This window comes from Rothia sp. HMSC072E10 (assembly GCF_001813965.1).
GTDB classification, from domain to species: domain Bacteria; phylum Actinomycetota; class Actinomycetes; order Actinomycetales; family Micrococcaceae; genus Rothia; species Rothia mucilaginosa_A.
Genome location: NZ_KV814491.1, coordinates 858,658 through 913,060, shown reverse-complemented (window position 1 = coordinate 913,060; position 54,403 = coordinate 858,658). Strand labels below are relative to the sequence as shown.

The window sequence follows — 54,403 nt, the reverse complement described above, 5'->3', positions numbered from 1 at the left end:
CCCCGCAGCCGGCCGCACCGCAGCAGCCGCAATCCACCCAGCAGGCACCCGCCGCACAGCCCGCATCCAGCCCTGTTGAGGCGCCGAAAAAGAAGAAGTGGGCGGCAGTAACCGCACTGGTTCTGGGCATTATCTCCGCCCTGACCGGCTTCATTATCCTGGGCGCATTTACCGCAATCCCGACCGTTATTTTCGCGGTTATTGCCCTGGTCATGGTCAAGCGCGGCACCGGCAAGGGCAAGGCCATGGCTATCATTTCGCTCGTGCTGGTCGCGGTTGCGATGGTCACCTTCGTTCTGGGTAACAATGTGCGCGCAGAAAGGGACGCAAGGCTTAAGCAACGAGCCCAGGAAGCAATCCAGAAGTGCGAGAGCAAGGAATTTGTGGGCGCCTACTACACCGAGAAGGACGGTAAGCGCTACTGCGCATACGGCGGCTGGCTCTACCCTGTAGACGACGACAAGTAGACCGACCGTCTGGTTTATTGACCGATGATGTGATGGGTGGGGGCGTTCGCGTGTGCGGCAGTCGCCGTGCCTGCGAGCGCCCCTCAACCATATCTTTAGTGAGCACTACGCGTATGGATTATCCAGATAATTTCTGGAGCGCCATGCAGAAGCCCCTCACCGAACGAATCGGTGAGGGGCTTTCCTCATGCATAGACAACCGGCATTAACCGGTACGTCCGGCGGGGATGGGGTTACGCCTCCTTGGAGAGCTTAGCCATCCACTCCTCAATCTCCTCGACGGTGCGAGGCAGTGCAGCGGAGAGGTTCACGTTGCCGTCCTCGGTGCAGAGCACGTCGTCCTCAAGGCGGATACCGATGCCGCGGTACTCCTCGGGAACCGACAGGTCCTCGTCCTTGAAGTACAGGGCCGGCTCGATGGTGAAGACCATGCCTGGCTCCAGCTCAGCCCACATGTACAGCTCAGCCTTAGCCTGCGCGCAGTCGTGCACGTCCAGGCCCAGGTGGTGGCTGGTGCCGTGCGGCATCCAGCGGCGGTGCTGACCGCCCTCAACGGTGAGCGAAACATCGGCGGAAACCGGCAGCAGGCCCCACTCTTCCAGGCGGTGCGCCAGAACGTTCATGGCGGCCTCGTGGATCTCGTAGAACTTGGTGCCCGGCTTAGCCACAGCGAATGCGGCGTCGGCAGCTTCCAGCACGGCGTTGTAGACCTTCGCCTGAACCTCGGTGAACTTGCCGTTCACGGGGAAGGTGCGGGTCACGTCAGCGGTGTACAGGGTGTCGTCCTCAACACCGGCGTCCAGCAGCAGCAGCTTGCCCTCGTCCACGGTGCCGTTGTTACGAATCCAGTGCAGGATGGTTGCGTTGTTACCGCAGGCCGCGATGGTGTCGTAGCCCAGGTCGTTACCGTCGGTACGTGCCACGGAGAAGAACGCGGTCTCAACCACGCGCTCGCCGCGGTGGTGCTTCACGGCCTTGGGCAGCTCGCGCACGACCTCTTCGAAGCCCTTGACGGTCATGTCAACGGAACGCTGCAGGTTCTCAACCTCGATAGCGTCCTTAATCAGGCGAGCCTCGGAGAGAGCCACAGCCAGCTCGGAGTCCAGCTTGTCAGCCTGCTCCAGCTCTACGCCGGTGTTGTAGCGGGAGGTGTCAACGAGAGCGTCAACAGCCGGGTCAACGTTGCGGACCAGGCGGATGTTCACGCCGCCCAGACCCTGGTTGCCGGCGTTCTTGGTGATGGCCACCTCAAGCTCGGACAGGTCGCGGGTGCGGATGCCGAAACGCTCCGAGAACTCCTTCAGGGTCGGGCGGGGGCCAACCCAGAACTCGCCGTAGCGTGCATCGGCGTAGAACTCGGTGGTGTCGCGGCCGGCCAGCGGGCGGAAGTACAGGGTCACCTCGTGGTTGGAACCGTTGTCGCCGGTACCCTCCTCGACGGGCTCAAAAATCAGCACGGCGTCCGGCTCGTGGTCGACGCCCAGACCGGTCTGGTGAGCGAAGGCCGAGTGCGGACGGAAGCGGTAATCGCAGTCGTTCGAACGGACCTTCAGCGGGCCTGCGGGCAGAACCAGACGCTCGCCGGGGAATGCCTTGGAAATCTTGGCGCGGCGCTCAGCTGCGTAGTCTGCTACGGGCTCGCGGGTGTAGCCTCCGTCCTCGGCCTTGGCCCAGTCCTTAGCGATGAATTCGGTGAACGCAGACGCTTTGGGGGTGCTGCGGTGATCAGTCTTCTGAGCTTCGGTGCTCTTCTTATTGTTCTCAGTCATGCCTTAATCATATCGCCTTCGCCACAGATGGGCGCATATTCGGGTCCCCACGACCAAATAGCCGGTGGGCCGCCGCCAATGTTGGTAGGGTGGAAGAAGAGAAAGACACCGTAGACACCATTCAGACACAAATCCCCGAGAAACGGGCCCCGCCGCGTGAGGCGGCGCGGGTGCTCGTACGGGGTGAGGAGACGGAGCGGCACATGAGCCAGGCAGAGACGAACCCGACAGCCCCGACGACCCCGGAACGTCGAGAGCACAACGGACGCTACGATCTGCACATCCACTCCGCTATCTCAGACGGCACCCAGAGCCTTGAAGAGCTGGTGCCGCTCATCGCCCAAACCGGGTTGGCCGGGTTCGCCCTGACCGACCACGACACCGCATCCGGGTGGGATAGGGCCTCCCGCCTGGCCGAGGAACACGGCCTGGACTTTCTGCCCGGCGCCGAGTTCTCCTGCCGCTACCACTACACCGAGGACCGCCCCCGCACGAAGACGATTCACCTGCTGGCCTACGGATTCGACCCGGTGCACTCTGAGCTTGCACACCGCGTGGAGCAGATTCGCCTCAGCCGCGAGGGCCGCGCCCGCGCCATCCTCGAGCGCCTGGCCGCCGACTACCCGCTGACCTGGGACGACGTGCTCGCGCAGGTGGGGGAGGGCAACGCCGCCGTGGGCCGCCCGCACATCGCCGACGCGCTGGTCGCCGCCGGAATCGTGCGGGACCGCACCGAGGCCTTCAACCGCCTGCTCTACACGGGCAGCCCCTACTACGTGCCCCAGCAGGCCCTGGACCCGGTGGAGGCGGTGCGCCTGGTCCGCGAGGCCGGCGGCGTGCCGGTCATCGCGCACCCCATGAGCACGATGCGCGGGCCCGCCCTGAGCCTGGACTACCTGGGCAAGCTGGTGGATGCGGGCCTGGCCGGCGTTGAGGTGTACCACCGCGAGAACTCCGCGGAAGACCGCGCGCGCCTGCTGAAGTTTATTGAGGAGCGCCGCGCGGCGGGCACCGACCTGCTGGTGACCGGTTCGAGCGACTACCACGGCGCGGGCAAGCCGAACCTGCTGGGCGAAAACACGACGGACGCGGCCACGGTGGCGCGCATCCGCGAACAGATCGCGTAGGGCGGCTGACGGGCCGCACCTATTCACGCCTATTCACGCCTATTCAACGAACCCACGAAGGGGCGGGACGGAACCTCAGAAGATTCCGTCCCGCCCCTTTTCGCATACGGGTTGCGCCCCTGGCGGCGCGGCTAAACCGGCCTGAATTACCGGGCAGGTCGAACGAGCTGAGCCGGCCCGAAAAGCAGAACCGGCCGCGCGGTTACAGGCTCTCGCGGGAGGCCCGGTGCTGCAGCACCTCATCGGCCGTGGAGGCGGCCGCCTCCGCAGCCCGCGCCGCGCGAGCCTTCGCGCGCGCCTGACGCTGGCGCTGGCGGCGCAGTTCGTTCCGCCCGTCGACGCGCATCTTCCGATCCACCGCATCCATTGAGGAGTGACGCACGAACTTGCACGAGGCTCCCTCAACCGGGCGGGTCGTCTCGGTCAGCGTCTCCAGCACAGCCTTGAGCGCGTGGCGGCTCGCCGCAGTCAGCGCGTCTCGGCTCGTGCCGCCGCGCACGCCCACCGTGCGTTTGGGCGTAAACAGCACGCTCGCCCCGCGAGGCACGCCGCGGTACGCCTCGAAAGAGACCGGGTCCACGTTCAGGCGCTTCGCCATGACCTCAATCGCCGGGGGATTCTGGTCCACGCACACGAACTTGCGGCCCAGCTGAGCCGCCGCCGCACCCGTCGACCCCGAACCCGCGAAGAAATCCAGTACCCAATCGCCCGGGCGGGAGCTGGCCGCGATCATGCGGCGCAGCAGGCCGGTGGGCTTCTGCGTGGGGTAGCCGGTCTTCTCCTTGCCGGTCGGCGAGACAATCGTGTGCCACCACACGTCCGTGGGGAGCTTGCCGCGCGAGGCCTTCTCCTCGGTCACCAGGCCGGGGGCCATGTACGGTTCGCGGTCCACCTCGGCGGTGTTGAAGTAGTAGCTGCGGTGATCCTTCGCGTACACGAGGATGTTGTCATGCTTGGTCGGCCAGCGGCGCGTGGACTTCGCGCCGTAGTCGTACGCCCAAATCAGCTCGTTAATGAAGTTCTCACGCCCAAAAATCATGTCGCACATGATCTTCACGTAGTGCACTTCGCGCCAATCCAGGTGCAGGTACAGGGTGCCGTCCTGCGCGAGCAGGCGGTGCGCCTGCTCAATGCGCGGGGCCAGGAACGCCCAGTAGTCCTCGAAGGAGTCGTTGTAGCTCGCCAGGGTTTGCAGGGTGCTCGAGTAGCTCTTGCCCTTGAACCCGGTGCGGTCGCCCTTCTCGGAGGCCTCCGAGCTCAGCGTGCGGCGTGTCTGCTTCTTGCCCGTGTTGAAGGGCGGGTCAATGTAGATGACCGTGAACGCGCCGTCGGGCAGCTCGCGCAGGTAGTGCAGGTTATCGGCCTGCACAATCAGGGAGGGGCCCTGCGGGTCGAACGTGCCCGAACGCAGGCCGGGCTGCGCGGAGGCGTCACCCGGCTCGGCGGGGGAGGGCACGGCGGGCGCCGAGGATGCTGAGATACCCAACCCTAGCCCTCAGCACCGGGGCGCTCGGCGCCGGAACGTTCGGAGGAACGGCGGCGGGTGCGGCGGCGCGGCTGACGCTCCGCGGACTTGCCCTCCACCGGCTGGCCCTCAACGCGGCGGGTGCGGCGACGCTGGCGGGGCGCACGCTCGGCGCGGGGTGCCTCGGACTCAGAACCCGAACGCTCGGAAGAGCGCTCAGCCGAACGTGCGGAGCGGCGGCGGCCCTCGGAACGGCCGCTCTTCTCGCCATCGCGGGAACCGCGACCGCGGCGGCTGCCCTTCTCACCGTCGCGGGAACGGCCACCGCGTCCACGGGAATCGCGGCGGGAACCGCGACCGTCACGGCTTTCACGTTCCTCGCGGGCGTTAGCGAAGAACTCGTCGCCCATGCCCTCGGCCACGCGCTCCTCGCGGGGCAGGCGGCCCTTCGTGCCGCGCGGAATGTTTAGGTCGTAGAAGAGGTGCTCGGAGGAGGAGTAGGTCTCCACGGGCTCGGGCACGCCCAGCTCGAGGGCGTCGTTGATGACCTTCCAGCGGGGCAGGTCGTCCCAGTCCACCAGGGTGATCGCGGTACCCTCGTTGCCCGCGCGGCCGGTGCGGCCGGTGCGGTGCAGGTAGGTCTTCTCGTCCTCGGGCACGCGGTGGTTAATCACGTGGGTCACGTCGTCGACGTCGATACCGCGGGCGGCCACGTCGGTGGCGACCAGGATGTCGACCTTGCCGGTGCGGAAGGCCTTCAGCGCCTGCTCGCGGGCCACCTGGTTCAGGTCGCCGTGCAGGGGAGCGGCCGCGAAGCCGCGGTTGACGAGCTCCTCGGCCACGCGTGCGGCATCGCGCTTGGTTTTGGTGAAGATGATGGTGCGGCCGCGGCCCGTGGCGCGCAGGATGCGGCCAATCATCTCGTCCTTGTCGAGGTGGTGGGCGCGGTAGACGACCTGGCGAATCGATGCCTTGGTCTTCGAGGCGTCCTCGGGGTCGGCGGCGCTAATGCGCATGGGCTTGGTCATGTACTGGCGCGCCATGGCAATCACGGGGCCGGGCATGGTGGCGGAGAACAGCATGCTCTGACGCTTCTCGGGCAGGTAGCTGAGAATCTTCTCCACGGAGGGCTGGAAGCCCAGGTCCAGCATTTCGTCGGCCTCGTCGAGGACCACAATCTTGACCTGCTTGAGGTTCAGGAAACCCTGCTTGTACAGGTCGATGATGCGGCCGGGGGTGCCCACAGCCACCTCCAGGCCTTGGCGCAGTAGCTCGGCCTGCGGCTCAATCGGCACGCCACCGTAGAGGGTTGCGACGCGGGCGTTGCGCAGCTTCGCGGCGATGGCCAGGTCGTCGCCCACCTGAATGGCGAGCTCGCGGGTGGGAACCAGAATCAGGGCCTGGGGTGCGCCGGGGTACTCCAGGTCGGCCCAACCCTCGTCGTCGCGGCCGACCACGCGCTGGATGGTGGGCAGGCCGAAGCCGAGGGTCTTACCGGTACCGGTCTTGGCCTGGCCGATGATGTCCTGGCCGGACAGGGCCACGGGAAGAGTCAGCTCCTGGATGGGGAAGGGGGAGGTGATGCCAACCGCCGCGAGGGCGTCGCTAATGTCCTGGCGAACGCCGAAGTCGGCGAAGGACTTGGGCTGCTGAGTGGTTTCCTGCGTGTTCGTTTCAGTCACTGGACCGTATCTTTCTACCCCGCGCGCGGGGTGTGTCGTCTCCCCGAAGGGGTAGGGGCCAGTGCCAGCGGGGCTGTGCAATGGCCGGTCGATATCGAAAGCCGGCCGCGGGAAATTCTAGTGCGGGAAATTCTGTCGAGAACGCCGCGCTCGGGTCGCTCCGGCGGGTGGGCCGGTGCGGTGTTGCGGGCTCGCCGCCCGGCGTAGGGGGTGCCGGGGTGCGGTGCCGCGCTGCGGCGTGATCCTCGGGGTACAGGGTGGGTACGACCGGTCATTCACTTAACCCCTCAATATTAACCCGGATCGCTCCGGAACGCACCATCGGGAGGCTGTGGTGTACGCCCCTCGCAGCCGTTGCGGAGGCGTGCGGGAGGAACGCGGAAAGGGGCGAGGAATACTGCGAGAGGCCCCGCGGATGCGCAGCGCCCCGCCGCTCCGCGGGTGAATCGCGGAGGGCGGGGCGTGCAGGGTACGATGCGGCGATTAGGCGCCGATGCCGAAGCCCACGTGGCGCTTGGCGTCGCTACCGAGCTCGACGTAGCTGATCTGGCCGCCGGGAATCAGGGTGGTGTTGCCCTTATCGTCCATGATTTCCAGGATCGAGCCGTCCTCGATGGCCTTGGTGACCTTCTCGGTGAGAATTTCCTTAGCCTCGCTGGTCTCGACAACGATTTCGCGGGTGTTGTGGCGAACGCCAATCTTGATTTCCATGGTTCTCCTTGCGGATGCTCTCGGGACTCGCCGCCGGCCAACCGCGGTCGGGGCGCGCCTCTGCTTCGTTCTGTCTCTACCCTCTACTCTAGCGCGCGAGTGCCCCGCGGTACGGACCGCCGCGGGCACTTCGCCCCGGGCTGAGAGCGAGCCGGGCTGAGCATATGCCGGGTACAGCGGGCACGGAAAGGACCCGGCGCGCATGTTCGCCGGGCCCAATACACAAGCTCTATCGCCTAGTCGTCAGCAACCTGAATACCGTACAGAACCTCCAGTGCGTGCACGTACTCGTCCGTGCGGCCCTGGGCCGCCAGCATCTTCGCGCGCACCGTCGGGGTGTGCAACAGGGACTTCACGGTGCGGCGCATCGCGATCTCCAGCTGCTCGGCGGCGGCACCGCATCCGAACTGGTTGCGGGCCTTCTCCAGCTCGGAGTCGAGCACCGCCATCGTGTGCGAGCGCAGGGCCACAATGGCCGAGTCAATCGTGCGGGCGCGCTGGCGTGACAGGAAGGCGGCCAGCTCGGACTCCACGATGCGCAGCGCGGTGGCCACGGCCTCCTCGGTCTCTTCGGGGGCGGCCAGGCGCACCGACTCGAGCGTAATCAGCTCGACGTTCGGCAGGTCGGCCACAGAGGGATCGAAGTCGCGCGAGAGGGCCAGGTCGAGGATCGTGTGGTGACCGGCGGGAATCTGCTCGGGCTGAAGCGGCGCGGAGCCGCCCGAGCAACCGATAATCAGGTCGGCCTCGGCCATGGCCTGCTCCATGCCGCCCTCGGGCACCGCGAAAACATCGCGCTTGGCGGCGAACTCGGGGGCGCGTCCGGAACGGGAGTTCACCCAGATGTCGGTGCAGCCGCGGTCGCGCAGGGCCGCAATCGTGGCGCCCGCGTAGGCGCCGGTGCCGAACACCAGGGCGCGGCGGGTGGGCCAATCCTTCTCGGTCACCTCGTCGGCCAAATCCAGGGCCACGGAGACGATGGAGCGTCCCTGCGAGCCCAGGAGGGTGTGCTGGCCGACCTGGCGGGCCGTGTGCGCGGCGTGTTCGAAGAGCTGAACCAGCTCGCCGGGCAGGGGGCGCTCATCCCGCTGTGCCTTCTCCTGGGCGGAGGCGAGGGCGCGGCGTACCTGGCCGGCGATCTCGCGCTCACCCACGACGGCGGACTCCAGGCCGGAGGCGACCGTCAGCAGGTGGCGGACGGCGTCCTCGCCCTCGTACAGGTCGAAGCTGCCGGAGACGAGCGCGGAATCCAGCCCGGACCGACCGGAGATGCTGGAGGTAATCATGTCGCGGATGGCGGGCAGGTGCGCGGCAATGGGGAGCTGGACGTACATCTCGAGGCGGTTGCAGGTGGCCAGGACCACCGAACCGGTCACGCCCAGCTGACGGGCGTCGTCGCTAGAGAGGACGTCGGGTATGCCAGAGGCACCGGCGCTCAGGGCAGCGACGGTGGTTAGATCTACTGTGTGGTGCGATGCCACAAATGCATAAGTACTCACTAGTGACTAATCATAACCGCCGGGGGTGACGGGCTGTAAAGCGCGCATAACCTAAGTGACTTCATGAAGTGTCATGTTGGCGGGGTGCGGATGAGGAATAACGGGGAGCAAGTACTTTCTAAAGGGCTCAAAAAATAGGCACGAGAGATAAGGAAAATAAACGCGGGTCGTCGCGGGTCATATGACCCAATGTATAAATAATCACTTCCGTGTGGCTCTCGGTGCACCAAACAGTGCCCTATAAGCCTCCCACTAGGGGTTTTATTCATAGGTGGCCGCGAATAGCCTCGCCTCGCGCCCGCTGAATCGCGGGCCAGATAAGGTAAGCCTGATATGTAGCATAGTGAACCATGGGGGAACCTAAGCGTGACAAAGTGTCATAAAAACCCCTAACAAAACCTGTCACACTAGACACTATGAGCGAAAACCAGCAGCACACACTTCCGGCCGAAAGCTCTGCACCCTCGCAGACCCTGCCCACGCACCCCACCGACGCACAGCGCCCCCTGCTTACCGACGAGCAGCTCGCGCACCTGCCCGCGCAGCACCCCCTGCGCGCCGGAACCGCCGCATCCTCGCCCATGCTCCAGGCCCTCACCGGCCGCCCCTCAAGCCACCGACCCGTCTGGTTCATGCGCCAGGCCGGCCGCTCCCTGCCCGAGTACCGCCGGGTACGCGAGGGTATCCCCATGCTGGAAGCCTGCCTCACCCCCGAACTTGCCGCGGAAATCACCGTGCAGCCCGTCCGCCGCCACAAGGTCGACGCCGGCATCTTCTTCTCCGACATCGTGATTCCCATGAAGCTCGCGGGCGTCAACGTGGACATCGTGCCCGGTAAGGGCCCGGTCCTCGACCGCCCCGTGCGCACCCTCGAGGATGTGCGCGCCCTGCCCGAGCTGACCGAGAGCGCCCTGGACCCCATCCGTGAGGCCATCGCCGCCACCGTCGAAATGCTCGGCGACACCCCGCTCATCGGCTTCGCCGGCGCACCCTTCACCGTCGCCGCCTACATGGTCGAGGGCGGACCCTCCCGCGACCACCTGCGCCCGCGCACCATGATGCACGCCGACCCCGCCGCCTGGCACGAGCTGGCCTCCTGGGCCGCCCGCACCGCCGGCCAGTTCCTGCGCGCGCAGATTGAGGCGGGCGCCTCCGCCGTGCAGCTCTTCGACTCGTGGGCGGGCTCCCTCGGCGAGGGCGACTACCGCCGCTACGTGCAGCAGCACTCCGCCGAGACCCTGGACGCCGTGCGCGAGTACGGCGTGCCGCGCATCCACTTCGGCACCGGCACCGCCGCGCTACTGCCCGCGATGCACGAGGCTGGCGCGGACGTCATCGGCGTGGACTACCGCCTGCCGCTCTCCGCCGCTAACACCCTGCTCAACGGCGCGGTGCCCCTGCAGGGCAACATCGACCCGGCCCTGCTCGCCGCGGGCCCCGAAAGCCTCTACGCGCACGTGGACGAAGTCCTCGCCGAAGGCTCCGCCGCCCCCTCGCACGTGGTCAACCTCGGCCACGGCGTACCCCCGACCACCGACCCGCAGGTACTGACCGACCTGGTTCGCTACATTCACGAGAAGACGGCAAACTAGGGCGACGAACTCGCGGGGCCGGCGTAGAATCGGCACCGTGGGAACCCACGACCACCGGCACCAGCTGACAGACAAAGGAGAAAACCATGGGGAATCACGATAACCAGGCGCACCGATACACCGCGCAGGGGCAGTCCTCCACCGCACGTCTGGCGGCACGAGCGGCTCACCGCGCCAACGACAAGGCGCCCACCGCCATCGTTATCGGCGGCGGCCCCTCCGGCCTGATCGCGGCCCGCCGCCTCGCCGCGGCCGGCCTGCGCGTGACCCTGCTCGAGCAGCGTCCCCACCTCGGCGGTGCCGTGGGCGCGCACGAAGTCGGCGGCCTACTGCTGGACTCCGGCGCCGAATCCTTCGCAACCCGCAGCCCCATCGTGCGCGAACTCGTCGAGGAGCTCGGCCTGGGCGATCAGATCGTCACCCCCAATTCCTACGGTTCCTGGCTGTACCTGCCGCAGGGAGCCTGCCGCACCCCCAGCACCGGCATTATGGGTATTCCCGGCAACGTGAGCGATAAGTCGCTGATTCCCGTCATCGGTAAGAGCGGCCTGCGCCGCGCCCAGCTGGACCGCCTCCTGCCCGCCTCCGTGGGCGAGAAGGCGAAGACCCTGGGCGAGCTCGTGCGCCTGCGCATGGGCCAGAAGGTGCTCGATAACCTGGTCGCACCCGTGGTCTCGGGCGTGTACTCCACCCACCCCGACAAGCTCGACGTGGACGCCACCATCCCCGGCCTGCGCGCGGCCCTGCGCAAGCACGGCTCCCTTTCGGCAGCCGCGGCCGCCTTCCGTTCGGCGGCCCCCGCCGGCTCGCAGGTTGCGGGCATCGTGGGCGGCATGAACCAGCTCTCCGAGCGTCTCGTGGAGGAACTCTACGAGGCCGGCGTGCGCATCGTGACCAACTTTGACGTCATCGCCGTGGACCGCGACGAATCCACCGGCCAGTGGTTCATCATCCAGCGCCACACCACTGACGGCGAGAACACGCCCCTCTACGCCGACTACCTGGTGCTCGCCACCGACGGCCCGACCGTGGCCCGACTCATCGGCCCGCACGTCTCCACCGCGCTGCCCGCCGTGGAACCCGGCCCCGAGGTCGCCCTCGTGACCCTCGTCGTAGATGCGCCGGCCCTCAACCAGCACCCCCGCGGCACCGGCCTGCTCGTCTCGGAACAGGCCACCGCCGTGCGCGCCAAGGCCCTGACCCACGCGACCGCCAAGTGGCAGTGGGTGGCCGACGAGGCCGGCCCGGACCGCCACGTGGTGCGCCTGTCCTACGGCCGAGGCGGCGAGGACTCCCGCTTCTCCGAGGTCGCCCTGGCCGACGAGCAGCTCATCACCCTGGCCCTGCGTGACGCAACCCGCATGACGGACGTGCCGCTCACCCGCAACAATCTGGTGGATGCGGACGTCGTGCGCTGGCGCGGTGTTCTGCCCGCCTCCACGCCGGGTCACCGCAAGCGCGTGCAGGAGTTCCGCGAGCGCGCCAGCGAGCTGGGCACGCTCAGCACCGTCGGCTCCTGGGCCGCAGGCTCGGGCCTCGTGGCCACGGTGCGCGACACCTACGAGCAGATGGACTGCCTCATCACCCACGCCGCCCAGAACTGGGAGGGCGTAAAGGCCCCCGAACCCAAGCAGGATGCGGCGGGCACCCCCGGCACCCCCGGCGCCAAGTCCAAGGGCGCGTAGCGTCCCCTCAAAGACTTCCCACGCCTGTGGGATGCCTCCTACCGCTTCGGGCGGGAAGAGCGCAGAATATTCACCAATCAACCGGTGCGCGGCTACGGAAGCCTCGCACCACGAACAGCGGGTTACCGCTGAGGAAAGGAAGAGAAGAACCATGTCTCACCCCCACGCAGCACAGGGCGGCCACGGCCACGGCGGTTACACCCACCCCGGCCAGGGTTACGGTGGCGCACCCAAGGGCTACGCTGTTCAGCACTCCGCAGCCGACGAGAACCGTCGCGGTCGCGAAGAGGGCGAAACCCTGCACTACGCCCTGTACACCGTGTTCGCACGCTCCGGCGCACGCCCGGCAGAGGCTAACACCGACGAGGCTCGCGCCGAGTTCGAGAAGGTCGCCGAGCAGCTGGCCGCCGAGGGCGTGACCCTGCGCGGCATCTACGACGTTTCCGCAATGCGCGACAACGCCGACATCATGATCTGGACCCACGGCCAGAGCCCCGAGAAGCTGCAGGCCGCCGTGCGCAAGATTCGCCGCACCGCACTGTTCTCCGGCACCACCATCGTCTGGTCCACCATGGGCGTTCACCGCGAGGCTGAGTTCACCCGCAACCACGCACCCGCCTACGCCCGCGGCAAGGCCCCCGAGGCTTGGGTCTGCGTGTACCCCTTCGTGCGCTCCTACGACTGGTACTACATGAACCCCGAGCGTCGCGCCGAGATGCTGAAGAACCACGGCATGAAGGCCATCGACTTCCCGCAGGTTCTGGCCAACACCGTCGCATCGTTCGGCCTGAACGACTACGAGTGGGTTCTGGCTCTCGAAGCACCTGTGCTGGTTGACCTGGTCGACCTGATGCGTCACTTCCGCAACACCGAAGCACGCCTGCACGTTCGCGAGGACACCCCCTTCTACACCGGTCGCCGCATCGGTGCCGACGAAATCGCAGAGGTTCTGGCGTGAGCCAACAGCCTCACGGCGCTACCCGCGGATGCGGTTGCTCCCACCCCGGTTCGTCCAGCGCGGTAGAGGCCGCCGCCGAGAACACCTCGGTTGCGTCCTCCGCCGCCGGCGTGGCCGGGGTGGCGGCGCGTCCCGCGCGTTTCGCCCCCGCACACACAAACCCCTCGGGCGAGGGCACCCTGAACGGTTCCCTCCTGCCCGATGACGTCATCCCCAACCGCACCGACCCCGCCAACACGGCCTCCAACGGCCCGGCGCGGTTGACCGAGCAGACCCTGGGGGAGTACCGCAGCGAGCGGACCATCATCCGTGTTCGCGCCGAGGAACCCCGACCCTACGACCTGGTGATTCTCTCCTCCTTCGGCGGCCCCGAGGGTCAGGAGGACGTCATCCCGTTCCTGCGCAATGTGACCGCCGGCCGCGGCATCCCGGATGAGCGCCTCGAGGAGGTCGCCACCCACTACCGCGCCAACGGCGGTGTCTCGCCGATTAACGAGCAGAACCGCGCCCTGCTCGCCGCGCTGCAGCAGGCGCTGGCCGAGCGCGGCCCGCGCATCCCGATTACCTGGGCGAACCGCAACTGGAAGCCCTACGTGAAGGACGTGCTCGCCGAGGCCTACGAGAACGGCCACCGCAACGTGCTGGTGCTGGCCACCAGCGCCTACCCGGGTTACTCGAGCTGCCGCCAGTACCGCGAGGACTACGGTATCGCGCTGCAGCAGCTCGGCCTGGAGGGCCGCATGCACGTGGGCAAGATTCGCCAGTTCTTCGACGTGCCCGGCTTCGCCCGCGCCTTCGCCGACGGCCTGAAGGACGGCCTGGCCACGGTGCGCGAACAGCTTACCGCCCGCGATAGCGGTTCGGTGAACCCGCGCCTGCGCATCATGTTCTGCACCCACTCGGTGCCCACCTCTGCCGCGAACGAGGCTGGCCCGCGCGGGGTGAACTACGAGGGCGGCTCCGCCTACGTGGAGAAGCACCTGCAGGTCGCCCGCGCCGTGCTTTCGCTTGTGCGCGATGAGGCCCCGCAGCTTCTGCAGAACGTCGAGTGGGAGCTGGTGTACCAGTCCCGCTCCGGCCCGCCGTCCATGCCCTGGCTGGAACCGGACGTCAACGACGCCCTGGAGGCGCTGCCCACCCCCGCCAACCCGGCGGAAGACGGCGAGGCCCCCGTGGAAGGCGTCGTGCTGGTGCCCCTCGGCTTCGTCTCCGACCACATGGAGGTGAAGTGGGACCTCGACACCGAGGCTCTGGACACCTGTGAGCGCCTGGGCGTGGTGGCCGTGCGCACCCCGACCCCCGGTACGCATCCGGCGTACGTGGAGTCGCTGCGCCGCCTCATTGAGGAGCGCGTGGAGAACGGCGTTCCCGCCGACCTGCGCCCCGGCCGCGAGAGCGTGTGCGCCCCGAGCGCGAGCGGCCAGTACGGCTGGTTCGACGAGTGCGAGCCGGGCTGCTGCAAGCCGGGCCGTGGCGCGGAGAAACCCGTCGTCGCCGAATATTGCACCGGATGCACCGACCGGTCCGAAGAGGACTAGAGCAGGAGAGAAATGAGCCACAGCGAGTACATTCTGGGCACCCGAGGCTCCGCGCTCGCGCTCACCCAGAGCCGTCTGGCGGCCGAATCCGTCACCGAGCTTTACGCCAAGCACCAGCCGGGCGGTGAGCCCGCCGAAAGCGTGAGCTTCGAGCTGCGCACCGTCAAGACCGAGGGCGACGTGCTCACCGGCCCGCTGGCCACCCTGGGCGGCACCGGCGTGTTCGCCGCCGCCCTGCGCCAGCGCCTGCTGGACGGTGCCGACGCCCCCGCCGAGCAGCGCGTGGACATGGCCGTTCATTCCCTGAAGGACCTGCCCTCCGCGCCCTGCCCCGGCCTGGTCGTCGCCGCAACCCTCAAGCGTGAGGACCCGCGCGACGCCCTCGTGGCCCGCGACGGCCTCACCGTCGACACCCTGCCGGAGGGCTCCCGCGTGGGCACCGGCTCGCCGCGCCGAGCCGCCCAGCTGCGGGCCCTGCGACCCGACCTCGAGATCGTGGATATCCGCGGTAACGTGGGCACCCGCATCGGCCGCGTGAAGGGCCTCGAGGAGCACTCCGGCAAGCAGGTCGTCCTTCGCCAGAATGCCGAGACCGACGAGCACGCCGACCGCGGCGTGGGCACCGAACGCCTTGGCGATTGCGACGCCGTGGTGCTGGCCGTCTCCGGCCTCAAGCGCCTGGGCAAGGAACACCTGATTACCGAGTACCTGGACCCCAGCCGCATGCTGCCGGCCCCCGGTCAGGGCGCCCTGGCCCTGGAGGTGCGCGAGAGCGAGTTCGGCAACCCCGATCCGGCCGTGCTCGACGACGCCGAGCTGGCCCGGCCGACCCGCTCCCTGGGCCGCGCGCTGATTGCCGCGAACCACTACGAGACGCGCCTGGCCGTCAGCGCCGAGCGCGCCCTGCTGCGCCGCCTGGAGGCAGGATGCGCCGCCCCCATCGGCGCTTTCGCCGAGATCGTTGAGGGTGACCTAGTGCTCAGCGCGGTGGTGGCCTCCCCGGACGGCACCGACCTGCTGCGTCACACCTCCGCGACCTCCGAGCTGGATGTGCCCGGCGCCGAGCGTCTGGGCGTGCGCGTGGCCGAGGACCTGCTGCAGATGGGTGCCGCCGCCCTGGCCGGTCTGGACGTCAAGTAGCCATGGACGAGGAGCAACGCCCCGTCGAACGGGGTGCCACGGTTCTGCTGACCCGCTCGGCGGCCCAGGGTGCGGCCTTCGCGCGCGCCCTCGCCGAGGAGTGGGAGGCTGAGCGGGCCGCTAAACCGTCCGCTCGCGAAAGCACCAGCGAAGAGACCCGCGAAGGTGACAACGGGGAGGGCCCGCGGGACCCCTCGCAGGACCGCCTGCGGAACGCCGCGGCCCCTCGCGTGCTCTTCGCGCCCCTGCAGCAGGCACGCACCGTGCCCGCCACCGAGGAGTTGCGCGGTGTTCCCGCGCTCCTGGAGTCCGGGGTCTACGCCTGGGTGAGCTTCACGAGCGCACACACGGTGCGCGCCTGCGCCGAGCTCTGGGGTGAGGACTTCACCCGTGCGGTTCACTCCGGGGGAGCGCGCATCGCCTGCGTGGGTGCGGCAACCGCCCGCGCCGTGCGCGCCCAGCTCGGGCTGGACGCGGACTTTCAGCCGAGCGTTCAGAGCGCCGCCGGCATGCTCGCGGAGCTCGAAGGGCCCGCGGCCGGGGCTGTCTCATCCGAGCCCGCTTCAACCGAACCCGCCACCGTGCTGGTTCTGGAGGGTTCCAACGCCCGCCCGACCCTGCGCGAGGGCCTCAAAAACCTGGGCTGGTCGGTGACCGCGCGCGTGCTCTACGACATGGTGCCGGCCGAGCGGGTGGAGCCCGGCGAGCTGAGCCTCAGTGCCGCCCGCGCCCTCCTGCGGGGCGCAGACGCCCCCAACCCGGACGTAATCGTGGCGACCGCCCCCTCCCGCCTGCACGCCCTACTCGACGGCGCGCCCGCGCTAGGCCCCGAATCCGTGCCGCCGGTGGTGGCGATTGGGGCGACCACCGCATCCGCCTGCCGCGCCCTCAACCTGCGCCACGTGCAGGCCGATTCACCCTCCCCGAGAGATTTGGCGCGTGCCGCCGTGTCCCTCATTTAGGCGCATCCCTCATGCAGGTTCCCCACAGCTAAGACCACATATTTCTATCGAAGTTTTCAGGAGAGATCATGAACCTCACCCGCCGTCCCCGCCGCCTGCGCACCACCGCAGCCATGCGTTCCCTCGTCGCCGAGACCACCCTGCGCCCCTCGCAGTTGATTCAGGTGTTCTTCGTTCGCGACGGCATTGACGAGAAGCAGCCGATTCGCTCCATGCCCGGCCAGTACCAGCACACCCTGGAGAGCATCATCCCCGCCGTGCGTGAGGCGTACGAGGCGGGCATCCGCTGCATCGACCTGTTCGGTATTCCCCGCGACGAGGATAAGGACGAGATCGGCTCGACCGCCTGGGACCCGCAGGGCATCCTGAACCGCGCGATTGCCGTGTGCCGCGAGGAGTTCGGCGACGACCTGGTGGTCATGGCCGACACCTGCCTGGACGAGTTCACGAGCCACGGCCACTGCGGCGTGCTGGTCGATGACGGCCACGGCACGCTCGTGGTGGATAATGACGAGACCGTGGAGCTGTACTGCAAGATGGCGGTTTCGCAGGCTCGCGCGGGTGCGCACACCGTCTCGCCCTCGGGCATGATGGACGGCCAGATTGCGGCCATGCGCGCCGCCCTGGACGAGGCTGGCTTCGAGGACGTGTCGATTATGGCGTATTCGGCGAAGTACGCTTCGGCGTTCTTCGGCCCGTTCCGTGACGCTGTGGAGTCGACCTTCAAGGGCGACCGTAAGACCTACCAGCAGGACCCGGCCAACCGCCGCGAGTCGCTGCTGGAGGTGCGCGCCGACCTGGAGGAGGGCGCCGACATGGTCATGGTGAAGCCCGCCGGCAGCTACCTGGATATTGTGCGCGAGGTGGCGGAATTTTCACCGGTGCCCGTGGCCGCCTACCAGGTGTCGGGCGAGTACGCGATGATTGAGGCCGCCGCCGCGAACGGCTGGATTAACCGCAAGGCCGTGGTGCTGGAGTCACTGCGTTCGATTCACCGCGCCGGTGCGGACGTTATCCTGACCTACTACGGTACGGAGGCGGCCCGCTGGCTCCGCGAGCTGGACGCCTAAATCCCTCCCTCTTTGAACGCTGAGAAGCCACATGCTGTGTGAACAGCATGTGGCTTCTTTAGTGTTATACGGGCTATCGGTTTACTTGTACTGCGCCTTCTGGAAGGACGCACGGCGCGCCGCCTCCTCCGCGTGCTTACCCGCGGGGATGTGACCCAGGGTCGTGCAAATCGCGCGGCCGTCCAGGAAGTACCCGGCCAGCTTCTCGCGGTCGGCGGGGGAATCGAGCCGAGCCCAATCCCCCTGCTCCAGCTTGAACGCGAGCTGCGCAATCAGGCAGTCAATATTCGGGTCCTTCAGCGGGAAGGTGCGCTTGCTGCCGTTGGGGAGCATCACCTCCACCTTCCACTGCGCGGGATCCTTCGCGTCCGTCTTAATCGCGTCCGGGTTGTTCGGGAGCACCCGGAACGCCCGGAGCGTCGAGTACTCGCGGGTCTTCGCCGGCAGCAGCACGCGGCCGGTCACGAAGGAATCGGGGTTGAACAGAATATAGCTGCGTACCTGCGCCCACGCCGTCAGGAGCGAGATTACCGCGCCGATTCCCAGGAGCATCGAGGTGTGGCCAACGTAGGGGAGGGCGATATCCTCCATCTCGAGCCCCGAGAGCGAGTACAGGAAGTACAGCAGGGCCTGAGCCGCCAGGAACTGCAGAATCCAGAACCCAACGCGGTCCAGACGAATCGGGCCGATGCCGGGAACCGCACCCTTCACGCGGAACGGCGCGCTCAGCCGACCCAGGGTCGCGGAGTAGATGCGGGGCATGCCCAGCGTGCGCTCATCGGCGCTGAAGCCGCGGGCCGTACGCCAGCTGCGGCGGCCCCAGCGGGCACCCGCGTACACCATGAGGAACGGCAGGATTAGCGCCGGTAGCAGGATGCCGTCGTAGGCGATGTCCCAGTACAGCGTAAAGATGGACACCATCACGACCCACGCCCACGCATACATCAGTACGTGCAACCAACCGCCCACGATGCTACTGCCGGGGATGCTCTCCAGCTGCTTCTTTGCCCGCTTCGTCACCGAGCCCTTCTGAGCCGAAGAGAGCGGCAAACCGCTCGCGGCCATATCCTCGAGGCGGATCCTCGCGGCCTCAACGGGATCCCCCTTGACCGCCACGAAAAGCTCCCGCGCCTTGGCGGCGGGAATATTCACCGGGTAGGCAATATCCACCAGCAGGCAGGCGAAGGTGTACGCCATGAAGGCAATCAGCCAGACGTCACGCACCGGCTCCAGGGGAATTCCCAGGGCAGACAAATCCATGGGTTTCTCCTCTCTCTATTCGCTCGCGTCTAGGCGGATGCGGCAGCAGCTGCGGCAGCCGGAAGAGCCGAGATGATGCGGTCCATGGCCGCGTCGTCGTGAGCGGCAGAAACGAACCATGCCTCGAACGCGCTCGGCGGCAGGTACACGCCGGACTCCAGCATCGAGTGGAAGAACGCGGTGTAACGGTCGGTGGCCGAGGCCTTGACGTCCGCGTAGTTGTGCACGCCCTTCTCGGAGGTGCCAAACGCCACCGAGAAGAGGTTGCCGGCGTTCTGGATGGAGTGGTCCACACCCGCGGCGGTGAACGCCTCGGTCAGGGCTCGGCGCAGCTGGGCGCTGCGGGCGTCCAGGGTCTTGTAGACCTCTTCGTCGGCCAGGGTCAGGGTCTCAATGCCTGCGGCCACCGACAGCGGGTTACCCGAGAGGGTGCCGGCCTGGTAGACCGGGCCGACCGGGGCCAGGTACTCCATGATGCGGCGCTTACCGGCCAGGGCCGCGATGGGCATGCCGCCGCCGATGACCTTGCCGAACGTGAAAATATCGGGAACCCAGCCGCCGTCCTCGGGGGCGGCGTAGCCCCAGTAACCGGCAGAGGAGACGCGGAAACCGGTCAGCACCTCGTCAAAGATGACGAGCGCGCCGTTGGCGTGGGCAATCTCGTGCAGGCCGCGGTTGAAGCCGGGTTCGGGGGCGACCACGCCCATGTTGCAGGGGGCCGCCTCGGTGATGACGGCGGCAATCTGACCCTCGTGGGTTTCGAAGGCCTCGCGCACGGCGTCCAGGTCGTTATAGGGCAGAACAATGGTCTCGGCGGCGGTCGCGGCGGTCACGCCAGCAGAACCGGGCAGCGCCAGGGTTGCCACGCCCGAACCGGCCTCGGAGAGCAGCGCATCCACGTGGCCGTGGTAGCAGCCGGCAAACTTAATAATCTTGTCGCGGCCGGTCACGCCGCGGGCCAGGCGAATCGCGGTCATGGTCGCCTCGGTACCCGTGGACACCATGCGCACCTGCTCAATCGCGCCGGGGATCGCGGCGTTAATGCGGTTGATGACCAGCTCGGCCAGCTCCGCCTCGGGGGCGCTCGCCGCACCGAAGGACAGGCCGCGCGCGGCGGCCTGCTGAACGGCCTCCACGACCTGCGGGTGCGCGTGGCCCAGAATCGACGGGCCCCAGGAGCAGACCAGGTCAACGTATTCGTTGCCGTCCGCATCGTACAGGTAGGGGCCCTTAGCCTTCGCGGCGAAGGCGGGGGTGCCGCCCACGGAGTTGAAGGCGCGCACCGGGGAGTTCACGCCGCCGGGAATCACCGCGCGGGAACGCTCGAATAGCTTCTCGCTGGCTTCGTGGTGTAGCGGGTGGGTGGGGGAGGGAGTCATCGTATCGGTGCCTTTCAAACGAGACGGCGAATTCAAGAATTACAGGGGACGAGGCGTGCCGGGCGGCAGAGCCCGCGCGCCGCTAACGTCCCGTACCCTAACCATCATAGGTGCTTCAGGTAAACCGCAGGTGACGAGCGTCTGAACGTACCGAAAGGTGACGACAAAACACGTCTGACGGGCGGGGTAACGGGCTGGGAACGTAGCTGGGTCGCGCGCGTGGGGGGGGCTACGCGGTAGGGGACCGGTAGCGGGTTAGCGCAGGTGGCGGTCGGTATCCAGGCGGTTCAGCACCTGCGTGTCCTGATCGAACAGCCAGTTCTTATCGAAGAGCAGACGCACGAAGGCCAGGCCCATACCCAGCGCCATGAAGATGAGCAGGGACTGCACGAAACCGGTTGCCGCCGAGTACATGTCACCGCTGGCAAAATGCGACATGGAACGGTAGAACGGGACACCCGGAACCATCGTCACCACGGCCGGAACCGACAGGGAAATACGGGTGTACTTGCGCTGGTGCAACGGCGCCACAACCTCGGCCAGGATGCCCACACCAAACACGGCAATCGTCGCGGCCATATGCGCGGGCATGCCCGCCTCCACCATGTGAATACGGATGGGGTTCGCCACCGCGGCAATCACGCCACCCCACACGCAGGCCACCGGCGAGGCGGCGAAGAGCATCGCGAAGCCGGCCGCCGCCACACCCGAGGAGATAATCTGCAGAAGCAGATACAGGGTCGGGTCCAGATTCAGAGGAGCCGGGGAAGCCAACGGCAGGTGGAAGAGCGAACCCAAAACCCACACCGCAAAAGACGCGCTCAGCAGCAACAAACCCACATAGGTTAGACGCGAAATACCCGCCAAAAAGTCCATGCGGGAAATATCGAGCATGCCCGTCACCATGGGGAAGCCCGGCACCAGGAACAGCACCGAAGAAATGAAACCAATCATGTGGTTCGGGCTAACCAGACCCGCCGCAACCAGCACATTGACAACCGCAATGTACAGGCCGGCCGCCAGGAAGCCGCAGGCCATCCAGGTGGCCAGGTGGCTCACACCGCGCTTGAGAAGGGTCGAACGCAGAAACTGACCGGCACCGGCGGCGAGGAACACGACCGAGCACTCCACCAGGCCGCCGCGGTTCAGGAACGCGAACCCGGCACAGGCCACCGCGGAGGCCAGCGCCAGCATCCAGCGGGTGTACAGCGGCTTAGCCGAATCGATGCGGTCCAGCTCGGCGTTCGCCTCCGCCGGGGTGATGCGTTCGGGCAGCTCGGAGATGAACTTGCCCAGCTGATCGATCTTGTGGGCGTTAATGCCCATGGTGCGCTGCTCGGCCACTTCGGTGCGGAAGTTACCCTCGGTGTACGAGGAGGTGGAAATCTCGGTGAAGGTCACCTGCGCGTGGTGCTCCTTCAATCCCACAGCCTTCGCCAGGCGCGCCATGGACGCCTTAATGCGGTACGCGCTCGCACCCGACTTCATGAGGATGCGGCCCAGGCGGAGCACCACCTGGGATTGCGCGACCAGGTGCTCGTGCGCGAGGCGGCTCGACCCGAGGTAGATGCTTCGGGTGTTCGTGTCGTAGTACTGTTCTGCGGATTCTGAGGGGTTGCTGGGCTGATGATCCATTAAAAACTCCGTGGCGCGCCGTCGTATGTGTAGTGGGCTGGGGTTCGTGTACGTCCCTCACTAGGATAGGTGAGATGCCGCGGCGGTGGTAGCGGCGGGGCGCCCCTTACCGGCGGACGGGCCAGCGGCCGTCGATGACCTCGGATTCCTTGCCCGGCTGCGTGCGCAACCACGCCTGGAAGTTCGCCGCCTGCTCGGCCGCCCACTGCACCTGCTGCTCGTGCAGCTGGTGGGCGTCCACGTCGAGGACCTGCGGGAACTGTTCGGTCAGCTTGACGAGCAGGCGCTCGGCGGCCAGGGCGTCATCGGCGGAGGTGTGCGCGTTCTCCAGGGAGACGCCGTACTCGGCGGCGAGCACCTCGAGGGTGCGCTTGCCTCGCTTGCGGGGAATCACGTGCTTGTGCAGAACGTACGGGTCGAGCACCGCGCCGGGCGGCAGCTCGCCGTTCGCGATGCCGTAGCGCAGCATCTCGTGGTGTAGCACCGAGAAGTCGTAGGCGGCGTTGAACGCGATGATGGGCACGCCGTCGAGGTTGAGCGCGCCGATTGCGCCGGCAAGCTCCCAGACGACCTCGCGGGCGGGCCGGCCGTGCTCACGCGCGTACTCGGTGGTGATGCCGTGCACGGCGGCGGCACCGGCGGGAATCTCGACGCCGGGGTCGGCCAGCCACTCGCCGCGGCGCACCACGTTACCCTGAGGGTCCAGCAGGATCAGGGAGGCGGTCACGATGCGGGCGGTGGTGACGTCCACACCGGTGGTCTCAAGGTCAAAGGTGGCGCGCAGGCCGTTCATCCAGGTCATGGTTTAAGACTAACCCAGCGGCGAAGAAGGCGCGCGCCGGTTCGTTACGTCAAACAGAAGAAGAAAAACGTAGATTTACCTCTAACTGGAACTCATAACACGCGGTAAGCATCGCAGGAGCTATAGTGCGTAGAATGCAAACAAATTTTCAGATTGGTACATGACTCGTGAACGGTAATTGGGAATTGTGAATATCGCTTTGAAGTACTGCCCAAGTAATAGGGCGCAGAAGAGTATATAGTGTTACTATAGGTTCATAGTGCAATGTGCACGGAAGAGTAAGTTAGCTCCCGGAACAAGGAAGTTTCATTGTTGATTTATAGTATTTTGTATTTTCTAAGCCGGGGTTTATATTTCTGATTCGAGGAGGAAATTTTGAAGTATTTTGTCCAAAATATGGGGCCAATGCAATATGCCGAATATTCCATTAAGCCATTCAATATTATATGCGGTATGAATAATACTGGAAAAACATATGTTACCTACAGTCTATTTGGTTTTCTGAGTGGCTGGGAAGGTATATTTGATGTAATGGAAATTCACGAAGAAGTTGCATCAAACCCTGTTGGGTTGATGGAGGTTTTACGGGCCGGTGAGTCAAAGGTTGACCTTGAGCAATATTTTTGCAATCCAATTGATAATCCGTCTGATTGTTCTTTTATGCAGGGTGTTCTAAATAGGTTGTGTCAGATTTATTCAAATGGTCTTGGGGCAATATTTGCAGCTAGCGATACTAAATTTACTAATAGTTCACTGGGCGCACAACTGGATGAAAAAGATATCGAGGAAGTTCGTAAGTCTAGCTGGAAGTTAACGGTAAACATTCCCGTTTTGGGAAGCGTTGGTCATGACGGAGAATATGTATCTGTTATTGCTGATAAAAATGAAGGAGAGTTGTTTGTAACTTTGCGCCCCAAGGAACTTATAGATGATAGGCTCTCTGTTGTGTCAAGCTATAGTTCAGAAGATATTGATATTCTTGATAAGAAAATATCTAGCGCCTTTATTAGGTTTGTCCTTCGCTCTATATTTCCAAGGCCATACGTGTCAAGTGCTGAAAGAACTGGTGTTGCAACTTTTAGGGAAGATTTGGCTTTTGCTCGACAAAAGCTTGTTTCTTTGGTGTCAAATAAGGTGAATCGAGGGGACAGCAGGAATAGAACTTTAAGAGATTCACTGTTTGTAAATGATGAGACTGTTGATCCTAAATTTGATTTTGAATATCCGTCTGCCGTGCAATCTAATATTGATTTTATGGCGAAGCTTGAAGCAGTTGTTAGGAAAGATAGCTATATATATCGCGAACACGAGGATATTCTTAATTATTTCTTGAAAATTAGTGAGGGTGAATATAAATATTCTGGGACATCGGTTGGATATTTTTTGCCAAAGGGAAGAAACAAGCGTTTGAACCTCGATGAGGTTTCTAGCTCGGTTAGAGCGTTAGCTGATTTGTGGTTCTATCTTCGTTATTATGCGCGTCAAGGTGATTTATTGATTATTGATGAGCCAGAGTTGAATCTTCATCCCAGGAATCAACGGTTGATGGCTCGTCTCTTGGCTATGATTTCTCGAGCTGGAATTAATATCCTTATTACAACACATAGTGAATATATTCTAAGGGAGATAAACTATCTAATTCGTATGCATTCTGTTTGGGATAAAATTAGTGAGGGCGATTTGAATATTGTCTCTGGGTACGAAGAGGATATGTTGCTCAAGTGGGACAGTGTAAGTGTTTGTGTAACAGGTAAAAATAGTGTTTTGATCCCGGGAAGGAAGCGGAGGAGTAAAGTTAATACTCTGTCTAGAGTAGAGGTTAGCGAATATGGAATAGAAATGGAGTCTTTTAATAATGTAATAGAGGATATGAATAGGCTTGAGGATTATATATATTGGGGGATTGAATGATTACTCTTTTTGAGAATTTATTTAATTATTCAAAAATTCAGTTTATAGATGATAAAAAGGGTAATTTTTCAATCGGTGAACCGTCAACAAAGGATAGCCCCGGTTATAGTCTTCGTATCGTTGATTTGCCAAAGGGGTCATATTTAATTGGTATTGATGATAATCTTAAAGTAGGGTCCATATTTGGTAGTTGTCATTCTCAGTCGAAGCGTCCGGATTATTTGATTGTTGATCCTGAAAAATCTGTTGCATGTGTTCTTGAGCTGAAATCATCGCTTACTTGGAAGGATCTAGATAAACCTGATATTATAAGTCAATTAAAAGGTGGTCAGGCATTTTTAGAATATTGTGAAACCCTGATTAGGGTATTTGGTTCAGGTAAAGATGATGGCTCTTGCTCAGCTCCGTGTTTTTGGTGCAGAGGGGAACATAAGTCTCATAAATACAAAGTTAGATATGTGTGTATATACGGTCTTAGATCTGAAAAATCTAAATCTATAGGGATTAAAAAGCGTCACATTACCCCTCCACGAAGGGGGCACGTGACTTCTAAATCTATAGTTGAGAACAGTCCAAATAATTTTATTAAAATAGGGCGCGAAGATATTTATATCGACGGGGATACGCGTCAAATGGAAATTTATTGGAATAAGATTTTAGGTGGATCTAAATTTTATAAACCGGGCGATTAGTAAATTGTTGATTTGAATAGTTGTAAATTTATTAAGAGTCTATCGGGTGGGTGGAGGTGAACCCGCCGCCCACCCGATAGACTGAAGCCATGACAACTCAACTGCTCACCGGCATCCCCGGCACCGGCAAGACCCATCACCTCACCGAACGCGCCCTGCGCTACCTCACCGACGGGCTCGACCCCGCCCGCCTGCTCATCCTCGCACCCACCCGCACCGCCGCGACCCGCATGCGAGACACCATCGCCGCCGCCAGCGACCGCAGCCTCTCCGTAGCCCCCACCCGCGCCTGGGCCGCCTACGCCTTCGACCTGCTCAAACGAGCCCAAACCCGCGGGCTCCTCAGCGGCGTAGAAGGCAACCTCAAACTCCTCTCCGGCCCCGAGCAAGACGTCATCATCGGCGAACTGCTCGCCAACCACGCCGAAGGCATCGCCCCCGGACCCGCCTGGCCCGACTCCCTCCGCGAAGCCCTACCCACCCGCGGATTCCGCCACGAAATCCGCGACTTCTTCGACCGCATGGCCGAATACGACCTCACCGCCGAAGACGTCCAGGCCCTCGCCCGCGACTACAACCGACCCATCTGGGCCGCCCTCGCCCAGCTCCACACCGAATACCGCGCCGTGCGAGCCCTCCGCGCCAAAAACGCCTACGACCCCGCCGTGCTCATCAACGACGCCTGCCGGCTGCTACTGCGCAACCCCGAATTCCTCGCCGAAGAGCGCCGCCGCTACGACCTCATCCTCATCGACGACGTGCAGGAGCTCAGCCCCTCCACCTACCGCCTGCTGCGCCTCATCGCCGCCGAAGAGCCGCCCGCAGACGCCGCCGAGCTGGCCGCAGAATACCCGGACGTCTTCGCCGCCGCGCCTGAAGTCATCATGACCTACAGCGACGAAGCCGTCGTCCAGGGCTTCCGCGGCGCCCGCCCCGACCTGGTGCGCACGCTACCCGAAAGCTTCCCGCACCTGGCCGAACGCACCCTAACCACCTCCTACCGCCTGCCGGCGCTCATGATGCCGCTGCTCGCCGACATCCGCCGCCGCCTGCCGCGCTACAGCCGCTACGTGCCCGCCGCAGAGACGGACGGGCAGAACGGGCAGAAGACCCCCGCAACCTTCGGACGCATCAACACCACCCCCGCCGACGAGGCCCTCACCTGGGGCGCCGCCGACGAACCGCTACTACACCTGGGCGCCGACGGCAAGATTCTCGACCCCGCGCACTACCGCACCGCACCCGCCGGAGTGTATAAGTATGCGCTCTCCAGCGCCCAGGACGAGGCGAACCTGCTCGCCCAGCTGCTGCTCGAAGACCGCATCTACGGCAACCGCCCCTACCGCGAGAGCGCCATCATCGTGCGTAACGGCGCGGACGTGGCGCGCATCCGCCGGGTGCTCTCGGCCAGCGGTATTCCCTCGCGCACCTCCGCCGCCCTCGTGCCCGTGCGCGACGAACCCGCCGTGCGCCCCTTCCTCGACGCGCTCAGCCTGCTCGTCTACGCCCGCAAACGCGGCGAGAAAGCCCTCAACCCAGCCGTCACCGGCGCGGGCTACGAGGCCCTGAGCCCCGACGAGGCCGAAGAGATCATGCGCAAGAGCCTCGATGACGTCATCGCCGAAGAAAACCGCTCCAACCCCCTCAATGGGGCGAACAGCGCCATCACCCTGCTCACCTCGCGGCTGGGCGGCGCATCCAGCATGGACGTGCGGCGACTCCGCCAACAGCTGCGTTCCGTCGAACTGCAAACCGGCGGCCACCGCCCCAGCGACGACCTGTTGCTGGGCGCCCTGCTACACCCCGAAACCCTGCCCGCCGAGGGCGTGGGACGCGCCGTGCACCGCATTGCCGCCGTGCTCTCCGCGGGCCGCAAGGCCCTCGCCCGGCCCGACTCCACCAGCACCGAGGTGCTCTGGGCCCTCTGGGAAGCCAGCGGCCTCGAAAAAACCTGGGTCGCCCAGACGCGCGGCGCGGGCCCCGAAGCCGACGCCGCCCACCGCAACCTCGACGCTATGATCGGACTCTTCGAAGCCGCCAGCCGATTCGATGAACAGATGCGCGGCGCCGGGGCCGAACAATTCCTCGACTTCATCGACGCGCAGGACCTACCCATGGACACCCTGGCCGCCCGCGGCGTACGCCAGGACGCGGTCGAGATTCTCACCCCCGCGCTCGCCGCAGGGCAGTCCTGGCGCACCGTATATATATGCGGCCTGCAGGAGGGCAGCTGGCCCAACACCACCGTGCGCGGCTCCCTGCTGGGCACCGGCGACCTGATCGACATCTGCGACGCCGGGATGCGCCGCCCCGCCCCCGCTAACCCCGACGCACAGGCAGAAGGGCAGCAGGTGCCGCCCGCGCGCATCCGTAGCTACCCCGAGCGCGTGCGCGACACCCGCCACGACGAGCTACGCATGTTCGCCGTCGCCGCGACCCGTGCCAGCACCCGCCTGGTGCTGACCGCCGTGCGCAACGAGGACGAAGCCCCCGGCGAGTTCTTCGACTTCGTGGTGCCCACCGACGCCGAGAACGAGTCGCCCGAGGTACCCATCACCCGCGTGCGCCGCCCCGCCACCCTGCGCTCGCTCGTGGCGGAGCTACGCCGCACCCTCGTGGAGGATGCGCTCACCGCCATGAGCGCCGAGGACGCCGAGCTGAAGAACGCGGCCGGCTCGCCTGGATTAGAAGCTCACGCACCCGATGCCCCCGCTACCGCAGAGGACGCGCTAAACCCCGAGGCCGCCCTGAACCCCGAGGCCGCCCAGAACCCGGAAGCCGCCCTGAACCCCGAGGCCGCGGCCTTCCGCTTCGACGCCGCATCGCGCACCCTGGCCCGCCTGGCCCGCGTGCAGGCGCCCGGCGCATCCCCCGAGCAATGGTGGGGCCTGCTACCGCTGTCGAGCACCGAACCGTTCTTCGCCCGACCCGCCCAAGAATCGCCAGAAAATGGCGTCGACGAGGGGCGACGCACCATCGCGCTCTCGCCCTCGCGTCTGGAAACCATCCACAACTCCCCGCTGGACTGGCTGGTATCCGCCGCCCGTGCCGAGGCCCAGACCGACCTCTCCCGCTCCCTGGGTACCCTCGTGCACGCCATCGCCGAGGAGTACCCGACCGGCACCCTCGAAGAGCTCCAAACCGCACTGGAGGAGCGCATCGGCTCCCTGGGCGTGCCCGCCCGTAGGGAGGACGAGAGCGAAGAGGAGTACCGAGAGCGCGTGCCCTGGGAAGCCTACGCCCTCTACGAGCGGGCCAAGCGCATGATTCTGCGCCTGAGCTACTACTACCGCACCCACATGGACGCGCAGGGCTGGAAAAACCTGGGCGTCGAGGGCTCCTTCTCGGTGCGCGTGCCCGTGCCCTTCGACCCGCAGGGGGAAGTGGGTGAGCTGGATGCGCTCCTCACCGGCCGCGTGGACCGCCTGGAGGAGGCACCGGAGAGGGACGGCACCCGCCGCTTCGTCATCGTCGACCTGAAGACCGGCAAAAGCAAGCCGGACGGGACGGCCGTGGCCACGCACCCGCAGCTGGCCGCCTACCAGATCGCGGTGGAGGCCGGCGCGGGCGAGCAGCTGGCCGAGCGGTACCGCGCCGAGGCCGCCGCGGCGCAGTCCGGGGAACCCGCCCCGGATGCGCGTCCGCAGGAGCTGACCTACGAGTCTTCCGCGGGGCGTTCCGCCGGTGCCGCACTCATGCAGGTGGGCGTCTCAGACGTGAACGATGACAGCAAGGCCCGCCTGCAGGTTCAGCCCGCGCTGGAGGATAACGACGAATGGGCCGTGGACCTGGTGCAACGAGCCGCCGAGCTCATCGCCGGTGCGCAGGTGCAGACCCGCCACCGCGAGGGCAACCACGGGCACGGGTGCCGCCTGCCCGAGCTCTGCCCGATATGCACCCGCGGTCGCCAGGTGACTCAGCCCTAACGCGGCGCGGCCCTAGCGGAAGAGGCCCCGCGCCGGGTGGCTGCAGTTCACTCACCCGGCCACCCATCAGGCCGACCACTGACCGCGCACGCCGGTACCTCGGCACCGGTACAACACGAACCATTCACTCACCCTCAACGACGAAAGATGAGGACCCATGACCAACCCCGCCACCGCCTCCGGGCAGCCGCTCACCCCCGCCCAGTGGTGCGAGCGCAACACCTGGCAATTCGCCGACGGCACGCTCCTGGCCGACCTACCCTCGGGTGCTAACCCCGCGGGCGGCTACCGTAGCGCCCTCGACATCGCCGCGATGCTCAACGGCCCCGAGGGCAAGAAACCCACACCCGAGCAGATCCGCATGATTGAGGCCGGCCCCGCCCCGACCCTCGTCATCGCCGGCGCCGGTTCGGGCAAGACCGCGACCATGGTCGACCGCGTGATCTGGCTGGTCGACAACGGTTTCGTGCGCCCCGAAGAGGTGCTCGGCGTGACCTTCACCCGCAAGGCCGCCACCGAGCTGCGCAACCGCATGCGCGCGGGCCTGAACACCCTGCGCCGCAGCCGCCGACTCGAACCGACCGAGGAGGAACTGCGCAACGGCATCGCGGACCCGACCGTGCTGACCTACCACTCCTACGCGAACAACCTCGTCAAGGAGTACGGCCTGCGCCTGGGCGTGGAGCAGGACGCGCAGATGCTCGGCGACGCGCAAAAATGGCAGCTGGCCGCGCAGATTGTGCAGTACTGGGAGGGTGAGCTACCGCAGGATCAGGGTGATGTGCCCCTCTCGGCGGCCACCATGATTAACCAGCTACTGCAGCTTTCCGACGAGTGCGCCGAGCACCTGCGCGAGCCGCAGGAGGTCATCGACTTCTGCACCGAGCAGCTGGCCGCCTACGCCGCGGTGCCCGATTCTCGCCGCCCCGTCAAGAAAGAACGGGACATTCAGAAGGTTCAGCGACTCCTGCGTAACCGCCGGGTGTACGCACAGATGGCGCAGAGCTACGCCCGCGTGAAGGCGCGCATGCAGGTGCTGGACTTCGGTGACCTTATGCGCCTGGCCGCGCGCATCGCCGAGAGCGACCCGGCGATTCGCGAGGGGGAGCGCGCCCGCTTCAAGGTGGTTCTGCTGGACGAGTTCCAGGACACCTCCCACGCGCAGATGCGCCTGTTCTCCTCGATTTACGGGGCCGATGAGGCGGCCGGTATTCCCGCGCACCCCGTGATGGCGGTGGGCGACCCGAAGCAGTCGATTTACGGCTTCCGCGGCGCCTCCGACGGCCAGATGTTCAGCTTCTACCGTCACTTCCCGACCCCGCACGCGCAGCCGCTCTTCCTGTCCGTGGCGTGGCGTAACGACATCTCGATTCTGAACGCCGCAAACCACGTGGCCGAAAAGCTCAAGGACGTTCCCGAGTGGGTGCGTGCGGTGCGCGGCGATATCAGCGCCGATCAGGTGCCCGACCTGCGCCCGCGCTGCGTGCTGGTCGGGGAGGAAGGCACACCCGCCTTCGAGGAGGCCGCCTCCGGGATGACCGGTCGCGTGGAGATGACCTACTACGACTCCGACCGCGCGGAGGCCGCGGGCATTGCCGAGCGGATTGCCGGGATGCGCGCCGAGGCCGTGCGCGAGTACGAACGGGCCTACGCGGCGCACCGCGGCGGCGACGGTTCGGTGCGTCCGCGCCTGAAGATGCCCGAGGTCGCCGTGCTGGCCCGCTCCCACGGCCAGCTGGACACAATTCGTGAGGAGTGTGAGCGCCTGAACATTCCGGTGCAGCAGGTGGGCCTGGGCGGCCTGCTCTCTCAGCCGGAGGTCGTCGATCTGGTTTCGGCGCTGCGCGTGCTGGCCGACCCGAACCGTTCGGATGCGCTGGCCCGCCTGCTCACGGGCGCCCGCTGGCGTCTGGGCGGTGCCGACCTGCTGGCGCTGGGGGATTGGGCGCAATCGCTGGTTCGTGAGCGTGAGCGGGCCCTGCGGGAGCAGATGGCCCTGCGCCTGCTCGAGGAAGCAGAGGAAGCAGAGGACGGCGCTTCCGAGGGCATCAGCCGAGGTGCCCGCGGCCGCCTGACCGCCGCGCATCTGCGCGCCGCCCAGGAGCAGCTGGACGAGGTGCTCAAGGGCGCGGTGGATGACTCCTCGGGGTACGTTTCGCTCATCGAGGCAGTCGAGAACCTGCCGCAGGACGGCCCGGACGGCGAACCTCTCTACGGCGAGCACTACCGTGGCCGCCGCTTCTCCTCGGCGGGCCTGGAGCGTCTGCGCGCCTTCGCCGAGCAGATGCGCGTGCTCCGCGCGGGCCTGAGCGACGACCTGGGCAATCTGCTCTACGAGATTGAACGCACGATGCTCCTGGACATTGAGCTGGCGGTCCGCCCGGGCACCGATCCGCTGGTGGCGCGCGTAAACCTGGATGCCTTCCACGAGGTGGCCGCCGCCTACGGAATGTCGGCCCCGCGCATCAACGCCATGATTTACGCGGGCGCCGACGGCGTGAGCGCGGAGGAGGGGGAGCCGGGCGCTCGCCGCTTTATGCTCTCCTCGGGCGGCGTGAGCTACGTGATGGGCTTCCTCGCCTGGCTGGAACGCGCGGACGACGAGGAGAAGGGCCTGGAGCTGGGCTCCATCGACCCCGATCCGAACGCCGTTCAGCTGATGACGATGCACGCCTCCAAGGGTCTGGAATGGGACCGCGTTTTCCTGCCGGGCCTGTGCGGCACCGTTGGCGGCGCGCAGACCCCGAACCTCTGGCAGATCACGGCCAACGTGGCCCTGCCCTGGCCCCTGCGCGGCGATAGCGAGTACCTGCCCTCATTCCTGGAACGCCCCGAAGAAATCGCGGAGTTCGAGGAGGCCAAGAAGCTCGAGGAATACCTGAAGGCCCACAAGGGGGACGCCGGCGAGCACGCGGGTATGGAGGACCGCCGCCTCATGTACGTGGCGATGACCCGCGCCCGCAACCTGCTGGCCGTGAGCGCCTTCCGCTGGAAGAGCACCGCGAAGACCCCGCAGCCGGTCCAGCCCTTCTGGATGGAGCTGCTGTGGACCCTGGCCGAGGCCTACCGGCGGCACGCCGAGGACACGGTGGAGTTCCCCTGGACCGCCCCGCAGCTGGTCGGCATGGGCCTGGTCTTCGTCGTGGCCGACCCCTCGGACGACGGCAAGAAGAAGCCGATCGATAACGTGACCCCCTGGGTTGAGTTCATCGCCGACACGGGGTACCGCCTCAAGGAGCCGGTGACCCTGGCGCAGGGCACGGTGCTGAGCCCCGAAAGCCTGCCCGACCCCGACGAGGCGGGCGAGGTCCCTTACGCCTGGGCCCTGGCGGGGGCGATGATTCCCGCCCTGATGCGCGAGGTACAGCTCTCGCCGCTACCGATGCGCGTGCGCACGGTGCGGGAGAACTGCGAGCGCCTGGATCTGCCCGCGCCCGAGTGGCTGGACGAGCTGGCCGCCGAGGAGGCGGAGCGCGCCTCCCAGCCTCCGCGCCCCGGCTATTCCCCCGTGATGGCCGCGGCCCTGCCCGTCGTGGCGGGCGGCTGTTTCAGCGCACAAACCTACGAGACGATAAACCCGCACCTGGGCGCGGTGCTAACCGCCATGTGGCCCTTCGACCCGCTGGAACGCCCCGTGATTTGGCGCTGGCGCTCCGAGGAGGACCTGAACGAGGGCACCGAGGCGATTCTGCGCCACGGACGTCACGAAGAGTTGAACCGCGAGATTGCCATTAACTCCACGAGTCGCCGCGAGGCGGTGGAGCGTGCCGCCCTGGCCGTCGAAAACGCGGTCGCCGAGCTGGAGGCGCAGCTTGCTGCCGGTGCGGATCTCACCGCCCCCGAGCCCGCCGGGGCCGTTCCCGAGGCCCTGCGCCGCCGCGCCCAGGATTGGGAGCGCGAGGCCGATTTGCTCATGCGCCTGGCCGAGCACACCGAGCCGGTGCTGGCCGAGCAGCTGCCCGGTCACCTCTCGGCCTCCACGTTCATTCGCCTGAGCGAGGACCCGCAGGGCACGGTGCACGAGCTGTTGCGCCCGGTGCCGCAGCGTCCCTCGCGTGCGGCGACCATCGGCACGGAGGTGCACGCCCTCATCGAGGAGCACTTCGGTGTGGTGCCGAGCGCCGATCCGCTTGAGGTCCCGGAGGCCGAGGACACGCTGGGCGTGACCCTGCCCGGCGCGGTCGAGCCGGCGGGAGAGACAGCGCCGGAGGAAGTAGCGGGGGAGGAACACCTCGAGTTCGCCGAGGATATTCCGCAGGACGCCCTCTTCGACGAGCTATCCCTCGCCGAGGAGAGCGAGCAGGATTCCTCCGTGCGTTCGCTCTGGGAGCGCTTCGCGGCGAGCGAGTGGGGCTCCCCCGAATGGAAGGAACGCATCTGGGCCGTGGAGTACCCGGTTGAGACCCACGTGGAGGGCGTGAGCCTGCGCGGCCGCATCGACGCCGTGTTCCGCACCGAGGACGGGGACGGCGAACGCTGGATTCTGGTGGATTGGAAGACCGGTCGCCGTCCGAAGGCCGCGGACATGCAGGCGCGCCGCTTCCAGCTGGGCCTGTACCGCATCGCGTTCTCCCGCATCATGGGGATTGACCCGGAGCGCATCAGCACGGTGTTCGTCTACCTGGGCGGCAAGCGCGTGGAGGAGGTGTGGGACGAGCAGATTCGCGGTGGCCTGCCTTCGGAGGCGCAGCTGGCCGCGGTGATTCGCAAGGCCCGCGCGGGCGAGGGGTAGGCGCTCGCGCTTCCCGGCCCGGCCGCCAATAGCCCTGCCCGGCCCCTGCCGTCAATGGCCTAAGCGGATGCGCAAAAGCCCGGGCCGACCCCATTGCGGGGTCGGCCCGGGCTTTTCTCACTCTCGAAGTGAATAGCAGAAAACGCCTCTCGGCCCTACTGCATTAGGGCGGGGAGGCGTTCTCAGCCGCTGAAGAACTATAAAGGTACCTCGTGCCCTCGCACGCTCGGATCATCCGCAGACAACTGCCGCCGTGGCGGCCTCACTCACGCCGTCTGCGTGCCGTGGGGTTCGCGTGCGTCTTTACTCTCAAACACAACCTCGAAAGTACCTCTATAGAATTCTGCCATCGGTGATTGGTTGCGCGGTGCATGAATCCGGCTCGGGGTGTGACATGACCGGTCACGGTCCCCGTCCAATCGTTCCCCCTCGATACCGCTGCCACGGTATCGGCGCTGGTCAGTACGCTTTTGGGGGCTGTGCTCGTTCTCTGTGGAACGGCACAGGAAAAGTATTCCAGGACTTGACAAAAAAGTCTAAGCGTAAAATAATTGCCCCAAAATGCATGTTTTTGAGCATGTTTCAAGGTGAAATTGAAGCCTTGTGGAGTCCTGTTCTGGGTGTTTGGGTTGTGTGGGATTTTGCGAATAAACTCTGCATGAAGAGGTGTGTTCTTGTATAAATCACACCTTCAACTCTCACCCTTAATTGCAATTTTTCGTGCACAAAAATGCAGAACAGGCGCTCAAAATGTGTTGGAAAATACATTGAAAAAATTCGGTGGGAACGCCCTAAATCCTCCGGAAAAGCGCTCCATTAGTATGTTCATGGCCCCCGGGGGTCTGCGCGAAGCAGGCTCCCGGGGGCCAATGAATCTTAAAGAATAGGGGGGGGCTCGGCGGCTCGGCGGCGTTCACTGAGGGGCTCATGCGGCCGCCGTCCAATAACGGGCTACCCAATAACGAGCCCAGCTCTGCTAGTCTTGCGGTCCGCTCATGAGCGGGGGAGTGTCCTCCTGGCCGAGCAGCTCGCCCGAGGAACGCAGATCGTCCTGAATATCCAGGAGCATCGATACCGCGTGGGTTGCGCCGTCCTTATCGTCGGTCTCGACCGTGTGGGTGAGCCACTGTGCCACCGCGAACTCGGCGTAGAAGTTCGCACGCTGCGCCAGGTAGGCGTCGGGTAGCTGTGGCATCTGCTGACGGTACACCTCCACGGCCTCGTCGGTGAAGTCGATATCCTCGCACGAGTACAGCCACGCGAAGTCCTGCGCGGGGTCGCCCACGTGCACGTCGGACCAGCCGGTCACCTCGACGATGCGTGCCTCGGAGGGGGTCACCTCCAGCACCAGGTTCTCGGCCCCCATATCGCCGTGCACCACGCGCGGGCGGAACTGCCACATGGGGCCGGGGGAGAGGACCGCCTGCCAGTGCGCGAGCAGGTCGGCGGGCACCTTGCCGGTAGCGGCGGCGCGCTCGAGCTCGGCAATCTTGCGGCGGCGAATCTGCTCCGAAGAGTAGGAGGGCAGGTCGGCTTCGTAGATGATGTCCTCGGGCATCACGTGCAGGGTGGCAATATCCTTGGCGATAATCGCGGCCAGGGAGGGGCGCCCCTGAGCGACCTCGCGGCGGCTCAGCTCGGCAAGCTGGTCCACGTCGTAGACGGAGCCGGGGATGTGCGTGTACACGAAAACGTTGCCGCCGGCGTACGGCACGATGCCGGCGACCGTGGGCACGGCAAAGGGCAGGCGGGCGCGCAGGCCGGGGCTGAAGGACTGCAGGATGAGGTGCTCGGCCTCCAGACGCATGCTGGCATCGGGACGGCGCGGGGCGCGCACACGCCAGCGGCGACCGGCCGAATCGGCGATGATTGCCGAGTCGAAGTCGCCGCTATCTTCGCGGACCGCCTCGGCGCCGACGGGGTAGATTCCGGGCACTCCGGCAGAGACGATAGCTGCAAGCTGAAGGGGAGATAAAGTCACGGGTTAAGGTTACCAAACCATGTGAGCACCCCGAGCCTTTCACCGTATGTTTATGCTGACTAGTGAAGAAAGTTTTGGGTGATGCGCGGCCTGCCGGCGGGCGGAATCCCGGGGGAACGCATCACCACGCATTTCGCCGTCCGCGCACGGCCGCCTGCAAGTAGCCGCCGCGGCCGGTTCCCTGCGGTTCCCCTGCGGGTGGAGCGCAGTGAAGGGGCAGGTTCTCGGTGAACGGGCACCCACCCGGGCCTGCTGCGATGTTCGGCAGGGAATACAATGGAAGACCGGGCAATAGCGGCGCCGACCTTCCCGGCCCCGCCCCGTACATCCCGTACGCCCAGCCCGCAGAACCAGCACAGATTCAGCAGAATCCAGCAACCGCGCCGAGCCCCGATGGAGAACGATGACCGCACTACCCCCGCAGCCGCAGCACGCACTCTCCGCTGACGATATCCTCGCGGGCCTCGACCCCGACCAGCGCGCGGTCGCCACCGAGCTCGACGGGCCCATGCGCGTGCTTGCCGGTGCCGGCACCGGCAAGACCCGCGCGATTACGCACCGCATCGCCTACGGCATCGCGATCGGCCGCTACCAGGGCCCGCGCGTGCTCGCCCTGACCTTCACCCTGCGCGCGGCCGAAGAGATGCGCACCCGCCTTCAGCAGCTCGGCGCGTTCGGCGTGCAGGCGCGCACCTTCCACTCGGCGGCCCTGCGCCAGCTCACCTACTTCTGGCCGCAGGTCGTGGGCGGCACCTTCCCCTCCATCGTGCAGAACAAGGCGGCGCTCATCACCGAGGCCGCGAACCGTCTGCGCATCAGCACAGACCGTTCCCTGCTGCGCGATTTGGCCTCGCTGATTGAGTGGGCGAAGGTTCAGCTGCTCACCCCCGACACCCTCATGCAGCGCCTGAGCGAGAAACAGCTGCCCTCGGCGATTACCCCGCAGAACATGCAGCGCATCTTCCAAGCCTACGAAGATCTCAAGGACGAGCGTAACCTCATCGACTTTGAGGACGTGCTGCTACTGACCATCGCCATGCTCGAGGAGGACGAGAAGCTCGCCGCGACCGTGCGCCAGCAGTACCGCCACTTCGTGGTGGACGAGTACCAGGACGTCTCCCCGCTGCAGCAGCGCCTGCTTGACGTGTGGCTGGGCGGCCGCGACGACATCTGCGTGGTGGGCGACGCCTCCCAGACGATTTACTCCTTCACCGGCGCGACCAGCCGCTACCTGCTGGAGTTCCCGCGACGCTACCGCGGGGCGCACACGGTCAAGCTGACCCGCGACTACCGCTCCCACTCGCAGGTGGTGGAGCTCGCGAACCGCCTGCTGGCCGCCCGCCGCCCGCACCCCGACTCGAGCCCGCACTCCTGGGCACCGCCGCTGGAACTGATGTCTCAGCGCGGCCCCGGCGTGGACGTGGAGTGGTTCGGCTACGCGGACGACGAGCAGGAAGCCGCCGGCATCGCCGAGGATATTCGCGACCTCATCGACAAGGAGGGGGTGGCCCCCGCCGAGATCGCGGTGCTCTTCCGCACGAACGCCCAATCGGCGGCGATTGAGTCGGCACTGTCCGCCGCCCACATCCCGTACCAGCTGCGCGGCGCGGAGCGCTTCTTCGAACGCCCCGAGGTCAAGCAGGCCATGCTCGCCCTGCGCGGCTCAGCCAAGTCCACCGACGGCACCGAAGACGTCACCCGCTACACCCGCGATGTGCTCGGCGGCCTCGGCTACAAGGAGGAGGGCCCCCTCTCGGGAGGCGCCACCCGCCAGAAGTGGGAATCCCTCGCCGCACTCGTGCACATGGTCGACATGATGGCGCAGAACCGTCAGGAGCAGCTGAAGGAGCACCGCGCCAACCCGCGCCCTGGTGTGCCCGAGCCGCTGCCGCTGACCATGCACGAGGTCGTGGCGACCCTGAACCACCGTAGCGAGTTCAACGAGGCCCCGCAGATGAACGGCGTAACCCTCGCCTCCCTGCACGCGGCCAAGGGCCTGGAGTGGGATGCCGTGTTCCTGTGCGGCCTCAACGAGGGCCTCATGCCCATCACCTTCGCGACCACCCCGGATGAGGTGGACGAGGAGCGCCGCCTGCTGTACGTGGGCATCACGCGCGCCCGCAAGTACCTGTGGCTGACCTGGACCATGACCCGCACCGTGGGCGGCAGAGGTCAGCGTAAGCGCTCGCGTTTCCTGGATGACATCGACCCGGCCAAGCGCCGCCGCCCCGCCGCAAGCGGCTACTCGAGCGGCTACGGAGGAGCGGCCCGCGGCGCGCGCGGGAACCACTCGTACGGGAACCGCTCGCAGGGCCGTCACCAGAAGGGAGAGGACTATGGCTCAGCGTTTTAAACGAGAGATTCTGCCGGCCACGGCGGATTGCCCGCAGATTGAGCTGGTCCGCTCGGCCCGCCGCACCCGCACCATCAGCATGCAGCGCGACGGCGTGGACGAGCACGGCAACCCCGCGTACCGCCTGCTCATTCCCGCCGCGAGCACGAGCGAGGAGATAGACGAGCATATTGCCCGCCTGCTGCCGCGTATTCAGCGTCGCGCCGCCCGCCGTGAGCACGCCGCGCAGCTGAATGTCACCGACGAGTACCTGCACGAGCGGGCCAGCCTGTTGGTGCGCGCCTACCTGCCGGAGCTGGAGGGCACCGAGCAGTTCAAACGGCTCTCGATTCGCTGGGTGAGCAACCAGCGTCAGCGCTGGGGTTCGGCGACCTACGCGACCGCGCAGATTCGCATCTCCTCGGAGTTGCAGGGGGTTCCGGAGTACGCGCTGGATTCGGTGGTGCACCACGAGCTGTGCCATCTGCTGCAGCCGAATCATTCGCGCTCCTTCCGCACCCTGGAGGCCCGCTACCCGCAGCTGGAGCGTGCCCGCGCCTTCCTGGACGGGTACGCGATGGGGCGCTCGCGGGCCGAAGGCTCGCGCGGCGAGCGCGGCGAAAACAGCGCCGGCTAGGGCTTTTTCCGAAAACTAATAAGCAAAAAACAAACCGGCAGAACCAGCCGGAAATACTCGAGCGGGGGTGGCTTGTGTGTTCACAAGCCACCCCCGCTCGAGGTTTCAGTATTATTTGCCGGTCTACCGGGTTAGTCCCCGCGGTTACTTCTCTTCGGGAGCCTCGCCGAAGCCGCCGTCCAGCAGCTTCTGCAGCTCAGACTCGAAGTCCACGTCGTCCAGGCTGATTTCGTTCATTCGCGCATCGTATGCGGTGAAGTCTTCCAGCTCGGCGGGGGTGGGCAGGGTCTCCGGGGTGTCCCAGAGGCCGTCGCGGGCCTCGATGCCGTGGGAGCTTTCGTACCAGCGCCAGAACTGCTGGGCCTCGCGCACCAGGCGCGGGCGCAGCTGCAGGCCGACCAGGTTCTCGAAGACCTGCTCGCTGGGGCCGCCGTCGATGCGGCGGCGGGCCATGATTTCGGTCAGCTGCGGGGCCTTGGGCAGGTTGCGGGTGGCGTCCTCGGTCACGACGGACACCCAACCCTCGATGAGGGCCAGCAGACCCTCGAGACGCTGAACGGCAAGCTCCTGGTCCTCGGTGCGCTGGGGGCTGAACATGCCGCCCTCGAAGGCCTCCTGAACGGCCTCGGGGTCGTTCATGTTCACCTGGGAGGCGGCGTCCTGCATACGGTTCATGTCCACGCGGATGCCGCGGGCGAAGCGGGCAACGAGCTGGACCAGGTCCTCACGCAGCCAGGGGTTGGCCTTGTGCAGGCGAATCAGCGCGGCCTCGCGAACGGCCAGGTAGAGCAGAACCTCCTGCGGCGGCACCTCGATGTCGTCCGCGAGCTGCTGGTAGCCGTTGGGCAGCAGTGCGGAGTGGCCGGGGGCGAGGGGGAAGCCCACATCGGTGGAGGAGTACACCTCACCGGCGAGCTTCGCGAGGGCCTGGGCCATCTGCGCGCCAAAGATCATGGCGCCAACGTTGTTCAGGAACCCGCTGTTGAAGATGGCGGCGATTTCCTCGGGCAGCTCGTCCGCGGGGCCGGGCATGACCATGGCCTGGGTGACCTCGGCGGCCACGGGCTCGACCATTTCGCGCCAGGAGTCGAAGGACTCCTCAACCCACTCGGCCTTGGACCAGGCCTGCACGGGCAGGTTGTGACGCTCGATGGAGGTGACCGCATCCAGCCACAGGTCGGCCAGGTTTGCGGCGTCCTCGACGGCGCGCTTGAGGTTTTCGGGAACCGCCGGGTCTTCGCCCATGGAGGCGAGCATCTGGCGGGTCTGATTCTTGACGTTGGTCCAGTTCACGCCGCTAGGGCTGGATTCGTCGGATGCGCCGGCAAACATGGCCTGCACCTGCGAGAACATGCCCTGCAGCATAGCGGGGTCGAAGCTCATGCCCATGTTCTTGAGGTCCTCGGGATCGATGTTAATGCCGAAGGGGTTCTGCCCGCCCTCACCGAAGAGCGCGCCGAAGGGGTTCTGTGCGTTGGAGGAGGCGCCCTTACCGCCCTGGCCGGTTGCCCCTGCGGAGGGGTCGAAGCCCTGCTCCTGCATCTTCTTCAGGAATTCTTCGAGGGGGTCACGCTCGTTGGAGGCGTCGCCGTGGTGGTGATCAGACATCTGAAACCTTTCCTAATCCGAAGGTGGGCACAGCCGGCCCGCTCGCTGTCCAGCCTACCGATTTTTGCTGTGAATTTCCCGTGTCGGCGCCTCGGATGCGCCTTAATCAGCTGAGGGCTCACAAGCGGGTCTTCGCCCGGTTTGACCCCGACCTTAGCTCTAGCCGAGGGACCGGCCAGAAAAGGTGTGTTGATGAGGGCGTTCATCCGGTAGTCTAGAAAACATGACTAAGCCCACCTCACCGTCTGAATCCGAGAAGTCCTCATCGAAGGCTTCCGCCGAGTCCTCAGCTCATCGCCGTAAGCACGGATCGCGTAGCCGCGAGCGCCGCTTGAACCTGCGTTCCGTGAGCGCCGTGGCGACCTGCGCGTTGCTGGCCGGTGCGTTTGTCCTGCCCAGCTCGTACGTGAAGGAGGGCCCCGGACCGCTCTTTGACGTGCTCGGCACCTACCAGGATAAGGACGTCATCGAGGTTTCGGGCGCCCCCAGCTATAAGACCTACGGCAAGCTCAACATGACCACGGTGTCGGTGGCGGGCGGCCCGTACACTGAGCTGTCCGGCGCGGAGGCTTTCTACGGGTGGCTGGCTTTTGACGGCAACCGCAGCCTCGTGGTGCCCACCGACGCCCTGTACCCGCACGTGAGCCACGAGACGGCCACGGCCGAGACCGGCGCGCAGATGGCCGATTCGCAGACGCAGGCGAAGGTCGCGGCCATGCGTCACCTGAAGATGCAGGTGACCGAGAAGGTGCTGGTGAACACGACCGTTGAGGGTTCTCCCGCGGCGGGCGTGCTGGAGAGCGGCGACCGCCTCCTGAAGGTGGGGGACAAGCAGATCACCACCCTCAAAGACGTATCGCAGGCGGTGAACGCCTCGAACGGCTCGCCGATTCAGGTGACGGTTGAGCGCGACGGCCAGCAGCGCACGGTGACGCTGAACCCGGTGCGTTCGGCCGAGGGTGACCGCTGGGTCGTGGGCATCAGCCTGAAGCAGAGCTACGATTTGCCGGCGCAGGTGCAGTACAACCTGGACGGCGTGGGCGGCCCGAGCGCGGGCCTGATGCTGGCCCTCGGCACGGTGGATAAGCTGAGTGAGGGCACCCTGCTGGCAGACGAGGATGCCGGCGGCGACCCCTACCGCAGCTACGTGTCGGGTACCGGCACGATTGATGCGAACGGTAATGTTGGCGCGATTGGCGGCATCAAGTACAAGATTTTGGCAACGGGCCGCTACGGTGCGCGCTACTTCCTGGCCCCCAAGGAGAATTGTGATTCGGTCTTGAAGATGCAGGAGCAGGACCCCTCGATGCTCAACTACTACCATGCCGGCCAGGTGCGCGGCACGATGGTGGTGGTCCCGGTTTCGACGCTGGACGAGGCGGTGCAGGTCGTGGGCGCCATTAAGTCTGGCGCCCCCGATGATTCGCTGCCGCGCTGCGGATCCTAACGTGCAGCTCTAACGGGCAACCCCTGACGAACGCGGGCGCTTCCCTCCGGGAGGCTTCGGGCCCCGGCTCACTCGAGCCGGGGCCTTCGTTATGCGCGGTGACCGCCTCGCGACCGGTGAGCGTGTGTGCGAATAGTGGGCGAACGACCCCTCCTCTGACGTCATGTCAACGTTCGTTCCTCCAACCTCTGCGATACTTAAGGTAAAGAACATTTTGAAATGATGAGCGAGGAATTGTGTCTGAGTCGACCGATAAGACCCCACGCCCACAGAAGAAGGAACGAGCAAAGAAGCGTCGCAGCCCTCTACTGATGACGATTGTGGTTGTCGCGGTTCTGATTGCCGCATTTGTGGGACTATCCCAGGTGTACACGGACTGGCTGTGGTTTGACCAGCTGGGCTATAGCACCGTCTTCACCACCCAGATTCTTTTGAAGGCCGCGGTGTTCGTGGTGGCCGCCCTCGTGGTGGCCCTGCCGCTGTGGGCCTCCATGACCTACGCGGTCCGCCACGCGGATGTTCTGCCCGCCACCCGCGAGCAGAACGCGAAGGATGAGGCCGGCCCGAACCAGAGCGTCCCGACGAGCGCCTCGGATGCGACCGAGCAGATGCTCCGCGACGTGTTCGGCCAGCAGCGTGCCGAGGATAGCATGCGCCGCTACCACGAGAGCGTGGATAAGGCGCGTAAGCTTTTGCTGATTGCGGTTCCGCTGCTACTGGGCCTGTTTATTGCCTCGGCAACGATGTCGCAGTGGAGCACGGTCGCCCTTTTCTTCAACCAGCAGTCTTTCGGCAAGACCGACCCGGAATTCGGCCTGGACTACGGCTTCTTCGTGTTTGTGCTGCCCTTCCTGCGCGTGGTGGTGTCGCTGGTGACCTCCTCCGTGGCGCTCGCCGCGGTGGCCGGCCTGTTCATGCACTACTTCTACGGCGGCATTAAGGTGCAGCCGGGCGGCGTGACCACGACTCACGCTTTCCGCCGCCACGCGGCCGTGCTTGCCGTCGTGTTTGTTCTGACCCGCGCGGTGAGCTTCTGGCTGGACCGTTACTCGTCCACCCAGCAGCAGGCCGGACGGTGGGCCGGCGCCATGTACACGGACGTGAACGCATCCATTCCCGTGAGCGCCATCTTGGCGGTTTCTGCGTTGCTGGTGTCGTTCATGTTCATTGCTGCCGCGGTGAAGAATCACTGGCGTCTGCCGCTGATTAGCACCGCAATGCTGGCGGTCGTATCGCTGGTGGCCGGTGGCCTGTACCCGTGGGTTGTGCAGCGTTTCCAGGTGGTTCCGAACGAGCAGGGCGCGCAGTCGCAGTTTATTCAGCGCAATATTGATGCGACCCGCTATGCCTACGGCCTGGACAAGATTGAGACCACCCCGTACGACGCGACCATCGACACTCGCGCCGGTGCCCTGAGCTCTTCGAGCGCGACCATCGCGAACATTCGTCTGCTGGATCCGAACGTAGTTTCCTCCGCGTTCGCGCAGATGCAGCAGTTCCGCCCGTACTACCGCTTCGAGTCGCAGCTGGCGGTGGACCGTTACACCGTGGGTAACACCACGCAGGACACCGTGCTGGCGGCCCGCGAGCTGAACCCCACGCAGACCAACGGCGATTCCTGGTACAACCGCCACGTGGTGTACACCCACGGCTACGGCGTGATTGCCGCGTACGGTAACCAGGTGGATTCGGCGGGTAACCCCAAGTTCTTGCAGTCCGGCATTAAGGCGACCGGTACCCTGAGCGAGGATTACGAGCCGCGCATCTACTTCGGCATGAGCTCGCCGGAGTACTCGATTGTGGGCGGTAGGGGCGACACCCTGGAGCTGGACCGTCCGCTCTCTGCTGACGAGACGAACGCCTCCGACGCGAAGTACACCTTCTCAGGTAACGGCGGCCCCCGCGTCGATTCGCTGCTGGCCCGCCTGTCCTACGCGATTAAGTTCCAGTCTTCCGACATTCTGCTCTCGGATGCGGTGCGCGACGGCTCACAGATTCTGTACGAACGCAACCCGCTGGACCGCGTGCGCAAGGTGGCCCCGTACCTGACGGTGGATTCCAAGCCGTACCCGGCGATCGTGAATAACCGCGTGCAGTGGATCGTGGACGCCTACACGACGAGCGACCAGTTCCCCTACGCGCAGGGCAGCTCGCAGGATTCTGCCACCGCGGCGGGGGCTCAGCGCTCGAAGTCGGTGAACTACATCCGTAACTCGGTGAAGGCCACCGTGGACGCCTACGACGGCTCGGTGACCCTGTACGCCTGGGATGAGGAAGATCCGGTGCTCAAGGCTTGGCAGAGCGTCTTCCCCGGCACGGTGAAGAGCTATCACGAGATGAACGCTTCGCTCATGAGCCACGTGCGTTACCCGACCGACATGTTCAATATTCAGCGCACCATGCTGAATAAGTACCACGTGACGAACGCTCACAGCTTCTACGCCGGTGACGATGTCTGGTCGATTCCGAACGACCCGACCAATGATCGTAACCAGCCGATTTCGCCGTACTACCTGTCCCTGCAGATGCCCGGCGATTCTCGTGCGCACTTCTCGTTGACGACGACGTTCATTCCTCAGCAGAGCGATTCGAACTCTCGTAACGTGATGTACGGCTTCCTGGCCGCTAACGGCGACGCCGGTACCGGTAAGGATGGCGAGCGTAGCGCCGACTACGGCAAGCTACGTCTGCTGGAGTTGCCGCGTTCTTCGGTGGTTCCCGGCCCGGGTCAGGCTCAGAATATCTTCAACTCTGATGCCGAGGTCTCGAACCAGCTGAACCTGCTGCGCCGCGGTTCTTCTGAGGTTATTAACGGCAATATGCTGACCCTGCCGGTGGGCGGCGGCATGCTGTACGTTCAGCCGGTGTACGTGCAGTCCAGCGGTGACGCGAAGTACCCGCGCCTGCAGCGTGTGCTGGTGAGCTTCGGCGATAAGGTCGGTTTCGCTCCGACTCTGGAGGAGGCCCTGAACCAGGTGTTTGGTGGCTCTTCGGGCGCTAAGCTGGACGGCTCGGCCACGGCTTCGCCGGCTCCTTCGGCTTCTGCTTCCTCTTCGGGTTCCTCGTCTTCGTCGGGCTCGAACGAATCCGAACTGAAGCAGGCTCTGAACGAGGCTTCGAAGGCTATGAGCGATAGCGACGCCGCGATGAAGAAGGGTGACTGGGCCGCCTACGGTGAGGCCCAGAAGCGTCTGGAAGCGGCCGTGAAGAAGGCCCTGGCGGCCGAGGAAGCGCAGAACAAGGGCTCGGCAACTCCGAGCGCCTCTGCCTCCGCGGCGGCCAGCCCCTCGGCTAACGCTTCGCCGAACGCATCCGCAAGTGCTTCTGCAAGTGCTTCGGCTAGTGCCTCTCGCTAGGCCGGAGGCCTTGGCGAGCAGTTCCTCGGGCTGCTGAGCGTGCCCGGAGCCTTCATTGCGCATGAGGTGGGGCCTCTCCTCCACACGGGGGAGAGGCCCCACCTTATGCGTCTCGTTCGTTCTCTGCAACCGTGACGTCTGCCTGCACCCGCCCATTTGGCTCGGAGCGCTCTGAGCGGCGATGCGGGACTTGCCGAGGGCATCAGAGACCCCGTAATGTGCAATCCGCCACAAATTATGTTTTTAATTTGCGAAGGTCCCCCAAGGTCTGTATAGTTATATGAGTCGCCGCGGGGTGGAGCAGTTCGGTAGCTCGCCGGGCTCATAACCCGGAGGTCGCAGGTTCAAATCCTGTCCCCGCAACGGATAACTCCCGATAGCTTAGCTATCGGGAGTTTTTTTATGCCCGTTTTTTATGCCCGGAATCGGCGGCGCTGTCGATTCTAGCTATGACCGTACGGTTCTTTACCCCGACCCTTTGAATGTTTGGGCACTGACCGGTTGGATGCCGGCTATACGGCCCCGATTTGATTGAGTTCCGATATGGCAGAGCGTGACCTGGCTGAGCGGGGGAGAGGGCGTGTTGCACGCGATGGTTTGCACCCTGTATCGAACCCGGCTCGGCTAACCGGAGGGGTCTGCGCTGTGCGCAATGGTTTGCACCCCATGCCGTACTTGATGCGGCTGTCTCGGTATAGTCTCTTGACGCAATTCATCTTGACGCAATTCATCTTGACGCAAACCGCCTCGGCGCAGTTACCTCGACATAGGCGTCTAGCGGGAGCTCCCTACCTGTCTCTGGGGGGGGCTCTGTCGTCTCTAACTTGTTCCGAAATCTCGTGGTCGCAGATGGGTGTCTTGCTGGCCCTTATCCCCGTGCTCGTTGATCGGTCCAGCATGTCCCGCTCTTCTCCCTCCAGCTTCTCTTCTCCTCTTTCCAAATTCTCTGAGTTTGCCAGCCGGACCAGTAGTGATCGGATTGGCGGTGGGGAAAAATTGGGGCTTCGGGGCGGCTCCTCGAAGGAGTTCGAAGGAGTCAAAATGCTTCCTTGTCGAGGCACTCGGAATCGTGCGCATGGAGGCCGGTGAGCTGCTATGAACTCCCCGAAAGGACATTTTTACCTCATGCCAGAATCGGAATATGCGATATGTTCTCTATATTCCCGGTTGAGAAATCAGTCGATTTACCCCGGAATTCTGCGGATTTTGGTGCAAAAATGGCTAAAAACCGCAAAAATTAACCCGGAAAGTGATTGTCCTCACAATAAAACTCTAAAGCCTGGAGTGAATGTTTTTGAATAGAGCTCAAAAAACGCTCAAAAACCGCGAAAAATCAAGGCAAAACCCCTCATTCAACCGTCGGTTGAACCCATGTCATTCTCAACTTAAACCTTAGAAAAAGTTTAGGCTTAGGGTTAGTATTTTGCGAGGGGGTAAAAATGCTCCAAAAAACCGTTAGAAAAGGCTTTTTGACCTGGTAGCTTTGAGTACATGGTTACCACGGTCCGCCGCGCAGGTCATCGGACTGACCCCGCACAAACCATCGCATGAGGACATCCCCGCCACGAGCACGGGATGGTGATGGACAAACCAAAGCGGTGCCAAAACCGCAGGCCGACCGCCTATAGGCTTCTCACCTATAGATCACCTATCACTCAACCACTCACGGGCGTTCACGCCCCAGAAACACCAACAACGAGGACACCCCATGGCACTTCGCCCCCGCACCGTTAAGGCAGGCTCTCTCGCGGCTATTGCCGTTCCCACCGTGCTCGGTAGCACCCTGCTGTCTCCCGCATCCGCGTTCGCTCCCGTCGTACAGGACATCCCCGGCGGCGCACCCCAGGGCTCGCTCTTTACCGCGACCGCCCAGTCTACTCTTTCGCAGGTGGCTGTGCAGGTTCGCCAGCAGGCTGAGGCTCCCGCAACCAACCAGGTCCAGCCCATCCAGCAGACCTACATCGCACAGGCAACTCAGGCAGCACAGACCGAGCAGGCTACTCCTGCAACCTTCCAGTCTGCACAGACCACCCCCTCGGCACAGGCTACCCAGACCGCTCCCGTGGTCACCGAGCCCACTCTCTCGCAGGTTGCTAACGCCCAGACCGCTCAAGCGGCACAGTCCACCGTTGCCGGCAGCACCGTTCCCGCAACCCGCACCAACCAGACTTTCCTGTCCTACACCTCCCCGGCGGGCACCACCTCGCAGTACCACGTGTACGCTGAGGGCGTGGACTTCTCCAAGCCCGTTGGCGTGGTCTTCTACTTCGACGGCGACTACTGGCGCAACGACCAGTCCAAGGTCTACGACCCCTCCGGTGAACTGGCAGATATGGCTGCCTCCGCCGCTGCACAGAACATGCTCTTCGTGCCCGTCATCTCCCCGGACACCAACCGTTACGATGCTGGCGTGACCTGGTGGGAGGACATGGAGCGCAACGGTGAGTTCTTCCGCTCCTTCGCTTCCTCCTTCATCGCGGCTAACGGCGTGGATTCCTCCAACGTGTGGACCATGGGTTACTCCGGTGGTGCCGAGTTCATCACCTACGAGCTGAACACCAAGCCCCAGACCTGGCGCAATGGCGGTGGCTCCATTATGGTCGCCGGCGGTGGCCTGGATGAGGGCACCCCCTCCGCAGCGCTGAAGTCCCAGCCGATGTTCTGGTACGCAAACTCGAACGACGGCACCGGCGAGACCTACCCGCAGACCTGGAGTGCACGAGGCGCCGTTGAGGGCGGCTACAACGCCTACCGCAACGCCGGCTACACCAACGCCTCCGCAACCGTTCTGAACGGCTCGGGCCACTTCGACTACAACTTCTCGCAGATCCTGAGCAACTCGCTCACCAAGGGTAAAGCAACCGCCGCTCCCAAGGCTGAGCAGAAGACCGAGCAGAAGCAGCAGAGCACCCAGCGTGCCCGCACCATGAGCTCCGCAACCTACCAGAGCTACACCTCCCCGGCCGGCACCACCTCGCAGTACCACGTGTACGCGAACAACCTGGACTACTCCAAGCCCGTTGGAGTGGTCTTCTACTTCGACGGTGACTACTGGCAGCGTGACGAGTCCAAGGTCTACACCCCCGACGAGGGCATGCTCGCCGCCATGGGTAAGATCGCGAACGCCCGCAACATGGTGTTCGTACCGGTCATTTCCCCGGACACCAACGCATCCGGCGACGGCATCACCTGGTGGGAAGACATGGACACCAACGGCGAGTTCTTCCGCTCCTTCGCGAAGTCCTTCGTGAGCGAAAACAACCTGGACGCATCCCAGGTGTGGACCATGGGTTACTCCGGTGGCGCCGAGTTCATCACCTACGAGCTGACCGATCACAACACCGCATGGCGTCAGGGCGGCGGCTCCATCATGGTCGCAGGCGGCGACTCGGACGGCTCAGTGGACGCTGACGCAACCACCAAGGCATCCCCGATGTACTGGTGGGTTGGCGCGAATGACACCTCCGGTAACACCAACCCCGTTACCTGGAGCGCACGAGGCGCCGTCGAGTCCGGCTACAACGCATACCTTGGCGCAGGCTTCTCTGACGCCCGCGTGAAGCTGATTGACGGCTTCAGCCACCACGACTACGACCTGCCGCACATCCTGGCCTCCTCTCTGGACTTCGCGGGCAAGACCCCCGCGCTGGGCTACAGCGACCTGTCCGACTCGAACCCGAACTACAACGAGATCAGCTGGAACTCTGATCACCGCATCATGCTCGGCTTCGCGGACGGCACCTTCCGCCCGAACGCGTCGGTCAACCGTGCGCAGCTGGCAACCTACCTGTACCGCGTGGCTGGTCGCCCCGCCGTGAACGCACCGGCCGTTTCGCCGTTCAGCGACGTTCCGGTTAACCACCCCGCGTACAAGGAGATTTACTGGCTGAGCCAGCAGGGTATCACCGGTAGCGACTTCCGTCCCCTGGAAGCCGTCACCGAGTCCACCATGGCCGAGTTCATGTACCGTGCGGCCGGCTCCCCGGCACAGGCTCAGGGCGGCTACGCATCGCAGGCCCTGGCCTGGACCGCCTCGAATGGCATCGGTACCGGCTCGACCTCCTCGGCAGCCATCACCCGTGACGCTATGGCAGGCTACCTGTACATCTACGCTAACTAAGGCGTACGGCTCCTAAAGCATAAAGAACCGCCCCGCTCCTTTTCAGGAGCGGGGCGGTTCTTGTATGTGACCTACAGGGAGGCGCCTATCGGCGCGCTACCGGATTAGAGGGTCTGGGTGGGGGTGTCGCCACCGATAGCGGGGGTCTGCTTTGCCTTCAGCTCGGCCAGGCGGGTGTCGAGCTCGTTCTGGCGACCCATCTCCTCCAGGGTGTTGAACTGTGCGTCCAGCGAGGAGGATGCCAGCTCCTGCTGACCGATGACGCGTGCCTCTTCGCGGCGGACCTTCTCTTCGAAACGGTAGATTTCGCTGGTCGGGTCCATCACGTCGAAGGCCTTCAGAGCGTCGTTGACCTGGCTCTGAGCGGTGGCGGTCTTCTGACGCGAGGTCAGTTCGTCGCGCTTGTACTTCAGCTCGTCGAGCTTGGTACGCATCTTGTCCAGACCGTCCTTGAGCTGGTTCACGACCTGGGTCTGGGAAGCCAGCTGGGGCTCGAGGGCCTGTGCAGCCTTCTCAGCCTGCATCTGCTTGCCCAGAGCAACCTTGGCGAGGTTGTCGAACTTGTCAGCGTTAGCGGTGTCGCCAGCGGTGCGAAGCTCATCTGCCTTGTTGGAGGCGGCCAGAGCCTTGGCGCCCCACTCCTGGGCTTCCTTGAGGTCCTCTGCGTGGTCCTTCTCCAGCAGTCGCAGGTTGCCGATGGTCTGGGCGACGGCGGCCTCTGCCTCACGGATGCTGTTGGTGTAGTCGCGAACCATCTGGTCCAGCATCTTCTGCGGGTCCTCGGCAGCGTCGAGCAGGGCGTTGATGTTTGCCTTCGCCAGCTGTGCGATTCGACCGAAGATAGTCTGCTTAGCCATGATTTCCTACTTTCTGTTCAACGGGCTGCGGGGGAGCGCCACGCTCCTCGTGAGCCGTGCCCGTACAACTTATTATGTGAGAGGTTTCTGGGCGTGGGCTGTGAAAACCATGCACGCCCGATGACCTCAATCTAAACTTTGGGTAAATTGGGTGAACTAGAAGCTACCGCCGTCGCCACCGCCGCTACCCCAGTCGCCGCCACCGCCGCCACTGAAGCCGCCGCCGCTCCAGCCTCCGCCGGAGGAGGAGGAGCCGGAGCTGCTGCCCCAGCTGTGGGTTGAGCCGGAGCCCAGGGTGTTCAGGATGGCGCCCAGCAACAGGCCCTTCGCGAGGTCGCTACCCCAGCTATTACCGCCGCCACCGCTGGACCGTTCGGAGAACTGGCCCATCTCGCGGGCGGCGCGGTTCTGCGCGTCGTTGGCCTGCTGAAGGGCCATGTTGGCCTCGTTCAGAGCCTCCAACGGGTTGGAGTTACGCATCCGGTTGGCGTTCATGAGGTGACGTTCGGCTTCGGAGATCGCGGTCAGGGTCGTGGGGCCCACGGCGCCGCGACGATTATCGATGTACCCGCGGGCACCGGTCACCGCGGCGTGCGCGGAGCGGAGGGTGCGATCGAGGGTCTGGCTTGCCGCGCGGGAACGGTCGCGGGTGGCGCGCATTTCCGTCATCGACTTGTCCAGCTCGCTCGAGAGCTGACGCAGCTGATTGGCCAGGGCCAGCGGGTCGTTCGGGCGGGCGGTGGAGCTCTGCGTCACCTGTCCGAGGACCGCTTCCATACCGGCAGCCACGGCGGCCAGGTCGGAACGGCCCTGGGACATGGCCAGGCTCTTGGCCTCGGCCACGTCGCGCTGAATACTCAGCAGGTCGGTACTCAAAGCCTCCTGAGCCGCGTTGAGCTCGTTGTTGCGGTTCGTCACCGCATTGGACAGCGCGAGAATTTGTGCCGAGGCTTCCTCGGCAGAGCGCAGGTGTGCAACGGCCTCGGCTCGGTTGGTATCCACCAGCTGCTGTGCTTTCTGAAGCTCATCGGTGCACAGAGCCAGGTTCGATTCCAGCAGAGCAGCGGTCTTCGAGATGGGCTCCAGAGCCGAGGGCAGGTAGCGTTCCTTCATCTGGGCGTATCGGGCGGAGCACTCCGCCACCGTGCTACGCACCTGCGGGAGGTGCTCGTTCAGCGCAGCGATGGCCTGGGGGGCCTGCTGCTCAAGGTCGCGCATCTGGGCCAGCTGAGCGTCCTGCTCCTGCGAGATGCGGGCCACGGCCTGGGAATTATCGATAATCTCGCTCAACCAGGCGCGCTGCTCCGCCTCGGTGTCGGGAATACTATCGGTCAGCAGCTGCTGGCGCTGGAAGGAACGGCGCATCAGTTCTTCGGCGCGGGCGATTTCCTCCTCGAAGCGGGCGACCTGCTGATCGCCGTACTGGGCGCGCGCAAACTCCAGCTCCTGCTTGGCGCGACTCATCGTGGTGTCGGCCTGCAGCAGGGCGCTACCGGCGCGGGTGCGTAGCTCTTCCAGGGGAATCTCCGGGACCTGCGGACGCGGAACCGGGCGGGGAGCGTTATAGGTGTTCTGCTGCGGGGCGTTTTTGCGGCGCTTACGGCGACGAGCCGCGTACACGCCACCACCAACGGCAGCCACCGCACCGACTCCCAGCACACCGGTCACCACGCTCGAAGAGCTACCGCCCTTCTGAGCCTCGATCCCCTCGACCGCGGCCAACGCCGCGCCGGAGTAATCGCTGTTCTGCAGCTTCGGCTTGATGTAGTTCTGGTACACCTTTGTCTGCTGATCGCTCGACAGGGTCTTCGTGCTACCGGCCAGGAAATACGCCTGGCGGCTTTCGGTAGCAATCACCAGCACCACATCGGCCGAGCCCCAGTTGTTCTTCGCGGCCAGGGCCTTGGTCCACGCTTGGGAACCCGAGGGGTTCTCAAACTTATCGATGGTCACCACGTGCAGGTCCACGTTGTGCTTCTTCGACAGAGCCGAAATCTTGGAGCTCAGCGTGGAGGTATTGCCCAGGGAATTCGTGGTGTCGTAGATGCGGGTACCGGTAATCTGCATGGGGTCAGCGGCCTGTGCGGCCGAGGGGCCGGCGGCGGTAAAGAACGCCGAACCGGCCGGGGCCACGACAGGGGCGAAGGACAGACCTGCTGCCAGCGCTGTGGCACCCACTACGGTGCGTAGGCGCGGGCGCTGACTGCGAGAGTAACGCGCGGGGGCGTGGTTGGTCATGCTATTTCCTCCGTTATCGTGACGTATTTATGTGCTCGTTCGTGCAGGTAGCGGTCGTTGCGTACCCTCAACACCGGTCACACTATTAGTGTAACCGCGGCCCCGCGGTCAAGGCCCGATGATACGAAGCCTTCAGCGAATATGACCCGAATATTGGAACTCTGTTTACTGATCGTTTACTTTGACTGTTAGCGGTGAGAATCCCTTGCCTGCTTGCGATTCATAAGAAGGTAATGCGGGACGCCCCGAGCATCCGAGCCGTACACGGTACTCGTCTTTCCGTCGGAGACGCTCACCGTTGATACGAGCGCGCAGCCCCGCATCTTGGCGGTGCTCAGCCTTCTCTCACCCTCACGGATGAGTTCCTGAGCCTGCTCCCACGCGTCGCGGAGCGAGGGGAAAGCACCCGCCGCAACGGGGCGGGAAGATTCACGAGCCTCGATGAGGTCTTCCAGCGCCTCAACGGTGTGGAGCACCCCAACGCTCCCGGTATCGTCTGCGCACGGGCCACAAGCGGTGCGTTCGATGAGAGAAAGAGGCAGGTATCCATCGCAACTTACGAGCCAGGTCAGTTGCCTCTGCACGGTATGTAGACGTACCGTCTGGCGGAGTAGACGTACGTGAGCCCGTAGCAGAGGGAGGGGTATCTGCTCGGGACGATCCGGGGACGCGGAGCCGGGATTCGCGAGCAAGAGCTTCCCCTCGTAGTGCAGGAAACGGATGATATCGGGGAACCCCGTTAGCGATTGGATGCGCTTCCCGATTGTGATAAGGGAATAGGGACCGGGATGGTCCCAATCCTCTACATGGTTGGGAATCATGATTGGCTGTTCCGCGGTCTTTGGGTCGTGCTGAGCCAGCAGGCGAAGGTCGGCGGTCATCTCCTCGATGATTCCCTCACCCTCAAGCGTGAGGATAAGGTTCATCGCCTCGATGGTCTCGCGCACATGAATGTCTAGCACGGCCGCGAGGAACTCGGCGTCCTGCAACTGTAGGCGTGCCGCATCGAGACTCTCCTCGAGAGTGGCTTGCATACCCGTCAGCTCAAACTCGTTCAGATCTTCGACGCGCAAAAATCGGGTGATGCCGTCCCGACCGGTGCGGTAGAACGGATCGGTGAACTTCAATACGGACTGAACTAGCAGCAGGGCCTGCTCGCGCAGAGCAGGAAGAAGATTCGTAGCGTATTGAATCGTGGCATCCCAGAGCTTTCTGCTCTCATCCTTTTCACCCAGCCCACCGCCATTCGACGCCTTATACTGCTGAGCTCGGTTAGCCAGTACGGTCTGGGAGAGATCCACCGCGAGATCGTAATTTTTCCGCTCCGCGAAGGCTGCCAGCTTCTGCGCGCCCTCGCGCAGGTAACGCACCGCGTGGAGACGGTTGTTCACATCGGCGGGCGGGGGATCCTCCAGCAGACGCCAACGGAAGGGGCGCTCGAAGCACCGCTCCGTCTCCGTCACCACTGAGGACGCCAATGCGAGGGAACGGTCTCGGGCGTGGGCGAAGGAATCCGGCTTTCCTTCGAGGTTAGCGAGGGAAGCGTAGTACTTCAGGGCTTCGCTAAGCCGCATGCGGTTCTGCTCAATGGACTGCTCCAGCTCAGCTGAGAGAAGTTCCTTCGATGCGTTCGGCGTCTGCTTTAGGGAGTGCAGGGGAGAAACCTGCGCACGCTCAAGCGTCTGCAGGTTCAGCACAGCGCGTGTGAGGTAGCTTTCGAGGGTTTTGACCTGTTGCTGCCACGAATACTGGTCAAGGGGCATGATTGCTAACGGCTCCCACTAGCAGACGCTGCGAGAGTAACGCGCGGGGGCGTGGTTGGTCA

The 54,403-nt window shown here is 64.7% G+C and carries 32 protein-coding genes and 1 tRNA gene; 19 read left to right on the top strand and 14 right to left on the bottom strand.

Annotated elements, in window-relative coordinates:
- Positions 1 to 467, top strand: a 467-nt coding sequence (locus HMPREF2944_RS08870) for a DUF4190 domain-containing protein (protein ID WP_070682482.1), incomplete at its 5' end; no start/stop codon positions are given.
- A 233-nt stretch (positions 468 to 700) separates the two neighbouring features.
- Here the strand turns inward: HMPREF2944_RS08870 and HMPREF2944_RS08865 are convergent.
- Positions 701 to 2,236 (bottom strand): aminopeptidase P family protein, encoded by a 1,536-nt coding sequence (locus tag HMPREF2944_RS08865; protein WP_070682480.1) that lies wholly within the window; start codon positions 2,234 to 2,236, stop codon positions 701 to 703.
- 203 nt (positions 2,237 to 2,439) lie between these two features.
- Here HMPREF2944_RS08865 and HMPREF2944_RS08860 point away from each other — a divergent pair, with 203 nt between their 5' ends.
- Positions 2,440 to 3,363 (top strand): PHP domain-containing protein, encoded by a 924-nt coding sequence (locus tag HMPREF2944_RS08860; protein WP_080974919.1) that lies wholly within the window; start codon positions 2,440 to 2,442, stop codon positions 3,361 to 3,363.
- A gap of 202 nt (positions 3,364 to 3,565) precedes the next feature.
- On the opposite strand, the gene HMPREF2944_RS09525 is transcribed toward HMPREF2944_RS08860, so the two are convergent.
- The 4 genes from HMPREF2944_RS09525 to HMPREF2944_RS08840 all read right to left on the bottom strand — a co-directional run bounded on the left by HMPREF2944_RS09525 (position 3,566) and on the right by HMPREF2944_RS08840 (position 8,720).
- A complete protein-coding gene (locus HMPREF2944_RS09525; RefSeq protein WP_070682478.1) occupies positions 3,566 to 4,849 on the bottom strand; it encodes a DNA-methyltransferase in 1,284 nt (427 codons plus the stop codon).
- Between the two features lie 2 nt (positions 4,850 to 4,851).
- Complete coding sequence (locus HMPREF2944_RS08850) at positions 4,852 to 6,510, bottom strand: DEAD/DEAH box helicase (RefSeq protein WP_070682476.1); 1,659 nt, start codon at positions 6,508 to 6,510, stop codon at positions 4,852 to 4,854.
- Positions 6,511 to 6,993: 483 nt separating this feature from the next.
- Positions 6,994 to 7,221, bottom strand: a complete 228-nt coding sequence (locus tag HMPREF2944_RS08845) for a DUF3107 domain-containing protein (protein ID WP_049332104.1) — start codon at positions 7,219 to 7,221, stop codon at positions 6,994 to 6,996.
- A gap of 236 nt (positions 7,222 to 7,457) precedes the next feature.
- Positions 7,458 to 8,720 carry a glutamyl-tRNA reductase gene (locus HMPREF2944_RS08840; RefSeq protein WP_049343916.1) on the bottom strand — a complete coding sequence of 421 codons (1,263 nt, stop codon included), beginning with the start codon at positions 8,718 to 8,720 and terminating at the stop codon, positions 7,458 to 7,460.
- 416 nt (positions 8,721 to 9,136) lie between these two features.
- Between HMPREF2944_RS08840 and hemE the strand changes: the two genes are divergently transcribed.
- The 7 genes from hemE to hemB all read left to right on the top strand — a co-directional run bounded on the left by hemE (position 9,137) and on the right by hemB (position 17,665).
- Positions 9,137 to 10,312, top strand: a complete 1,176-nt coding sequence (gene hemE / locus HMPREF2944_RS08835) for a uroporphyrinogen decarboxylase (RefSeq protein ID WP_070682474.1) — start codon at positions 9,137 to 9,139, stop codon at positions 10,310 to 10,312.
- Positions 10,313 to 10,398: 86 nt separating this feature from the next.
- Positions 10,399 to 11,997 carry a protoporphyrinogen oxidase gene (gene hemG / locus HMPREF2944_RS08830; protein WP_070682471.1) on the top strand — a complete coding sequence of 533 codons (1,599 nt, stop codon included), beginning with the start codon at positions 10,399 to 10,401 and terminating at the stop codon, positions 11,995 to 11,997.
- 151 nt (positions 11,998 to 12,148) lie between these two features.
- A complete protein-coding gene (gene hemQ / locus HMPREF2944_RS08825) occupies positions 12,149 to 12,955 on the top strand; it encodes a hydrogen peroxide-dependent heme synthase (RefSeq protein WP_070682469.1) in 807 nt (268 codons plus the stop codon).
- Positions 12,956 to 13,164: 209 nt separating this feature from the next.
- Positions 13,165 to 14,493 (top strand): ferrochelatase, encoded by a 1,329-nt coding sequence (locus tag HMPREF2944_RS08820; protein ID WP_210398471.1) that lies wholly within the window; start codon positions 13,165 to 13,167, stop codon positions 14,491 to 14,493.
- Positions 14,494 to 14,505: 12 nt separating this feature from the next.
- Entirely contained in the window at positions 14,506 to 15,633 is a 1,128-nt protein-coding gene (locus HMPREF2944_RS08815; protein WP_049343921.1) for a hydroxymethylbilane synthase, read from the top strand.
- A gap of 2 nt (positions 15,634 to 15,635) precedes the next feature.
- Entirely contained in the window at positions 15,636 to 16,595 is a 960-nt protein-coding gene (locus HMPREF2944_RS08810; protein WP_070682467.1) for a uroporphyrinogen-III synthase, read from the top strand.
- Between the two features lie 68 nt (positions 16,596 to 16,663).
- Entirely contained in the window at positions 16,664 to 17,665 is a 1,002-nt protein-coding gene (gene hemB, locus HMPREF2944_RS08805; RefSeq protein ID WP_049332119.1) for a porphobilinogen synthase, read from the top strand.
- Between the two features lie 81 nt (positions 17,666 to 17,746).
- On the opposite strand, the gene HMPREF2944_RS08800 is transcribed toward hemB, so the two are convergent.
- The 4 genes from HMPREF2944_RS08800 to HMPREF2944_RS08785 all read right to left on the bottom strand — a co-directional run bounded on the left by HMPREF2944_RS08800 (position 17,747) and on the right by HMPREF2944_RS08785 (position 22,741).
- Positions 17,747 to 18,925, bottom strand: coding sequence for a sugar dehydrogenase (locus HMPREF2944_RS08800; RefSeq protein ID WP_070483788.1), 1,179 nt, complete (start codon positions 18,923 to 18,925; stop codon positions 17,747 to 17,749).
- Between the two features lie 29 nt (positions 18,926 to 18,954).
- Positions 18,955 to 20,304 (bottom strand): glutamate-1-semialdehyde 2,1-aminomutase, encoded by a 1,350-nt coding sequence (gene hemL, locus HMPREF2944_RS08795; RefSeq protein WP_070649681.1) that lies wholly within the window; start codon positions 20,302 to 20,304, stop codon positions 18,955 to 18,957.
- Positions 20,305 to 20,559: 255 nt separating this feature from the next.
- Positions 20,560 to 21,939, bottom strand: a complete 1,380-nt coding sequence (locus HMPREF2944_RS08790; protein ID WP_070682465.1) for a threonine/serine exporter family protein — start codon at positions 21,937 to 21,939, stop codon at positions 20,560 to 20,562.
- A gap of 106 nt (positions 21,940 to 22,045) precedes the next feature.
- Positions 22,046 to 22,741 (bottom strand): 3'-5' exonuclease, encoded by a 696-nt coding sequence (locus HMPREF2944_RS08785; RefSeq protein ID WP_070682463.1) that lies wholly within the window; start codon positions 22,739 to 22,741, stop codon positions 22,046 to 22,048.
- Between the two features lie 375 nt (positions 22,742 to 23,116).
- On the opposite strand from HMPREF2944_RS08785, the gene HMPREF2944_RS09070 reads away from it, so the two are divergent.
- The 4 genes from HMPREF2944_RS09070 (at position 23,117) to HMPREF2944_RS08770 (ending at position 34,002) form a co-directional block, all read left to right on the top strand.
- A complete protein-coding gene (locus HMPREF2944_RS09070; protein ID WP_083313114.1) occupies positions 23,117 to 24,652 on the top strand; it encodes an AAA family ATPase in 1,536 nt (511 codons plus the stop codon).
- Positions 24,649 to 25,344 (top strand): hypothetical protein, encoded by a 696-nt coding sequence (locus HMPREF2944_RS09210; RefSeq protein ID WP_141755757.1) that lies wholly within the window; start codon positions 24,649 to 24,651, stop codon positions 25,342 to 25,344. Before HMPREF2944_RS09070 ends, HMPREF2944_RS09210 begins: the two co-directional genes overlap by 4 nt.
- Before the next feature lie 89 nt (positions 25,345 to 25,433).
- Positions 25,434 to 29,270: an ATP-dependent DNA helicase gene (locus HMPREF2944_RS08775; RefSeq protein WP_070682459.1), complete on the top strand. Its 3,837-nt coding sequence runs from the start codon at positions 25,434 to 25,436 to the stop codon at positions 29,268 to 29,270.
- Positions 29,271 to 29,427: 157 nt separating this feature from the next.
- Positions 29,428 to 34,002, top strand: a complete 4,575-nt coding sequence (locus tag HMPREF2944_RS08770) for an ATP-dependent helicase (protein WP_070682457.1) — start codon at positions 29,428 to 29,430, stop codon at positions 34,000 to 34,002.
- A 976-nt stretch (positions 34,003 to 34,978) separates the two neighbouring features.
- Here the strand turns inward: HMPREF2944_RS08770 and HMPREF2944_RS08765 are convergent.
- Entirely contained in the window at positions 34,979 to 35,983 is a 1,005-nt protein-coding gene (locus HMPREF2944_RS08765; RefSeq protein ID WP_049346680.1) for a phosphotransferase, read from the bottom strand.
- Positions 35,984 to 36,386: 403 nt separating this feature from the next.
- Between HMPREF2944_RS08765 and HMPREF2944_RS08760 the strand changes: the two genes are divergently transcribed.
- Together HMPREF2944_RS08760 and HMPREF2944_RS08755 are read left to right on the top strand one after the other, a co-directional pair.
- Entirely contained in the window at positions 36,387 to 38,336 is a 1,950-nt protein-coding gene (locus HMPREF2944_RS08760) for an ATP-dependent helicase (RefSeq protein WP_049343938.1), read from the top strand.
- Positions 38,320 to 38,952: a M48 metallopeptidase family protein gene (locus HMPREF2944_RS08755; protein WP_049346681.1), complete on the top strand. Its 633-nt coding sequence runs from the start codon at positions 38,320 to 38,322 to the stop codon at positions 38,950 to 38,952. The genes HMPREF2944_RS08760 and HMPREF2944_RS08755 overlap by 17 nt, the downstream gene beginning before the upstream one ends.
- A gap of 144 nt (positions 38,953 to 39,096) precedes the next feature.
- Here the strand turns inward: HMPREF2944_RS08755 and HMPREF2944_RS08750 are convergent, their stop codons facing one another.
- Positions 39,097 to 40,560 carry a zinc-dependent metalloprotease gene (locus HMPREF2944_RS08750; RefSeq protein WP_070682455.1) on the bottom strand — a complete coding sequence of 488 codons (1,464 nt, stop codon included), beginning with the start codon at positions 40,558 to 40,560 and terminating at the stop codon, positions 39,097 to 39,099.
- A 223-nt stretch (positions 40,561 to 40,783) separates the two neighbouring features.
- Here HMPREF2944_RS08750 and HMPREF2944_RS08745 point away from each other — a divergent pair, with 223 nt between their 5' ends.
- From HMPREF2944_RS08745 to HMPREF2944_RS08730, 4 genes are all read left to right on the top strand, one after another.
- Positions 40,784 to 42,007: a YlbL family protein gene (locus HMPREF2944_RS08745; protein ID WP_070682453.1), complete on the top strand. Its 1,224-nt coding sequence runs from the start codon at positions 40,784 to 40,786 to the stop codon at positions 42,005 to 42,007.
- 236 nt (positions 42,008 to 42,243) lie between these two features.
- Positions 42,244 to 45,363 carry a UPF0182 family membrane protein gene (locus HMPREF2944_RS08740; RefSeq protein ID WP_070682450.1) on the top strand — a complete coding sequence of 1,040 codons (3,120 nt, stop codon included), beginning with the start codon at positions 42,244 to 42,246 and terminating at the stop codon, positions 45,361 to 45,363.
- A gap of 289 nt (positions 45,364 to 45,652) precedes the next feature.
- Positions 45,653 to 45,726: transfer RNA gene (locus tag HMPREF2944_RS08735), tRNA-Met, on the top strand.
- A 1,345-nt stretch (positions 45,727 to 47,071) separates the two neighbouring features.
- Positions 47,072 to 49,483 (top strand): S-layer homology domain-containing protein, encoded by a 2,412-nt coding sequence (locus HMPREF2944_RS08730; protein ID WP_070682448.1) that lies wholly within the window; start codon positions 47,072 to 47,074, stop codon positions 49,481 to 49,483.
- Positions 49,484 to 49,587: 104 nt separating this feature from the next.
- Here the strand turns inward: HMPREF2944_RS08730 and HMPREF2944_RS08725 are convergent, their stop codons facing one another.
- From HMPREF2944_RS08725 to HMPREF2944_RS08715, 3 genes are all read right to left on the bottom strand, one after another.
- Positions 49,588 to 50,340, bottom strand: coding sequence for a PspA/IM30 family protein (locus tag HMPREF2944_RS08725; protein WP_049332152.1), 753 nt, complete (start codon positions 50,338 to 50,340; stop codon positions 49,588 to 49,590).
- A gap of 156 nt (positions 50,341 to 50,496) precedes the next feature.
- The gene (locus tag HMPREF2944_RS08720) at positions 50,497 to 52,578 is read right to left on the bottom strand and encodes a TPM domain-containing protein (RefSeq protein WP_070682447.1); all 2,082 of its coding nucleotides are present in this window, start codon (positions 52,576 to 52,578) and stop codon (positions 50,497 to 50,499) included.
- A 188-nt stretch (positions 52,579 to 52,766) separates the two neighbouring features.
- Complete coding sequence (locus HMPREF2944_RS08715) at positions 52,767 to 54,341, bottom strand: hypothetical protein (protein WP_070682445.1); 1,575 nt, start codon at positions 54,339 to 54,341, stop codon at positions 52,767 to 52,769.
- Between the last annotated feature and the right edge of the window lie 62 nt (positions 54,342 to 54,403).

Coding starts and splice junctions, on each gene's coding strand:
- HMPREF2944_RS08750 (WP_070682455.1), bottom strand. CDS start 40,560: ATGTCTGATCACCACCACGGCGACGCCTCCAACGAGCGTGACCCCCTC.
- HMPREF2944_RS08715 (WP_070682445.1), bottom strand. CDS start 54,341: ATGCCCCTTGACCAGTATTCGTGGCAGCAACAGGTCAAAACCCTCGAA.
- HMPREF2944_RS08860 (WP_080974919.1), top strand. CDS start 2,440: ATGAGCCAGGCAGAGACGAACCCGACAGCCCCGACGACCCCGGAACGT.
- hemQ (WP_070682469.1), top strand. CDS start 12,149: ATGTCTCACCCCCACGCAGCACAGGGCGGCCACGGCCACGGCGGTTAC.
- HMPREF2944_RS08725 (WP_049332152.1), bottom strand. CDS start 50,340: ATGGCTAAGCAGACTATCTTCGGTCGAATCGCACAGCTGGCGAAGGCA.
- HMPREF2944_RS08800 (WP_070483788.1), bottom strand. CDS start 18,925: ATGGATTTGTCTGCCCTGGGAATTCCCCTGGAGCCGGTGCGTGACGTC.
- hemB (WP_049332119.1), top strand. CDS start 16,664: ATGAACCTCACCCGCCGTCCCCGCCGCCTGCGCACCACCGCAGCCATG.
- HMPREF2944_RS08730 (WP_070682448.1), top strand. CDS start 47,072: ATGGCACTTCGCCCCCGCACCGTTAAGGCAGGCTCTCTCGCGGCTATT.
- hemL (WP_070649681.1), bottom strand. CDS start 20,304: ATGACTCCCTCCCCCACCCACCCGCTACACCACGAAGCCAGCGAGAAG.
- HMPREF2944_RS08785 (WP_070682463.1), bottom strand. CDS start 22,741: ATGACCTGGATGAACGGCCTGCGCGCCACCTTTGACCTTGAGACCACC.
- HMPREF2944_RS08775 (WP_070682459.1), top strand. CDS start 25,434: ATGACAACTCAACTGCTCACCGGCATCCCCGGCACCGGCAAGACCCAT.
- HMPREF2944_RS09210 (WP_141755757.1), top strand. CDS start 24,649: ATGATTACTCTTTTTGAGAATTTATTTAATTATTCAAAAATTCAGTTT.
- HMPREF2944_RS08755 (WP_049346681.1), top strand. CDS start 38,320: ATGGCTCAGCGTTTTAAACGAGAGATTCTGCCGGCCACGGCGGATTGC.
- HMPREF2944_RS08720 (WP_070682447.1), bottom strand. CDS start 52,578: ATGACCAACCACGCCCCCGCGCGTTACTCTCGCAGTCAGCGCCCGCGC.
- HMPREF2944_RS08770 (WP_070682457.1), top strand. CDS start 29,428: ATGACCAACCCCGCCACCGCCTCCGGGCAGCCGCTCACCCCCGCCCAG.
- HMPREF2944_RS08810 (WP_070682467.1), top strand. CDS start 15,636: ATGGACGAGGAGCAACGCCCCGTCGAACGGGGTGCCACGGTTCTGCTG.
- hemG (WP_070682471.1), top strand. CDS start 10,399: ATGGGGAATCACGATAACCAGGCGCACCGATACACCGCGCAGGGGCAG.
- HMPREF2944_RS08845 (WP_049332104.1), bottom strand. CDS start 7,221: ATGGAAATCAAGATTGGCGTTCGCCACAACACCCGCGAAATCGTTGTC.
- hemE (WP_070682474.1), top strand. CDS start 9,137: ATGAGCGAAAACCAGCAGCACACACTTCCGGCCGAAAGCTCTGCACCC.
- HMPREF2944_RS08815 (WP_049343921.1), top strand. CDS start 14,506: ATGAGCCACAGCGAGTACATTCTGGGCACCCGAGGCTCCGCGCTCGCG.
- HMPREF2944_RS08745 (WP_070682453.1), top strand. CDS start 40,784: ATGACTAAGCCCACCTCACCGTCTGAATCCGAGAAGTCCTCATCGAAG.
- HMPREF2944_RS08760 (WP_049343938.1), top strand. CDS start 36,387: ATGACCGCACTACCCCCGCAGCCGCAGCACGCACTCTCCGCTGACGAT.
- HMPREF2944_RS08790 (WP_070682465.1), bottom strand. CDS start 21,939: ATGGATCATCAGCCCAGCAACCCCTCAGAATCCGCAGAACAGTACTAC.
- HMPREF2944_RS08865 (WP_070682480.1), bottom strand. CDS start 2,236: ATGACTGAGAACAATAAGAAGAGCACCGAAGCTCAGAAGACTGATCAC.